This window comes from Zavarzinella formosa DSM 19928 (genome assembly GCF_000255705.1).
In the GTDB taxonomy this organism is placed as follows: Bacteria; Planctomycetota; Planctomycetia; order Gemmatales; family Gemmataceae; genus Zavarzinella; species Zavarzinella formosa.
Genome location: NZ_JH636439.1, coordinates 1,998,969 through 2,048,833 on the forward strand (window position 1 = coordinate 1,998,969; position 49,865 = coordinate 2,048,833).

At 57.6% G+C, this 49,865-nt stretch carries 34 protein-coding genes, 1 tRNA gene and 1 pseudogene; 19 read left to right on the forward strand and 17 right to left on the reverse strand.

All coding sequences use genetic code 11. The annotated features are described in order from the left end of the window. Both BGIM_RS64745 and BGIM_RS0109500 read right to left on the reverse strand, forming a co-directional pair. Positions 1 to 309, reverse strand: a pseudogene (locus BGIM_RS64745) (ISAzo13-like element transposase-related protein); the annotation flags it as partial. Between the two features lie 107 nt (positions 310 to 416). Then, positions 417 to 1,889: an aldehyde dehydrogenase family protein gene (locus BGIM_RS0109500; RefSeq protein WP_020469551.1), complete on the reverse strand. Its 1,473-nt coding sequence runs from the start codon at positions 1,887 to 1,889 to the stop codon at positions 417 to 419. 125 nt (positions 1,890 to 2,014) lie between these two features. Here BGIM_RS0109500 and BGIM_RS0109505 point away from each other — a divergent pair, with 125 nt between their 5' ends. The 7 genes from BGIM_RS0109505 (at position 2,015) to BGIM_RS0109540 (ending at position 12,197) form a co-directional block, all read left to right on the forward strand. Beyond that, positions 2,015 to 3,115: a HEAT repeat domain-containing protein gene (locus BGIM_RS0109505; RefSeq protein ID WP_029629891.1), complete on the forward strand. Its 1,101-nt coding sequence runs from the start codon at positions 2,015 to 2,017 to the stop codon at positions 3,113 to 3,115. Positions 3,116 to 3,201: 86 nt separating this feature from the next. Then, positions 3,202 to 5,586, forward strand: a complete 2,385-nt coding sequence (locus BGIM_RS0109510) for a DUF1592 domain-containing protein (protein WP_020469553.1) — start codon at positions 3,202 to 3,204, stop codon at positions 5,584 to 5,586. Between the two features lie 70 nt (positions 5,587 to 5,656). Beyond that, positions 5,657 to 7,003, forward strand: a complete 1,347-nt coding sequence (locus BGIM_RS0109515) for a DUF1552 domain-containing protein (protein WP_020469554.1) — start codon at positions 5,657 to 5,659, stop codon at positions 7,001 to 7,003. A 60-nt stretch (positions 7,004 to 7,063) separates the two neighbouring features. After that, entirely contained in the window at positions 7,064 to 7,429 is a 366-nt protein-coding gene (locus BGIM_RS0109520) for a hypothetical protein (protein ID WP_020469555.1), read from the forward strand. 477 nt (positions 7,430 to 7,906) lie between these two features. Continuing rightward, a complete protein-coding gene (locus BGIM_RS0109530) occupies positions 7,907 to 9,319 on the forward strand; it encodes a magnesium protoporphyrin chelatase (protein ID WP_020469556.1) in 1,413 nt (470 codons plus the stop codon). Between the two features lie 22 nt (positions 9,320 to 9,341). Further along, complete coding sequence (locus BGIM_RS0109535; RefSeq protein WP_020469557.1) at positions 9,342 to 11,042, forward strand: vWA domain-containing protein; 1,701 nt, start codon at positions 9,342 to 9,344, stop codon at positions 11,040 to 11,042. Positions 11,043 to 11,249: 207 nt separating this feature from the next. After that, positions 11,250 to 12,197, forward strand: coding sequence for a response regulator (locus tag BGIM_RS0109540; protein WP_020469558.1), 948 nt, complete (start codon positions 11,250 to 11,252; stop codon positions 12,195 to 12,197). A 12-nt stretch (positions 12,198 to 12,209) separates the two neighbouring features. Here the strand turns inward: BGIM_RS0109540 and BGIM_RS0109545 are convergent, their stop codons facing one another. The 3 genes from BGIM_RS0109545 to BGIM_RS0109555 form a co-directional block, all read right to left on the reverse strand. Next, on the reverse strand, positions 12,210 to 13,124 hold the full coding sequence (locus tag BGIM_RS0109545) for a peptidylprolyl isomerase (RefSeq protein ID WP_020469559.1): 915 nt from the start codon (positions 13,122 to 13,124) through the stop codon (positions 12,210 to 12,212). Positions 13,125 to 13,256: 132 nt separating this feature from the next. Then, positions 13,257 to 16,844 (reverse strand): class I tRNA ligase family protein, encoded by a 3,588-nt coding sequence (locus BGIM_RS57205; RefSeq protein WP_020469560.1) that lies wholly within the window; start codon positions 16,842 to 16,844, stop codon positions 13,257 to 13,259. Positions 16,845 to 16,983: 139 nt separating this feature from the next. Next, a complete protein-coding gene (locus BGIM_RS0109555) occupies positions 16,984 to 17,931 on the reverse strand; it encodes a hypothetical protein (RefSeq protein WP_020469561.1) in 948 nt (315 codons plus the stop codon). Between the two features lie 319 nt (positions 17,932 to 18,250). Here BGIM_RS0109555 and BGIM_RS0109560 point away from each other — a divergent pair, with 319 nt between their 5' ends. From BGIM_RS0109560 to BGIM_RS49530, 4 genes are all read left to right on the forward strand, one after another. Beyond that, positions 18,251 to 18,895 (forward strand): RNA ligase family protein, encoded by a 645-nt coding sequence (locus BGIM_RS0109560; protein ID WP_020469562.1) that lies wholly within the window; start codon positions 18,251 to 18,253, stop codon positions 18,893 to 18,895. A gap of 223 nt (positions 18,896 to 19,118) precedes the next feature. After that, positions 19,119 to 19,997, forward strand: coding sequence for a succinate dehydrogenase cytochrome b subunit (locus BGIM_RS49525; protein WP_020469563.1), 879 nt, complete (start codon positions 19,119 to 19,121; stop codon positions 19,995 to 19,997). 70 nt (positions 19,998 to 20,067) lie between these two features. Continuing rightward, positions 20,068 to 21,981, forward strand: a complete 1,914-nt coding sequence (locus BGIM_RS0109570; RefSeq protein WP_029629893.1) for a fumarate reductase/succinate dehydrogenase flavoprotein subunit — start codon at positions 20,068 to 20,070, stop codon at positions 21,979 to 21,981. Between the two features lie 46 nt (positions 21,982 to 22,027). After that, on the forward strand, positions 22,028 to 22,813 hold the full coding sequence (locus tag BGIM_RS49530) for a succinate dehydrogenase/fumarate reductase iron-sulfur subunit (RefSeq protein ID WP_020469565.1): 786 nt from the start codon (positions 22,028 to 22,030) through the stop codon (positions 22,811 to 22,813). A gap of 69 nt (positions 22,814 to 22,882) precedes the next feature. Here the strand turns inward: BGIM_RS49530 and BGIM_RS0109580 are convergent, their stop codons facing one another. Then, the gene (locus tag BGIM_RS0109580; protein WP_020469566.1) at positions 22,883 to 23,452 is read right to left on the reverse strand and encodes a hypothetical protein; all 570 of its coding nucleotides are present in this window, start codon (positions 23,450 to 23,452) and stop codon (positions 22,883 to 22,885) included. Between the two features lie 160 nt (positions 23,453 to 23,612). On the opposite strand from BGIM_RS0109580, the gene BGIM_RS0109585 reads away from it, so the two are divergent. After that, complete coding sequence (locus BGIM_RS0109585) at positions 23,613 to 24,023, forward strand: hypothetical protein (protein ID WP_157368720.1); 411 nt, start codon at positions 23,613 to 23,615, stop codon at positions 24,021 to 24,023. Between the two features lie 32 nt (positions 24,024 to 24,055). Here the strand turns inward: BGIM_RS0109585 and trxA are convergent, their stop codons facing one another. Beyond that, positions 24,056 to 24,934: a thioredoxin gene (gene trxA, locus BGIM_RS68225; RefSeq protein ID WP_020469568.1), complete on the reverse strand. Its 879-nt coding sequence runs from the start codon at positions 24,932 to 24,934 to the stop codon at positions 24,056 to 24,058. A gap of 22 nt (positions 24,935 to 24,956) precedes the next feature. Beyond that, positions 24,957 to 25,955 (reverse strand): C-terminal binding protein, encoded by a 999-nt coding sequence (locus BGIM_RS0109595; RefSeq protein ID WP_020469569.1) that lies wholly within the window; start codon positions 25,953 to 25,955, stop codon positions 24,957 to 24,959. Between the two features lie 209 nt (positions 25,956 to 26,164). On the opposite strand from BGIM_RS0109595, the gene BGIM_RS0109600 reads away from it, so the two are divergent. Then, a tRNA-Arg gene (locus BGIM_RS0109600) sits at positions 26,165 to 26,237 on the forward strand. 132 nt (positions 26,238 to 26,369) lie between these two features. Next, positions 26,370 to 26,981 (forward strand): hypothetical protein, encoded by a 612-nt coding sequence (locus BGIM_RS0109605; RefSeq protein ID WP_029629895.1) that lies wholly within the window; start codon positions 26,370 to 26,372, stop codon positions 26,979 to 26,981. 493 nt (positions 26,982 to 27,474) lie between these two features. Here the strand turns inward: BGIM_RS0109605 and BGIM_RS57210 are convergent, their stop codons facing one another. The 5 genes from BGIM_RS57210 to BGIM_RS0109635 all read right to left on the reverse strand — a co-directional run bounded on the left by BGIM_RS57210 (position 27,475) and on the right by BGIM_RS0109635 (position 34,584). Continuing rightward, positions 27,475 to 27,873, reverse strand: coding sequence for a hypothetical protein (locus tag BGIM_RS57210; RefSeq protein ID WP_052639727.1), 399 nt, complete (start codon positions 27,871 to 27,873; stop codon positions 27,475 to 27,477). Positions 27,874 to 27,895: 22 nt separating this feature from the next. Next, complete coding sequence (locus BGIM_RS0109615) at positions 27,896 to 31,027, reverse strand: efflux RND transporter permease subunit (RefSeq protein WP_020469573.1); 3,132 nt, start codon at positions 31,025 to 31,027, stop codon at positions 27,896 to 27,898. 42 nt (positions 31,028 to 31,069) lie between these two features. Further along, positions 31,070 to 32,503 carry an efflux RND transporter periplasmic adaptor subunit gene (locus BGIM_RS49545; RefSeq protein ID WP_157368722.1) on the reverse strand — a complete coding sequence of 478 codons (1,434 nt, stop codon included), beginning with the start codon at positions 32,501 to 32,503 and terminating at the stop codon, positions 31,070 to 31,072. Between the two features lie 1,084 nt (positions 32,504 to 33,587). Continuing rightward, on the reverse strand, positions 33,588 to 34,190 hold the full coding sequence (locus BGIM_RS57215; RefSeq protein WP_020469576.1) for an Imm51 family immunity protein: 603 nt from the start codon (positions 34,188 to 34,190) through the stop codon (positions 33,588 to 33,590). 28 nt (positions 34,191 to 34,218) lie between these two features. Then, on the reverse strand, positions 34,219 to 34,584 hold the full coding sequence (locus tag BGIM_RS0109635; RefSeq protein ID WP_157368724.1) for a hypothetical protein: 366 nt from the start codon (positions 34,582 to 34,584) through the stop codon (positions 34,219 to 34,221). A 451-nt stretch (positions 34,585 to 35,035) separates the two neighbouring features. Here BGIM_RS0109635 and BGIM_RS62685 point away from each other — a divergent pair, with 451 nt between their 5' ends. Next, a complete protein-coding gene (locus tag BGIM_RS62685) occupies positions 35,036 to 35,488 on the forward strand; it encodes a hypothetical protein (protein ID WP_157368726.1) in 453 nt (150 codons plus the stop codon). A 16-nt stretch (positions 35,489 to 35,504) separates the two neighbouring features. Here the strand turns inward: BGIM_RS62685 and BGIM_RS0109645 are convergent, their stop codons facing one another. From BGIM_RS0109645 to BGIM_RS0109660, 4 genes are all read right to left on the reverse strand, one after another. Further along, entirely contained in the window at positions 35,505 to 36,533 is a 1,029-nt protein-coding gene (locus BGIM_RS0109645; RefSeq protein ID WP_020469579.1) for a Kelch repeat-containing protein, read from the reverse strand. 222 nt (positions 36,534 to 36,755) lie between these two features. Further along, a complete protein-coding gene (locus BGIM_RS49555) occupies positions 36,756 to 38,081 on the reverse strand; it encodes a DUF1501 domain-containing protein (RefSeq protein WP_020469580.1) in 1,326 nt (441 codons plus the stop codon). A 52-nt stretch (positions 38,082 to 38,133) separates the two neighbouring features. Further along, positions 38,134 to 40,767 carry a DUF1553 domain-containing protein gene (locus BGIM_RS0109655; RefSeq protein ID WP_020469581.1) on the reverse strand — a complete coding sequence of 878 codons (2,634 nt, stop codon included), beginning with the start codon at positions 40,765 to 40,767 and terminating at the stop codon, positions 38,134 to 38,136. A 152-nt stretch (positions 40,768 to 40,919) separates the two neighbouring features. Continuing rightward, positions 40,920 to 42,395 carry a DUF1501 domain-containing protein gene (locus tag BGIM_RS0109660; RefSeq protein WP_029629896.1) on the reverse strand — a complete coding sequence of 492 codons (1,476 nt, stop codon included), beginning with the start codon at positions 42,393 to 42,395 and terminating at the stop codon, positions 40,920 to 40,922. A 267-nt stretch (positions 42,396 to 42,662) separates the two neighbouring features. On the opposite strand from BGIM_RS0109660, the gene BGIM_RS0109665 reads away from it, so the two are divergent. The 4 genes from BGIM_RS0109665 (at position 42,663) to BGIM_RS0109680 (ending at position 49,669) form a co-directional block, all read left to right on the forward strand. Beyond that, complete coding sequence (locus tag BGIM_RS0109665; protein WP_020469584.1) at positions 42,663 to 45,164, forward strand: hypothetical protein; 2,502 nt, start codon at positions 42,663 to 42,665, stop codon at positions 45,162 to 45,164. Between the two features lie 106 nt (positions 45,165 to 45,270). Next, positions 45,271 to 46,248: an ABC transporter ATP-binding protein gene (locus BGIM_RS0109670; RefSeq protein WP_202947235.1), complete on the forward strand. Its 978-nt coding sequence runs from the start codon at positions 45,271 to 45,273 to the stop codon at positions 46,246 to 46,248. Next, positions 46,245 to 47,900, forward strand: coding sequence for an ABC transporter permease (locus BGIM_RS0109675; RefSeq protein ID WP_020469586.1), 1,656 nt, complete (start codon positions 46,245 to 46,247; stop codon positions 47,898 to 47,900). The genes BGIM_RS0109670 and BGIM_RS0109675 overlap by 4 nt, the downstream gene beginning before the upstream one ends. A gap of 8 nt (positions 47,901 to 47,908) precedes the next feature. Continuing rightward, positions 47,909 to 49,669: a HEAT repeat domain-containing protein gene (locus BGIM_RS0109680; protein WP_020469587.1), complete on the forward strand. Its 1,761-nt coding sequence runs from the start codon at positions 47,909 to 47,911 to the stop codon at positions 49,667 to 49,669. Positions 49,670 to 49,865: the final 196 nt, after the last annotated feature.

A 49,865-nucleotide genomic window follows, 5' to 3' on the forward strand; every position in this document is an offset into this window, starting at 1 on the left:
CTTGGGGTCGGCCTGGGCCTGCGGATCAACCAGCCGGCGAATGTGGTCTTCCAGTTCCGGACAAAGCTCCTCGGTCTTCTTTCGTCCGCGAAGATGACAGGCGTCCAGACAGCGGATGCCGCTTCGGAGCTCGTTGAGCCCGGTGGCGACGGCGTCGCGTCCCCAGCCGAAAACAACCTCGGCCTGGCGGGCTGAGCTGTCGCAATACTTGATCGCGGTTTCCGCTTGAAACTGTCGTCGCCGATGGCCCGTGAGAAGCCGGGCGGCCGATTGAATGGTCTGAATGACATCGTCCGTCAGTGGCGTCATGCCCGTCTCCTTCCGTGAGATGAGCATATTTATTCGATCAGGCAGGAAAATGGTAGGTCATTACCACGCAAATGCCTAATTTCATCCTTCATCCTTCATCCTTGCTTTTATGTGCCGAGTTTGATCGTCACCGTCTTCATTTCCGTGTAGTGATCGAGAGCGGCTTCGCCGTTTTCTCGACCTTGCCCGGACATTTTGAAACCGCCGAACGGCGTGGTCGTGTCCACGACGTGATAGGTGTTCACCCAAATCGTTCCGGCCTTCACCTTCTTCGCGTACAAGTGGGCCTTGTCGAGATTGGTCGTCCACACGCCTGCCGCGAGGCCGTAGGTCGTGTTGTTCGCCCGCTCCACCACTTCGTCAAACGAATTGAACGGCAACACGCTGACGACCGGCCCGAAGATTTCATCCGTGGCGATGCTCATTTCATCCGTCACGTTGTCGAAAATCGTCGGCGACACGAAGTACCCGCGAGGGCCAACTCGCTCCCCGCCGAGGACCAGTTTCGCCCCGTGCTTTTGCCCGGCGTCCACATAGCCGAGGATTTTGTCGAGTTGTTCTTGGGAGACTTGCGGCCCCTGCTCCGTCGCCTCGTCCATCGGGTCGCCGATTTTGCGTTCCTTTGCTCTCGCCGCCAAACGCTCGACGAATTCTTGCCGGATGGAGTTTTCAACGAACAATCGGCTGCCGGCCGTGCAACATTGGCCGCAATGGAAGTAAATTGCGTGGAACGCCCCCTCGACCGCCTGTTGCATGTTGGCATCCGCGAAGATCACGTTCGGCGATTTGCCACCGAGTTCAAAGGTGCAACGCTTCAGCGAATTGGCGGCGTTTTTCTGGATGATTTTGGCCGTGTCCACATGCCCGGTGAACGCGATCTTGTCGATGTCCGGATGGGTGACCATCGCATGGCCGGTCGTTTCCCCCAATCCGGCCAGCAGATTGATGACGCCCGGCGGGAAGCCCACTTCCACCGCCAGCTCGGCCACTCGCATCGCGGACAACGGCGTCTGCTCGGCCGTCTTCATCACGATGGCGTTGCCACAAGCGAGCGCCGGTCCCCATTTCCACGCAAGCATCAACAGCGGGAAATTCCACGGGATGATTTGGCCGACCACTCCCACAGGTTGCCGAAGGGTATAAGAGAGAAAACTCCCCCGCACGGGAACGGTCTTCCCCTCGATTTTGTCCGCCCAACCGGCGTAATATCGGAGGGTGTTGACCACCCCGGCCACATCCCCGCGAGAATCGCGGATGGTCTTGCCGCAGTTCAGCGATTCGAGCAACGCCAGTTCGCCCGCCTCTTGTTCGATTCGGTCAGCCAACCGATACATCAACCGGCCACGCTCGGCCGCATCCATCCGCGACCACGGGCCCGTCTCGACCGCCCGGCGGGCCACGCGCACGGCCGCGTCCACGTCTTTCGCGGTGGCATGGGCGACTTTGGCAATCGTTTCGCCGGTAGCCGGGTTCAACGTTTCAAAGGTGGCTCCGTCCGAACTGTCCACCCATTCGTTGTTGATGAGCAATCGGGTTTGGCGAATGTTCGGCTTCACGGGTTTCGCGGCAGTCGTGACCATCGGGAGAGTAATGGGGAAGCAGCATCATAACCGAACCCCCCGTCACTGCAACCATTGACCGGAAAAGAGTTTGACCCGCCCTTCGCATGCGTCATAATGGGATCACGGACTTAACGAGCCAGATCATGACACACTTCTCTCGATATTTGATTCTGACAATCTCTTTCTTGTTGTTGCACTCGGCGTCACAAGCCGAAGAGGCGAAGATTGGCGACAAGACCAAAAGCGAATGGCTGCCACTGCTGAAAGACAAGAACCCCCGCAAGCGCGAGGCGGCGGTAATCGCTCTCGGCATCATTGGGGCGAAGGATCGCAATGTGCAGGAATCTTTCCGAGAGTTGATGCTCAACGATACAGTGGAACGAGTTCGATTGAAGGCCGTCTTAATCGTTCAAGACTTTGACAAAGAGAACATCCGCGTGTTGACGCCGACGCTGGCCGATCTCCTGAAAGGGGACAAGTCCCCGATCGTGCGGGCGGCGGCGGCCGTGGCGTTGGGGAAAGTCGGCGAATCGGCAAAGACGGTCATCAAGGTGATTATCGAGGCGTTCAAAGACCCCGACATCGGCGTGCGAACAGCGGCGGCTGATGCGGTGGGCCGAATCGGCTTCGAGGCCAAGGAGGCGGTTCCAAGTCTGGCCGAATTGCTGAAAGATTCCGATAGCGGCGTGCGACTGGCCGCGGTCTTTTCCTTGGGACGTCTCGGAACGGACGGAGCCATGGCGACGACCCAACTCGCCAATCTGTTGGCCACGGACAAAGACCCCAACGTCCGCAAGGAATCGGCCCGCTCCCTTGGATTGTTGGGGTTGGATGCGAAAGCGGCCGTGCCAGTGTTGGCGAAAGCCTTCAAAGAAGACACCGCCACGGAAGTTCGGCAGCAATCGGCCATCGCCCTTGGGAGAATGTCCGGCGAACTCAAGCAAGTGGCCATGATTCTCATCGATGTTCTCCGAGTTGATCCTGACAAAACCATCCGAGTGCTGGCGGTTCAGACATTGGCCATTGGGTTGGGGAACGATCTGAAAAACTACTTGAAAGAACTCGTTGAACAGTTAAGCAAAGATCCCGAAGGCGAAGTCCGGCTGGCGATTGTGCAAGAAGTCGGCAACCTGGGCCCGGACGCGAAGGAAGCCCTGCCCGCCCTCGCCAAAGCGACGACCGATGTGCAAATCACCATCCGCGAGGCCGCGAAAGTGGCCGTCAAAAAAGTGAAGGGATCATGAGAGAATCCGTCCTTCGCGTTGCTCGGTCTTGATCCCCGGCTTAAGATATTTTTAACCTGCCTTGATCCACTTCCCCGGAGCAACCCATGCGGTGGCACCACGCCATCATTCTGATTCCCGCGTTTCTGGCGGGAATCATGTGCGTTTGGCTGATTCGCCATTTCGCTCAACACCGAGCAGTTGCCGCCCCGCCGGAAGTTCCCGCTGTCCAGCCGAAGACGCCCGCCCCTCAGAAACCTGACCCGTTTGACACTCAGGTTCGCCCGCTGCTGGTCAAATATTGCGTCACCTGTCATAGCGACCAAAAGCAATCGGCCGGGTTGAGTCTCGAACCCTACAAGGATTCCCTCTCGGCCCGCAAAGCCCGTGGCGTGTGGGAAAAGGTGCGTGAGGAAGTCGATTCCAAGCAGATGCCGCCGAAGAACAAGCTGATGCCCACGGACGCAGAACGAAAGATCATCACGGCGTGGGCCGAGACGATTTCGGCGAAAGTCGATTGCGGTCTGGTGCGTGATCCGGGCCGACCGACGATCCGACGCCTGAACCGGGTCGAGTATAACAACACCGTCCGCGATCTGCTGGGCGTGGACGTGAAACCGGCCGACGATTTCCCCTCCGATGACGTTGGCTACGGATTCGACAACATCGGCGATGTGCTGTCCATGCCGCCGATTCTTCTTGAGAAGTATCTGACGGCCGCCGAAAAGGTTCTGGATGCGGCCATTGTGATTCCCAAGCCGATTGTCAGCGGCAAAGAGGTCTTCAAACCGCAGAACGTGCGTTCGACTTTGGGAGCTGCCTCCAAACAAAAAAACCGGGTGGCCTTGGTGTCGAACGGTTCGGCCATCGTCAGCTACGATTTCATCCACACCGGGGATTATCTGTTCCGTTGCCGTGCCTACGGCGAACAAGCGGGGACAGAACTGCCGAAACTCTCCATCGACATTGGCAAAAGCAACTCAAAATCATTTGACGTCGATGCTTTGGAAAACAAGGCAAAGACCTACGAATTTCGCACCCGCGTGACGGCCGGCAAGCATGATGTGTCCTTCTCGTTCACCAACGACTTCTTGGACAAGGACAACAAAAAAGATCGTAACCTTTACATCGAACAGATGGAGATCGAAGGGCCGATCAACCCGGTGGCCAAGCCGTTGCCCGATTCACACAAGAAGATCTTTTCCACGTTGCCCAAAACACCGGCCGAACGGGAAACTGTCGCCCGGCAAATTCTCACGGCCTTTACCACCAAAGCTTATCGTCGGCCAGTGAAAGCGGACGAAATCACCCGGTTGATGAAGCTCTTCCAATTCGTCAATTCGCCGGGAGAACCATTTGAACAAGCGGTTCGCCATGCGATGAAGGCCGTGTTGGTCTCACCGCATTTCCTCTTCCGAATTGAGCAAGATTCCCAGCCAAACAACCCCGAGGCAATTCATCCGGTCAGCGATTTCGAGTTCGCCACCCGGTTGTCGTACTTCCTCTGGTCGACGATGCCGGATGACGAACTTTTCGGACTGGCCCGCAGCGGAGAATTACGAAAGCCGGGCGTGACCGAGGCCCAGATCAAGCGAATGCTCAAAGATCCGAAGGCGACCGCCTTGGTGGAGAATTTCGCCGGGCAATGGCTGATGCTTCGCACATTGGCCACGCTCGCCCCCGACCGCAAGACCTATCGCACCTACGACAACGCCCTGCGGGATTCGATGGTGAAGGAAACAGAACTCTATTTCGCCCACATCATGCGAGAGGATCGCAGCGTCTTGGAATTGCTGGACTCCGATTACACGTTCGTCGATGAACGACTGGCGAAGCATTATGGCTTGTCGAACGTCAAAGGTTCTGAGTTTCGGCAAGTGAAACTCACCGACCGCAACCGGGGCGGCGTGCTAACCCAAGCCAGCGTGCTGACGGTGACCTCCAACCCGACGCGGACATCCCCGGTGAAACGCGGAAAGTGGATTCTCGAAAACATTCTCGGCACTCCCCCGCCCCCGCCGCCCCCGGATGTGCCCGAACTGGATGACGCCAAGAAAGGCCCCCTCACCGGCTCTTTGCGGCAACGGATGGAAAAACACCGCGAAAACGCCTCCTGCGCGACCTGCCACGCCAAGATGGACCCGCTGGGATTTGGCTTGGAGAACTTCGACGGCGTCGGAAGTTTCCGCACCTTCGACGGTGACTTCAAAGTAGATCCGAGTGGCGTGTTGCCGGATGGGGCAAAATTCAGCGGCTCGGCCGACCTGAAAAAAGTGCTTCTTGGCAAGAGCGATCAGTTTCGCCGGAATCTCTCGGATCGCATGTTGACCTATGCGATCGGTCGCGGGCTTGAGTATTACGACACTTGCGCGCTGGACGACATCGTGAAAGGCATGAAGGGAAATGGCGACCGTTTCTCCAGCCTCGTCATGGGGGTCGTCAACAGCGATGCCTTCCAAAAACGCCGAGGAAGTTTGCAACCGAACAAATAGTTTGTTACTCTAATTGAAGACAGAACCTGCCGCCTCCCCACCAACCATCTTCGACCCGCCAGGGACACTTATGAGCACGTTGATGAATCGCCGAACCGCACTCAAAGGTCTTGGAACAGCGATTGCACTGCCCTGGCTGGAGGCGATGGCGCCGGTTTCGATGGCGGCAGGAACGGCGGCGGCGGCAAAACCGGTCACTCGGGTTGCCTTCCTTTATGTGCCCAACGGCATGCACATGGAAGATTGGACGCCCAAGGGCGTCGGCACACTGGCTGAATTGCCCTCCTTGCTTCAACCGCTCAAGAACTTCAAAGATTCGATGAACGTCTTCTCCGGGCTGGCACTGGACAAGGCGAAAGCCAACGGCGACGGCCCCGGCGATCATGCCCGCGCCCAAGCGGCCTTTCTCACCGGCCGCCAGCCCCGGAAGACTAACGGAGCCGATATCCGGGCCGGTCAATCGGCCGACCAGCACATTGCCAATCACCTCGGCGAATCCACCAAGTTCGCCTCGCTGGAAATCGGCATCGAACCCGGCCGTCAGGCGGGTAACTGTGATTCCGGATACAGTTGTGCCTACCAATCGAACTTTTCCTGGCGTAATGAAACCGTTCCAAACGCCAAGGAAATCGATCCGCGTCTGGTGTTCGACCGGCTGTTTGGCAACGGTTCCTCCAAGGACAAGGACGAAAACCGCGAGAAGCGCGACCGGCTGAACAAGAGCATCCTCGACTTTGTGAACGAAGAAGCCAAATCGCTGAACAACCAGCTTGGTGCCTCCGATCAACGCAAGATGGACGAATATCTGACGGCCATCCGCGAACTGGAACAACGGATCGACAAGTCCCGCGAAGCCAAGAATGCCAAGCCCACGTTCAAACCGACGATGGCTGCTCCGACGATCATTCCGAAAGACGCCCAAGAACACATTCGGCTGATGTCCGACCTGATGGTTCTGGCTTTCCAAGCCGATCTGACGCGGGTGGTCACATTCCCCTTTGCCAACGACGGCAGCAACCGCTCCTATCCAGTGATCGGCGTGCCGGAAGGGCACCACGAATTGTCGCACCACGGCAAAGACGCGAAGAAACAGGAAAAAATCGCCAAGATTAACCGTTACCACATCGAACAATTGGCCTATTTGATCGGCCGGTTGCAAGCGGTCAAAGAAAACGGAAAGTCACTGCTCGAACAATCAATGGTCGTCTACGGCAGCGGCATCGGCGACGGCGACCGGCACAATCACGACGAACTCCCCGTGGTCATGCTCGGCGGCGGCAACGGCTTGGTGAAGACCGGCCGCCACATGAGGTTCCCGAAAGACACGCCGTTGATGAACCTGTATCTGGCGATGTTCCAACGGTTGGGCTGCCCGGCAAAGACCTTCGGAGACAGCACGGGCGTGCTGTCGATCTGAACTGATCTAACTCCAGTACATCCGCGAATTTTCGTTCGGCAGTACAGCCTTGAAGGTTCGATGGCAAAAAAGACTCCCTCGCCCGACGACCATTTTGAAGTCCTGCCCGCCGGGGAAATGCGTCGCAAGCACGGGCTTTATGGCGAAAACCGTCCGGTAATTAAACTCGACCCCGAGAGAGTTCCCGAACCACTCCGCGTCCTAATTCCGCTGGCAGAGAAATTCGGCATCTCAGACGACCTCATTCGAGAAGATGTCTTTGCAAATACGCCGAACAAAGAATTGACGATACTCAAGCGGGCGTTGGAAAAATTCGATGGCCAATTGGATGAATGGCTCGCCGGGCCAGAAGCCAGCGAAGCAACCAAACCTTCAGCCGAGTACATTGCCTTCAGTGCGATGCGCATGAGCTTGGATTTTTTATGAATGCTGAGCGAACGAAACACAACATCTGACCGTGACAGCACAAGCGTATTGTTGACCTGAGCTGGTTGTTTCCACCTTGTCATCAAGTCTGATGGCAAGGCGTTCGGGTTTTCAGATTTCTCAGGATGATTGAGAGAGATGCCTTTCCTACTTGCACTGATCGCGTTTGTTCTTGTCGTTGGCTTTTTCATCGTTCAAACCCGGAGTGGAAAAAACACGCGGCGACAATACCAAATGCGTTCTCAGAAAAGACGAAACTTATCACGTCCAGCTAAAGAGCCGATCAATCCTGACTTCCAATTCGATAAAATCACAACTGACATTCCGAAAGAAACTCCTGACAACGAAGGACAGACGACCTCGAACGTCAGTTAAGCCAGAGTGTGGGACGGTGCCTTCCTCTTCATCTCCACTGGCACTTCCTTGCCCTCCCGTCTAACAATGGAGTGTCCCCGCATCCGTCTTTGAGGAACACCATTGAGCAACCAACGTCCCCGGACGCTGAAGGAACTCCGCGAGTCCGGCTGGCGGAGCCGATCCGTCAAGGAAGAGATACGCTCCAATTTTTTGCGAATGTTGCAATCGGGAGAGGAAGTTTTCCCCGGCATCGTCGGTTATGAAAACACGGTTCTTCCAGAAATCAACATCGCTCTGCTGGCTGGCCACGACATCCTGTTTCTCGGCGAAAAGGGTCAGGCCAAATCCCGGTTGATGCGGTCGTTGGTTCAGTTTCTTGATGCCGAAATCCCCTACTTGGACATTCCCGGTTGTGCGGTTCACGAAGACCCGTACCATCCGATCACTCGGGCCGGGAAGGATTTGATCGCCGCCAAAACAGAAGATCAAATCCCGGTTGCTTGGTGGCCCCGCAGCGAGCGCTACGCGGAACGCCTGGCCCCCGGCACGAAGTTCGCGGACATCATCGGCGAAATCGACCCGGCAAAGCTCGCCCTCGGGACCAGCCTCTCGGCAGAGGACTCGTTACACTTCGGGCTAATTCCCCGGATGCACCGGGCCATCTTCGCCATGAACGAGATCCCCGAACTTGATGAATTGATTCAAGTCGGGTTGTTCAACATTCTGGAAGAACGCGATGTCCAGATTCGGGGATATCCGATCAAGTTTGACCTCGACGTGTTGATCCTGTTCTCCGCCAACCCCTCGACGTTCAACCGCTCCGGCAAAGTGATTCCGCAGTTGAAGGACCGCATTGGCTCGATGATCCAGACCCACTACCCGCTCGAACGGGAACTGGGGGTTCAGATCATGGAACAAGAGGCCAACCTCGAACTCGGCGGCGAATTCCCGGTGCAAGTGCCGTATTTCATGAAAGAGATCATCGAGCAAATTAGCGTTTGCGCCCGCAAATCCAAGTATGTCGATCACCAATCCGGTGTCAGCGCCCGGTTCAGCATCGCCAATTACCGCACGATGATCTCCAGCGCCCGGCATCGTGGAGTGCGACTCGGGGAGAAACCGGCAGTCCCCCGCATCAGTGATCTGGGCCACCTGCACACCTCCTCCGTCGGCAAACTGGAACTGGACATGATGGGTTCCTCCCAAATGTCTGAGAAACAGGTGTTGGAAGCGATCATTGCCGAGGCCATCGGGAAGGTCTTCCAAGAGTATGTCGCCGTCCACGGGTTGGACGAGATTTCGGAGGTCTTTTCCAAGGGTGTTAAAATTGAAGTGGGGGACATGCTGCCATCCTCTCAATACGCGACTCGTCTGAAGCGGGTGCCAAAGGCTTGGGAAAAGGCGTTCGAGGTCAATGCCGGGGAAAGCGACGCGATGCGGGCCTCCTGTGTCGAGTTTGTCTTGGCGGGTCTGCACGCAACTGATCGCATCTCCCGCTCCGCGAAGCATGGCCGGGTCACCTATGAAACCTAACAACTAAGGACGGTCGGCCACGATGAACACCAAGGATCAACTGGGCGGCGTGGTTCACACATACCTCGGTTACGACGCGATTAACTTTCCGTCCCCGACGGCCGAGCCGCCCGATCTGGCCTCGGCGGCGATGGAACACCTGCTGTATTACGGGAATACCCGCAAGCTTACGGAAGAGGAACTGGCCAACGCCGTGAAGATCGATCCCTCGCAGATTCGCGGCCTCGGGCCGAGTCTGGAGGCCATCGCGGAGATGTTGCGAGAACGCAAACGGAAGATTTTGGCGACCTACGAAACCGACACGGTTCAAAAAGATGCCGGGCGAATTTTCCACGAATCAGCAGGCGGTTACAAGCCGCCCAAAAAACTGGCCGACCGGTTTGACCGGGCGGTGAAGGAAGAACAACTCCGCGACTTGGAAAATTTGTATTACGCCGTCGGGAATGATCGTGATCCGTTCGCCCGATCACTCGTCCCGTTGATTCAAAAACTTGGGGACAAGTATCAAGTTGATGCTCTGGCCTCCAAATACGACTTCACTGGCCGACAATCGATGACAGTGCCGAAGGCACTGGAAATCAAAGAAGAACTGGAGACTATCGACAAACTGTTGGAGCAGATCGAAGAGGCGAAGAAAACAGCCCAAGTCGGCCTGATCGATATGGAGGAGCTTTCCGAATTCATCGACTCCGGCAACATGGATGAATTGCGGGCATTGCAACAACAGATTAACGAGTATCTTCGCGATCAAGCCGAGAAACAGGGAATCACGCCGGATCGTCGCGGGTTCCAACTGAGTCCCAAGGCGTATCGGCTGTTCCAGTCAAAACTTCTGCAAACCATCTTTGCCGATCTGGCGGCCTCCAAAACCGGCCGACACTCCCAAGCGGTGACCGGAGAGGGAGCGGTTGAGTCGCAGCGGACTAAGGATTATGAGTTTGGAGATTCCGTCACCCAGATGGACATCCCCTCCTCCATGATTAACGCGATGTTGAGAAGCGGGGCAAAATTGCCCGTGCGGATGACACCGGACGACATCGTGATCCACCGCACGCAGGTGAACCCCAAGGCGGCGACAACCGTGCTGCTGGACATGTCCGGTTCAATGCGTTACGGCGAGCAATATGTGAATGTCAAGCGAATGGCCCTCGCGCTGGATGGCTTGATCCGCACGGAGTTTCCCGGCGATTTCCTTCAATTCATTGAGATGTTCACGTTCGCCAAACCCCGGACGGTGGCCGAGTTGCCGAGTCTGATGCCCAAGCCGGTGACGCTTTATGATCCGGTCGTACGGCTAAAAGCCGACATGAGCGACCCGGATATGAGCGAACTGCAAATCCCGCCGCACTTCACGAACATCCAGCACGCCATGCAGTTGGGGCGGCGGTTTCTCTCCCGGCAGGACACGCCCAACCGGCAGATGATTATCATCACGGACGGCCTGCCGACGGCTCATTTCGAGGGGAACCACCTGTTTCTCCTCTATCCGCCTGATCCACGCACGGAACAGGCCACCCTGCGGGAAGCCACGTTGTGCGCCCGTGAGCAGATCACGATTAACATCTTCCTGCTGCAAAGCTGGAACCAAACCGAGGAAGATGTTCGATTCGCCTACAAGCTCGCCCAAACCACCAAGGGGCGGGTCATCTTCACCGCCGGGAAAGAACTTGATCGGTTTGTGGTCTGGGATTATGTGAAAAATAAGAAGTCGATCATCGGGTGAACTGGCTTGAATGGGATTTGATTCACGTCTGTCAGGAGAATTATTCCGGGGTTAAAATGCCATCGAAAGACATGAGAAATTACCGGTGGTTTCCAATGACTTCAAGCCACACATCCGCTCAACGTGAACTAAATTCATTTGGGACTCGCACTAAAATTGAAGATCAATGCTCCGGCATCAACCGGAGAAAAATTCGTGGAGCTATTGATGACCGCCATCGATGAATTGTCTTGCAACGATACGGAGGACAGTGATCAGATGGAATTGCCGAGCGTTTTGGTTGTTGATGACTCGCCGGTGTTCCGGTTGATTGTGTCGAATCTTATCCGCACGTCTTGCGGCTACACGACTTTCACCGTTGGAAACGGCCGGGAAGCCGTCGAGTTTCTCAAGGAGCAAACTCCGTCGATGGTGCTGACCGACCTGCACATGCCGGAAATGGACGGCTTGGAACTCGTTGAATATGTGCGGGAAAACCATCAAAGCATCCCGATCGTGCTGATGACCGCCGAGGGTTCCGAGGACACGGCTTTGCGGGCCTTGCAGAGCGGTGCCGCCAGTTATGTTCCGAAGAAACGGCTCAAGAGCGATCTGGGCGAAATCCTCCAGCAGGTTCTTCATGCCTCCCGGACGGATCGCCGGAAGCAACAGCTTCTCCAAAGCCTGAGCCATCGCGATTCCATGTTTGTGTTGGAGAACGACACCAACCTCGTTCCGCTGTTAATCGCCATGTTTCAGGAAGAACTGACCGCCACGGAATTGTGCGGATCAGCCAACCGAACCCGCATCGGCGTGGCGCTCGAAGAGGCGATGCTCAACGGAATCTATCACGGGAACTTGGAAGTCAGCAGCGAATTGAAGCAGCAGGGGAATGCGTTTCACGATCTGGCCGAACGCCGCCGCATACTGGCGCCCTACTCTTCCCGGCGGTTGCATGTCCGGTGTCAGCTCACCCCGGAAAAGGTGATTTACACCATTCGGGATGAGGGGCCGGGATTCGACGTGGCCAACCTGCCCGACCCGACCGACCCGGCGAACCTGGAACGTCCCAGCGGTCGCGGAATGCTGCTGATTCGGATGTTCATGGACGATGTTCGCTACAACGCCACCGGAAATGAAATCACTCTCGAAAAGAAACGAGATGTGGCGAAGTGAGCCGTTTCCCCATCAAGGCAGGGTGATTTCGACCTTGGCCTTTTTGCGGAGTTGAGCCAAAAGAAGTTGCCGGATCTCCGTCTCGTAGCAATCCCGCACTTCGCGGGAAATCTCTTCATACTTGACGGCTTTTCCCGGTTTGCGTTCGGTCACCGTAATCAAGTGGTAACCGAAGTCACTTTCGATCACCTCGCTGACTTGGCCAATCTCCAAGGCAAAAGCGGCTTTGGCGTAAGCCTCGTCCACCTGCCATTTGCGATTGACGAAGCCGATGTCTCCCCCCTTGGGGGCGCTGGGGCATTGGGAATGTTGCCTGGCGGCGTCCGCAAAGGTGAGTTTCTTGGCCAGAATCTCGGCCCGCAATTCCTGTAATTTCGTTTTCGCTTTCTGGCGTTCTTCGGGGGTGGCCTGCTCCCCGGCCCGGATCACCACATGACTGGTTCGCACGGTGGTTTGCTCGAAGAAGTCTCGGTTTTCCGCGTGGTAGGCTTTCAGTTTCTCTTCGGTGATTTGCGTGTCAATGAATTTGGCGAGTTGTAGCATCATGCGGAAATTTTCGCGGATGCGTTCCTCGGTCAGCCCGGCTTCCCGCAGGTATCCGGGCATCGTCTTTCCCTGTTCCTTCAGGGTGGCTTCCAAGGCGGCGAATTGCTTGCTGACCTCGGCCGGTTCGACCGGGATCGCCTGCTGAATCAGAAACTGGCGAATGAGTTTCTCATCCACCAGCACGGCCACGGTTTCTAATTTTTGCCGACGTTTTTGAGCGTTCGTCAACGGCGTAAGCGAGGGGGGAGATTGGGCCAGCACCGCGTCCAGTTCTCGAAGCGTGATTGCATCACCGTTGACCGAAGCCACGGTGATCTCGGCGGACTGACCGTGAACCGCCAGCCCCAAGAGAATGCAAATGGTGGCGATCATCCGATTCATTCGTGCTTCTCCGACAAAAACAAGAACCTTTTCCCCCTTTGGCCCAATACCCGTAACCGGCAAATCGATCAACCTCAAAATTTTTCGCTGTCAACCGCAGTGTTTCCGGCGGTTGACAGCGGTCATCTTCGATCACACTTTGGCCAATGAAATCACCAGCGCCTGACCATCGATTTGCACTTCGGTCTTGGCGGGATGCGCCTCGGCGGCCCAAGACTTCGTCAGCGTTTCCCCGGCGATATAGTCCCGGTGGGTGGTGATCGCCGCGTTTAACTTTTCGGAGGCTGTGCCGAGGTACAGGCTGATGCGGTCTTCCATGTTCAGGCCGCTGTTTTTGCGGTGTTCTTGAATCTGCCGGATGACATCGCGGGCCATTCCTTCGCCGGCCAAGTCGTCCGTGATTCGTCCGTCAATCGCCACTTGCGTTCCACGATCCGCGACGCCGGCCCAACCTGTTTCGGCTTGATACTCGACAATGATGTCAGCCCCTTCCAAAGCCACTCCGGCGATGGTCACCGGTCCCACTTTCGACGCAGCCGCCAGTTCGAGAGCGTTGCGGGTCGCCAGTTCGGCCTCAGCCTCTTTGAGTTTCGCCCCGAGCTTGGCGGCGGCCGTCTTCTTGTTGAGCTTCGCCGTGGCGGCCAACAACGATTTACCTTCGTGCCATGTCACCTTTTTGACGTTAAGTTCTTCACGGATTTGTTCCGCGAAGCGACTCACCGCCCGTTTAACCGATTCGTGTTCGCTTTGGATGCGAAGCTCAGCCAGCGGTTGCCGGACCTTGATCTTTGCCACATTGCGGGCCGCCCCGCCGAGGGAAACGAGCGTGAGCAACGCTTCCATGTCATCGGACAGTTGCTCATCCACACGGACCGGATCAGCCACCGGATAGGCGCACAGATGCACGCTCTCCGGGTCCATCTCATTGCGCAAGTTTTGGTACATCACTTCCGTGAGGAACGGGATGATTGGTGCGCACAATTTGCACAGCGTGGTCATCACGGTGTAAAGCGTCTGGTGGGCGGCGAACTTGTCCCGCTTCCCGGCTTCGTCCAGCGCGGCCACGTTGTCTTGGAAACGCGACCGGTTCCGGCGAATGTACCAGTTACTAAGACGGTCATCGACGAATTTCTCGGTCTCCAGACAGAACGCCATTGTCCCATAGGCCGTGAAAGACGTGTTGGCGGTATCGATGAGCTTTTGAAGATCGGACAAGATCCAACGGTCGATATCCGTCAGGTATTTCTCATGTTCCGCGCCCGGCACGAAGCCATCAAGCCGGGCGTAATCGACCAAGAACGAGTAACAGTTCCATACTTTGAGGATGAACTTGGCGCGTACTTCGTCCGTAGGCTCCGGGCCAAAATTGAGGTTTGACGAGGGGTTTTGCCGGCAATAGAGCCAGCGCATCACATCCGCGCCAATCGGCTTATATTTCGTGAGCAATCGCTTGTAAGGCTGCCCTTTGATCTCAACCGCTTCTTCACGGAAGGATTGATATCCCTTGGGAACCTCCTTGTCGGCCAAGGCACTCTTGGTGTCTTTCTTCGGATCGAAATCCTTGAAAAGTTCGTACCCATCGTCAGCGGCTTTGATGAACTCAATGCTGTTGCCGTCGCTCTTGTGCATCGCACGGCCAAATTGATCCATCACTGTGGCAAAACCCAGCAGGGTTTTGAACGGTGGTTGGCCGTCGCTCATCATTGTGCTGAGCGCAAGCAGGGCGTAGAACCAGTTACGGAACTGGCCCGGAAAACTCTCGGTGATGAAGTCAGCCGGATACCACTTTTCCCAATAGGCCCGGTCGGTGTCGTACTTCATCGTGCTAAACGCGACGATCCCGGCATCCAGCCACGGGTTGCCGACATCTGGCACGCGGTACATCTTGTTGCCAGTCTTCGGATTCCGCAGCACGATCTTGTCAATCCACGGCCGGTGCGGCGTGTGCCCCTCGAATTCCTCCCACCCTTCGATGGCCCGTGCCTTCAATTCCTCCCGGCTGCCGATTACCTCGAATTGCGTCGGGTCTTTCTCATCCACCCACACCGGCAGCGCAAGTCCCCAGAATCGCTTCTTGGAGATCATCCAATCGCCCATGTTCTTCAGCCAGTCACGTTCCCTGGCCCGGCCATTGATGCTTTCGGGCAAGAACGTCACCTGATCGACGACCTTCATGATGTCACCGCGAAAACCCTGATCGGACAAACGCGGCCCCATGTTGATGAACCACTCATCGACTAACCGATACAGCAACTCCGTTTTGCAACGCCAGCAATGCGGGTAACGGTGAACATAGCGTTCAACCGTGAACAACCGGTCTTTCTTTTTGAGTTCCTCGAAGACGACATCGGCCGTCGAAGGATCGACAGCATTCTTGCCGGTCAACGGGCCAAAACCCTCGGGGAAGATCCCGGCATCATCAATGGGAGCGATGGGGGGCAACCCGTTTTCTTTGCCCCATAAATAATCGATTTGGCCGCAACCGGGGGCCGTGTGAACGATCCCGGTGCCGTCCGTTTCGGTGACATCCTTGCCACCGGAAACTACTCGGTGCGACTCGGCCGCCGTCTTCGGGGGACACCATCCCTGTTGCTGGGTGACTTTCGCCACTTCCTCCGGGTAACCGTAGGTATGTTGCTGGGCGGGCAGATCATCGAAGGGGCCGACGTAGGCCCAACCGATCATCTCGGCTCCCTTCACCTCGCCGACAATCTCATAGGCTTCTTTTCCGGCCTTGGATTTGAACATCTGCTGAATGCTGACCAAGTGCGGCACACCGTCAAGCCATTCCCGCTTGGACTTTTTCGCAGTGGCCTCACCCTCTTCGTCGGCGCTGGACTCCATCCGGTTTTGCTCGAAGACTCCCTTCGCCAGATAGTAAATCTCGCCTTTGAGTTTCACCTTGAGGTAAGTGAGTTCGGGATTGACCGCCGCCCCGACATTGCTGGTCAACGTCCAAGGCGTCGTTGTCCAAACCAACAAGTTTTCACCCGGTCTGTCCTTCAATGGCAGTTTGACGAAGGCGGCTCGGTGTTCAACGAGTTTGTACCCTTCCTTCATCTCCTGTTCGGAAATGCCAACGCCGCACCGTCCGCACCACGGCATCACATCGTAGCCACGGTAAACCATCTTTTTGCCGTGGCACTTCTTGAGGAAACTCCAGATGGTGAAGTTGTTCGTCTCGGACATCGTGAAGTAGGACTTGCGTTCATCCGGACTTTTGGCCCACTCATCGTCCGTGCGATCCCAATCCATCCAATAGCCAAGCCGGATCGACTGGTTCGTTTGTACTCTGGCAAACTGGTTGACACGATCCTTGCATGTCTGCACAAAGTAGTCGATGCTCGCATCCCGGTCGCCGGGGACCAAATTTTCGATGTCCCGCTTGGTGTCAAGTTTCTTGCCAAGTTCCTTGAGCGCCTTCTCGACTTCCACTTCCACCCAGAGACCCTGACAATCGAAGCCCTGTTGGTAACGGAGTTCCCGACCGGTCATGGCGTAATAGCGGTTGAACGCATCCTTATAGGTGCGGTTCCAAGCGTGATGCACGCCCATCGGGTTGTTGGCGGTAATGGGGCCGTCAAGGAACGACCACGGCTTCTTGCCCCGGTTCTGTTCCTTCAGTTTTTCAAAGGCTTGGATGCGATCCCAGAACGCGAGGATTTGGCGTTCCATTGCGGGAAAATCGTTCTGCTTGTCGGTCTTCTCAAACTGCGGCATGTCCCCACCCTTTCGATCAACGATGGGGACATTTTATGGAAGCGTCAGAACGGGCGGTAGGGACGGAAGATCATCCCGGAAATGCCACGAGCCGGGACGGAAACCGTCCCGGCTCGCTTTGGTTTTTCAACTCACCGTATTAGCGGCTCACAACCATCACCACGCGGTCATCCGTGTTTTTCACATGGACCGTGCTGTGGTAAACTTTTTGGCCATCGGCTCCCGGAGTGAAGAGGGTGTAATCACCTTCGGGAAGTTCCACGGCAAAGCGTCCGTTGAAGTCGGTTTTGGCGATCACTTCTTTGCCGGCTTCCGTGGAGAACGTCAGCGTGGCGTTCGGTCGCGGAGTAATGCGGTCATCGCGGACGACACTGCCTTGCAACCGGCCGCCGTTCGGGTTCGTGTAGCTGGCCACGCGATCCGGACGGAACTTTTGCGAAGTCGTCGGCGGCTTCGGGTTAGGATTCGATTCAGTGATGCCCGCCCGAGGAATCCGGGGGGGTTCGCCGCTTTGGGCCGCCGGGTTTTCAGTCACACCGGCCGCCGGGGAGCCCCCGCCGCCGGGAACGCCGCAATTACCGCCGGGGCATGACGGACCGGAACAACCACTGTCACAACACGGGGACGAGTTGGTGATGACCGGTTCCATGTAATAGGACCGGCGATATTCGGTCACCGGAACCATCCGGCAGCGTTGAACATAACTTTGAACGGCGTTGCACTTGGTTTTCAGCGAATAGGACGTTGTCGGGGTCGCCACATTTTGGGTGCAACCGGTGCAGGGATCGTAATAGCTCGTGTACTTCATCTTGGTACAGGGTTCCCAATAATACGATGTCCGATAGGACGTGACCGGATCGTAATACGTCTCCGTCTTGTACGATGTCACGGGCTGATAGTAGCACCGCTGGACGTAGGAAACCTGCGGAGCGCAGGCGGGAGCCTCCGGGGCGAAGAAACTGCTTCGGGACGAATTTCCGCAACAAGTCGTCTGAAAGACGTTGTTCCAGGCGGCCGAGGCTTCACTTGCCCCGCAGGCCACGAAGCCGAGGGCAAGCGCGGCCGCCAATCGTGTGGTGCGTGTCATGATGTCACTCCAAATGGTGTAGTTCGCGTGTTGTGTCGGGGGGAAGACGGCACAATACGCATCCGAAGCGTAAACCGGGAAATCGGCAAAATGAAGAGAACCATCGCCTGATTTGCGTTTCCGTTGGAAAGCGCGCCCGCACAGTCGTCAAAGTCAACGCAGATTACCAAATGCAAATTAAAATCAAACAAATATTTGAATAAATTGGAGTTGAGAAAACAGATTTTACGCTCTGAAATCCAGCCCAACATATCAGAACCCGCCTGCCAAACTCCCGCTCCATTGATGATGACTTTCCCTATCCGGCGAGATCTGACGGATGCTCTACTACCCAAAGATTCCAGGTTCGCGAAATGCCCCGGATGGCCAGTGTATCGCTTTCGTCAAATACGATGGAACCAATCTCCATTTCGATTGGGACCGGGACTTCGGCTGGCACGCCTTCGGCACCCGCCGGGACGAATTCAACCTCACAACCGACGGCATTCGGCTCTTTTCCGAACGACATGCCCATCTTCAGGAAAGTGTGGCCATCTTTCAGGAAGATTGGGCCGAATCACTTGAGAGCATCTTCCGCGAACATGCCGCTTACCGGGAGATCCAATCATTTCGGGTGTTCGGAGAGTTCTTCGGGGAAAACTCCTTCGCGGGATTGCATCAAAAAGACGACCCGAAGGAAATCCGGATCTTCGACGTGTTGGCCGAGACATCGGGTTTGATCGGCCCCAAGGAGTTCATCAACAACTTCGGCCATTTGCCCGTCGCCGAGGTTGTCTACGAAGGAAAATTGACCGGCAAATTCGCCGAAGACGTTCGGAATGGCAAATACGAAGTGGCCGAGGGAGTGATCTGTAAAGGAGGAAACGGCGGCGAGGACTTGTGGATGGCAAAAATCAAAACTCATGCATATTTGGAGAAACTACGCCAAGCCTTTGCCGAACGTTGGGAAGAATTTTGGGAGTAACCACGCGAAATCCACGCCTCTTTGTCGAGCCAACCAACCCGTCCAATGCCATTAAAATCTCCCGCCGTATCATCCACATCTGAAGGGAAATAAGGCTCATGACGTCTTGAACCGTGAAGGTTGACAGAATCGTCATGTCGATTCGTTGGCCTTCCGCGAGCAGTCGTCTAGGATATCTGTAGGCCCGCCTCGATCACTCGAAACCCCGGAACCTCCCCGTCTTATGTCTAGTACGGCCCCCACCAAACGCTCCCAACCGACGAACACCCTCCCGTCCGGCAAAGGAGTGTACGATTGGGTAAAACCGTTCCTGACCACCACCGTCGGCATGAAGGTCACCACGGCCATCACCGGAACAGCCCTGACGCTGTTCGTGATCGCCCACCTGATCGGCAACCTGAAAATCTACGACGGCCGGGACTCTCTGAACGCCTATGCCCATTTCCTCAAAAGCCTCGGGCCATGGTTGTGGGTGGCTCGAATTGGTCTGCTGGTGGCGTTCACGCTTCACTTGGTGTTCGCACTGTATTTGAAGAAACGATCATCGGACGCCCGCCCGGTGAAGTATGCCTATAAGCAAACCGTTCAGGCTTCTTGGGCCTCCCGGACGATGCCTTGGACCGGCTTGGTGATCCTCGCTTTTGTGCTATTCCACCTTGCCCACTTCACTCTTGGAATGGTGGGGACAACCGACGCCCGTCAGGAAATGGCGAGAAAAATCGTTCAAGTCGGCTACATGGACCTGATTGATGACAAGGGACGGCCGGACGTTTATTCGATGGTTGTCGCCGGTTTCAGCAACAACATTGTTTGCGTTTGCTACGTGATCGCTCAACTGCTGCTCATGGTTCACCTGTCCCACGGAATCGCCAGCGTTTTTCAAACATTGGGCCTCAACACTCCCCGAATTCAACCGGCGTTGAAGAGACTGGCTTGGGGCATTGCCATTCTGATCGCCATCGGCAATATCGGGATCGTCGCCTCCGTTCGTTTGAGCTGGCTGGGTGATTCCTATGTGCCCATCACCAGGGTGGGCGACGCCCCGCCGGCCCCGGTTTCGCAACCCGTCGGCGAACAAGCAACGCCCCCCAAAAAGAACTGACCATTACCGGCTCACCGAGTATTTTTGAACATTCCCAACCGCCCGTATGCGGAAGAGACTGACCGCCATGATTTCTCTCGACTCCAAGGTCCCCTCCGGTCCGATGGAATACAGATGGACCAAATACAAGTTTGAATCCAAACTCGTGAACCCGGCGAACAAGCGGAAATACTCCGTGATCGTCGTCGGCACGGGCTTAGCCGGGGCCGCCGCATCGGCCACGCTGGCCGAGCTTGGCTATCAGGTTCATTCGTTTTGCTTCCAAGATTCACCCCGACGGGCGCACAGCATCGCCGCCCAAGGGGGGATCAATGCCGCGAAGAACTATCAAAACGACGGCGACAGCATCAAACGCCTCTTTTACGACACGATCAAAGGGGGCGACTTCCGCGCCCGTGAATCAAACGTCCACCGGTTGGCCGAGTGCAGCGTGTCGATCATCGACCAATGCGTGGCCCAAGGCGTTCCATTCGCCCGTGAATACGGAGGATTGCTGGCCAACCGCTCCTTCGGCGGCGCCCAAGTCTCGCGGACGTTCTACTGTCGTGGCCAAACGGGCCAGCAACTGCTGATCGGGGCTTACCAAGCCCTGAGCCGACAGATCGGCTACGGCAAGGTAAAGATGCACCCCCGGACAGAGTTCCTTGACCTCGTGGTGGTCGATGGCCGGGCTCGCGGCATCGTTGTCCGTGATCTCGTGACCGGGAACATTGAATCCTTCTCGGCTGATGCCGTGCTGCTCTGCACCGGGGGTTATTGCAACACCTATTTCCTTTCCACCAACGCGGCTGGTTGCAACGTCAGTGCCACTTATCGTGCTTACAAACGAGGGGCGGCGTTCGCCAATCCTTGCTACACGCAAATTCACCCGACCTGCATTCCCGTGAGCGGCGATCATCAATCGAAACTCACGTTGATGAGCGAATCCCTGCGGAACGACGGCCGGGTGTGGGTTCCCAAGTCGGCCGGCGACGTGGGCAAGCCCGCCTCGCAAATCCCCGAAGATGCCCGCGATTATTACCTCGAACGGATGTACCCGAGTTACGGCAACCTCGCTCCGCGCGACATCGCCAGCCGGGCCGCCAAATATGCTTGCGACGACGGCCGGGGGGTCGGCCACGGCGGTCGCGGGGTGTATCTCGACTTTGCCGTCGCCATCAAGCGAGACGGCCGGGACAAAGTGGCCGAGAAGTATGGCAACCTGTTCGAGATGTACGAACGAATCACCGGGGAAAGCGGCTACGATCAGCCGATGCGGATCTACCCCGCCCTGCACTACACAATGGGCGGGTTGTGGGTCGATTATGGTCTGATGTCGAACATTCAGGGATTGTTCGTCCTCGGCGAAGCCAACTTTAGCGATCACGGCGCCAACCGCCTCGGAGCCTCGGCCCTGATGCAGGGCTTGGCCGATGGATACTTTGTGATTCCGTACACCTTGGCCAATTTCTTCGCCTCGGCCAAGAAGGAAGTCTTGCCGACGGATCACCCGGAGTTCAAGAAAGTCGAATCAGAAGTGAGCGAGAACATCAAAAAAATGCTCTCCATCAACGGCAAGAAAACGGCCGTCGAAATCCACCGGGAACTCGGCAAGATCATGTGGGACAACGTCGGCATGGCCCGCACGAAGAGTTCGCTGGAATCGGCCATTTCCCAGATTCGCAACCTGCGGGAAGAATTCTGGGGCAACGTCACCGTGCCGGGTTCCGGGGCCGACCTTAACCAAGCCCTCGAACGGGCCGGTCGGGTCGCCGACTTCTTGGAGTTCGGCGAACTGCTGGCCCGAGACGCCCTCACGCGGGAAGAATCTTGCGGCGGCCACTTCCGCGAAGAGTATCAAGTGGACGGCGAAGCGGATCGCAACGACGAGAAATTCAGCCACGTGGCCGGTTGGGAATTCACCGGAGCCTTCAGCGAACCCATTCGCAACGTGGAACCGCTGTCATGGGAAGTCGTCCAGCCATCTGTTCGCAGTTACAAGTGAGGCGTCTCTCGGAGCGATTTCGACCCTAACAACCAACGACCCGAACATGAAACTGACTTTGCACGTTTGGCGGCAAAAAGACCAAAAGACGCCCGGCCGGATGGAGACCTATCCCGCCGATCACGTCAGCGAGGACATGTCCTTCCTTGAGATGCTGGACACCGTCAACGAAGGGTTGATCCACTCCGGGAAAGAACCGATTGCCTTCGACCATGATTGCCGAGAGGGCATTTGCGGGTCGTGCGCGATGATGATTAACGGCATGGCACATGGCCCCGAAAAGGGAACGACCGCCTGCCAGTTGCACATGCGGAAATTCCATGACGGCGAACAAATCTACATCGAACCATGGCGGGCGAAAGCCTTCCCCGTGTTGAAAGATTTGGTGACCGACCGCAGCGCGTTTGACCGTGTCATCCAAGCCGGGGGCTTTGTCTCCGTGAACACCGGGGGAACGCCCGATGGCAACGCCCTGCCAATTCCCAAAGAAAATGCCGACACGGCGATGGATGCCGCCTCGTGCATCGGTTGCGGGGCCTGCGTGGCGGCCTGCCCGAACGCCTCGGCAATGCTGTTTGTTTCGGCGAAAGTGACTCATCTCGCCTCGATGCCGCAAGGACAGGCCGAACGCCGGGACCGCGTTCTGAAGATGGTCGATCAGCACGACAAGGAAGGCTTCGGCCATTGCACCAACATTTACGAGTGCGAAGCCGCTTGTCCGAAGGGGATCGGAGTGAAGTTCATCGCCCAATTGAACCGGGACTTTTTGACGAGTTCGATGAAAGTGGTCAACAAACGAGAAGCCACCGGGGCCGATGCGGCCGCCGGTTGATCTGTCTTGCGGAAGTATCGAGGTTTGCTTGCGAAAAGAGGGAGGCCGCAAAAGACCTCCCTCACATTTTCATCTTTTCGGCCCCACAACGGGAATCTTCTCTGTCTTCGGTGTCACGACGGGAACCTTTTCCGCTTTCGGTTCTTCGATTTTCTCCACCTGTCGTTTATAAACCACCACTTGACGATTCGGAGCCGCCCGCAAATCGTCGGGACGATTTCGGCCGGGAACGGGATAGGCGATAGTCAGCACATCGCCGTCTACTTTGAACATGGTCTTTTGTTTTCGGATCAATTTATCCGGGGTGAAATTGGCCCGTTCCAGATCCCAGTCAATGCGATCCGTGATATTAAAATCCATCACGCCGGGATCGCCAAGAAACAAAGCGATCGTGCCGCTTTGCACGTTCTTGCCGCCGTCTAACCGGGCAAATTCTGTTCCTGAAACAATCAACGACCGGCCTTTGACCGGATAGGCTTCCAACCCGTCGCCGGTGATCTGAAACTCAGGAATCCACACGCCTTGCAATCGCTTCATGGTCAGGTCGAATTCGACTCGCGCGATCATTTCCGGTGTTTGGGCCATGCCCGCTGAGACCGTCAATAACAACGCCAAGTAACTGATTCCTGCCAGTCGCATGGAACGCCCTCCTCTAAAGGTGTCAGCTTAGCTCACCGCTGAAACACACTCCAGTCAAAGTGCTGGGGGAACGAGGCAAACCGGGGTGGATTTTTCCAGACCGTGCGGTTATGGCGCATTTTTGAACCGGGCCATCGGCCGGAAAGGCGAGGGGAAGATCATGCGAAATCGAATATTCGTCGCGGCCGGAGTGATCGGCATCATTGGTGTCGCCTGGTATTTCGGCCAACCCAAGAAACTGGGAGTCCCGGTCCCGAAACCCGCTGTCGAAGTGGCCGAAGCCAGTCCGTCCAAGCCCACTGCCCCTGCCGAAACACCCAAACCATTGCCGGAAGGATTGGATCTCTCCCGAGCATTCAACCCGGCAAGTGACGAAGAAATCTCCCCGTTGGTGTTGGCAAGTTTTGAGAACCCGGAACCCAAACCCGCGCCGGTGCCGGTCGCTCGCTACCGTTCCCTGCTAATCGGGTTGGACACGCTGAACCCCATTGGCCTCCGTCTGGGCTGGCTCAGCGTTCCGTTGCCGGAGAATGATGTGTTGGACATTATGCCGCGTGAAGTCGGGAAATGAGCGGCGGGAATTGATTCGCTAATGAGGTCGAATCAGTACAGCAAGCCCCGGAGTTTGTCCCGGTATTCGTCGGCCAGATCGCTTCGCACGCCGATGATCTCGAAAATTTTCACCATCAGTTCCCGCACCGCCCCGCGACCGAGTTCACGGTCAAGTTCGGCGGCCACCAGCAGTTCATCCATCGCCGGTTGATAATCGCCTCGCGTGGCCAACAGGTTGCCGAGTTCCAGCCGCAAGGCCGGGTTTTCCGGGGCGGCGGCGATTTTCTTTCGCAGATCAGTCTCATCCCCGGCCGTGGCGGCGTTCGCTCGCATTTCAATCATGCGGCGAATCTTCACTACATCGGCGCCATGTTCGCCGGTGTCCCCGAGCGGCGCCAGCATTTCCAACGCCTCGGCATCCTTCCCGGCGGCCGCTTGCATCCGGGCCAGACCCACCCTCGCCCGGCCGTTGTTTTCGTCTTCTCCCAGCATCGTCTGGTAAAAAGCCTCGGCCTTCGCCGGTTCGGTTTCTTCCAAGGCCAGCGCGTCCGCATAGGGATCGGCCTTCGGTTCCCCGCCGGTCACACCAAGGCTGCCAAGGAACTCTTCCAATTCCTCCGGCCCGAGCAATCCTTGAAAGCCATTGACCGGCCGTCCCCCTTGAAAGGCAAGAACGGTGGGGATGCTTTCAATGCGAAAATAGGAGGCGAGTTGTTGATTCTCGTCGATGTTGACTTTGACGAGGACAAACCCGCCCTGCTTCTCCTTGGCGGCCGCACAAAGCAACGGGGCCAGTTGCTTGCACGGCCCGCACCATTCGGCCCAGAAATCCACCAGGACCACTGTGTCCTGCGAACGAACAAGCACTTCTTCCTCGAAGTTGCTCTCGTCCACATCAATGATCCAGTTCTTCGCGGCCGCGTCCAGCATGGGAATCCCTTGAGTCGGTGGGTCAGTTCACGATGTTTCGCATGGGCTTGCCAAGGAGGGCGTTCCGCACGGTGGCCGAACCCTTCACCCGCATGTCGAGCAATCCTTCGACGGAATAAAACGCGGAATGCGGATTAACGATCAAGTAATGATGGCACGGATGTTTCGGATCTCGCCACGCCTTGATGAGCGGATTGTCTTCCGTCGGCGGTTCGACGGCCAAAACATCAATGCCCGCCCCGGCCAGATGCCCGCTGGCGATGGCGTCCGGGATGGCCGAAGTGTCCACCACCGCTCCACGGGAAGTGTTCACGAGGTAAGAACCCCGCTTCAATTTCGCGATGGCGGCGGCATCGATGATATGTCGGGTGGTCGGCGTCAATGGCGTGTGACAACTCAAGACATCGCTGGCGGCCAGCAATTCGTCAAGCGATTCCACCCGCGTCACGCCGAGGGCCTTGTCCAAGCCGTCGTTCACGAGGGGATCGTAAAACACCACTCTCATGCCCAAGGCTTTTGCCCGCAAGGCGGCCGCCGTGCCGATCCGGCCGAGGCCGAGGACGCCAAACACCCGTCCGCGCAGACGATACAGCGGGGCCACGGGGAGATACGTCCACGGCGAACCGGGTTTGTCCCGCAGCAACGAATTCAATTGGTGAATGCCCCGCGTGAGCGTGAGCATCAACCCGATGGCGCTGTCCGCAACTTCCTCGGTGCCGTAATCAGGCACGTTGGCAACCGCGATGCCCTTTTTGCGGGCCAGCACGCGATCCACGTTGTCATAGCCGACGCCGCAACGCACGATCAATTTGCATTTTTGCAAACGCTCGATGGTGGCGGCCGTCAGGGCCAGATTGTGGTAAAGCATCACGGCATCGGCATCTTCGATCTTCCCGATCAGATCCGCTTCCGAAAAAGCATCCAGTGCTGTGATGGTGGCAATATCCCCGATGGCCGTTTGCTCGGGGGAGAGATCACCGGTGATAAAGTCGGTGATGACGACCTTGAATGACTGGCTCATGCGTATGATGTACGACCGACTTCACCCATTGGTAACCCGGAATGACCAATGACTGATGAACGATGCCCAAAGTATCCATTCGCATGCATAAACACCTTGGCAACCATTGGACAATTAGGTCGTTTTCGATCCGGATTCGAGAGTTAGCCGGGTGACTGTTCCCGTTGAGCGAACCCTCCCCTAGACTGTGAGTGTCCATGTTCAAAACCGCCCTCGTAGCTCAGGGGATAGAGCACTGGTTTCCTAAACCGGGGGTCGTGCGTTCAATTCGCACCGAGGGCATCCCTGACAGGTTTTTATAAGTTATTATTTTGAATGACTTTACATCGTTACCGATCCTGTGTCTGGATCGCGCGGCCCGAAATCTGAGACCCGGTAATTTACCGGATCTTACCGGATTTTTGGGAGTACCGCATGTCCAGACAGATTCCAAAGTTACGGCTGCATCGCCCCTCAAAACAGGGCGTGGTCACACTCTCGGGGCGAGACGTGTATCCGGGTCATTGGCCGACCGGGAAGAAGACCACCCCCAACGAAGTTCAAATCGCCTACGAGCGAGCCATCGCCGAATGGCTTTCCAGCGGATATTCCCCACCTGGCAACACCAAACCCGCCACGCTAATTCAATCCAGCGTGATCCCGTCCATCGCGGTCAAGGAACTGGCCGCGATGTTTTGGGTGTTTGCCGAGAAGAAATTCATGGGGCCGGACGGCAAGCCGACGGCCGAAACAAACTCCCATCGCGTTACTCTTCGAGTTCTTCGCCGCCTGTATGGTTCTCTTCCCGTAGCCGAATTCGGGCCGCTAAAGCTCCAGGCGGTCAGGGAGGCGTTCATTGCCCAAGGGATGGCGAGAGTAAATGTGAACCATCACGTCAGCCGGGTGAAGCGAATTTTCAGGTGGGGGATCGAACACGAGATCGTTCCCTCGTCTGTCCTGCTCGGTCTCAACGCCGTCGTCGGCCTGTGGCGGGGGCGAATGCCGGAAAGGCCGGACGGTCAAGCCTGTCTCGGACGCAATGGTTGACGCCACCCTGCCCCATCTTCCCGTGCCGATCAAAGACATGGTCCAGCTTCTGAGATTCGCCGGGCACGCGTCGGCGAAATCTGCGGGATGCGACTGGCTGACATCGACCAGTCCGGCGAAATCTGGATCTTCCGGCCGGTCCATCACAATCAGGTGTGGCAGACCACTAGTGGTCTGCCACACCTGATTCGACATCCAGAAGCTCATTGATTCGTATACTTGGCGCCAATTTGATCCGGCCAGATCAGGTGTGGCAGACCACTAGGGCGTCTCGATGTCTCCCCGCCAGTGGATGATCCCCGCCAAGCCACGGGGTGTGAGAACACGTCTCGCCACCCGAAACAATCCGATCCGCAGTCGTCCGCCACGAAATCATGCACGCTCCCCGAGATGTTGTCCAACCCGGTCTCGGCGGCCTGCCGAACCGTGTCAACCACCATGATCAAGAGTTCGGCCCGCTGGACAATTTCCGACCGTCTCCGTGTTCATCGGACTATTTTTTCTTGTCCGCCCCAGTCGCCTCCTCGTCGACGGCTGGCGGCTCTTTGCCGAACTTTGCCACATATTTCGCGGCATACTTGTCCTTCAGGGACGGGTCACAGATGAAGCAGATCGACTTCGCCCGGTTGTGCTTGTCGCACCAGTCGCCCCTGGCCTTTGCCGCCTTTGCCACCTTCGACGAACACAGGCTGCACTCATCCTCGGGGACGCCGTGTTCGTTGCACCACCAACCGTCGTGGTCCTCCTCTTTCGAGTCGGCTTTCTGATCCACCTTAGCGACCGCTTTTTCCTTCTTCTCGCCGTCCATGGTTTGCGAGAGCGGCTTGTCGCAACCGACAACCACTATCAACCCCGCGAGCAGGGCATAGCCCATCAATGTCTTCGTCATCATCAGTCTCCTCAAAACAGGCCCGTCACCGGGCAAGGATCGTCTCCGGGGCCATTTCATGCGGCTGGTCCCCATCCACCGAATTTGACGTTCGCCGTCCCGGCCACCGGAAGACAACGAACAACACGCGCAGCACTAGGAGCGACATGACCATGGCTGAGATCACGCCACCGATCACCACCGTGGCGAGGGGGCGTTGCACCTCGGCCCCCATCCCGGTCGAAAAGGCCATCGGGACAAAGCCGAGGCACGCCACGAGCGTCGTCATGAGCACCGGCCGCAGGCGGGTGATCGCCGCCTCTTCCACGGCCCGTTCCAAGTTGCGCCCCCGTTTTTGGAGTTGCCGGACGTAACTGACCAGGATCATGTCGTCAAGCACGGCCACGCCCGACAAGGCGATGAACCCGATGCCGGCCGAGATGGAAAACGGCATGTCCCGCACCCACAACGCGAAAATACCGCCGACCCACGCGAACGGCACTCCGGTGAACACCCGGAGAGTGTCCAGCACATTGCCGTAGGTGGCGTACAGAAGCAGAAAAATCAAAACCAAGGCAGCGGGGACGACAATCATCAGCCGGGTGCGGGCGTGTTCCAGTTGCTCGAACTGCCCGCCGTAGGTGACGTGGTAACGGCCGGGGGGCATCGTGACATTGGCTTTGATTTCCCGCTCGGCCTCGGCCACGAACGTCCCGAGGTCGCGGCCCCGGACGTTGCAGGTGATCACAATCCGGCGCTGGCCCCACTCGCGGGTGATCGTGGACGGGCCTTCCACGATCCTGATGTCCGCGACCCGGGACAGGGGAACCCGCTCGCCGGTCGCGGCGGGAAGTTGGATCGCTCCGACCGCCTCCGGGCTTGACCGCCATTCGTCGGGAAGCCGGACCACCAGCGGAAAGCGGAACTGTCCGTCGGCCACCGCGCCCATCGGCTTCGATCCGATGCTCTCGATGAGGTCCAGGACAGCCCGGGCGGGAATGCCGTAACGGGCAATCTGATCCTGCCTCACCTTCACTTGCAGCACGGGCTGGCCGGTCACCTGCTCGACGGCCAGGTCGGCCACCCCAGGAATGTTCCGCATGACCTTCTCGATTTCCCCGGCCTTGGCCTTCAACACCTCCAGATCGTCGCCGAACAACTTGACGGCAAGGTCCGACCGGGTGCCAGCCAGCATCTCGTTGATGCGCATTTCGATGGGTTGTGAGAACGCAAACTTCAAACCTTGAATCGACCGCAATTCTTTCTCGACCAGGATGGTCAGGTCGGCCTGGCTCACGGCCTTCGTCCATTCTTTCCGGGGTTTGAGGCTGATGAAGATATCAGTCAGCTCCACACCCATCGGGTCGGTCGCCACCTCGGCGGTCCCGGCCCGGCTCCAGACATGCGCGATCTCGTCGGGGAAAGCGGCCAGCAGTGCTTTTTCCACACGGGTGTTGGTCTCAACGGATTCTTCCAGGCTCGTCCCCGCCAGTCGCACGGTTCCGAGCGTGATCGCCCCCTCCGACAAACGCGGGACGAACTCCGACCCGAGTTGCGGCGCGACCATCCCAAAGGCGACGGCCAGCACGGTCGCCCCGAACAGCATAACCGCCGCCTTGTGCCGCATCGTCCGCGTCAGGACCGGGACGTACGCCGCCTTGATCAGTCGCAGAAGGAACGGCTCTTGTTCCGTGATCCGTTTGGGAAGCAGGAGGCTGGCCAGAGCCGGCATCAGTGTCATGGACAGGATCATGGAACCGGCCAGGGCGAAGATCACAGTGAGGGCCATCGGCCGGAACAATTTCCCCTCAATCCCTTCAAGCGTGAGGACCGGCAGGTAGACGATCAGGATGATCAGTTCGCCGAACAGTGTCGGGCGGCGAACCTCGACGGCCGCGTCGCGGATTACCTCCCGTCGGCTTTTGCCCTCCAAGTTGTGCGCGAGGTGCCGGACGCAGTTTTCGATCATCACGACGCTGCTGTCCACCACCATGCCGAAGTCGAGGGCCCCGAGCGACAGCAGGCTGGCGGCGATCCCAAACCGCAGCATGCCCGAGAAGGCGAGCAACATCGACAGCGGGATGGTCAGGGCGACGATGAAGGCGGCCCGCAGGTTGCCGAGAAACAAAAACAGCACCGTGACGACGAGCAATCCCCCCTCGAACAAGTTGGCGCGAACCGTGTCAATGACGTAGTTGACGAGTTCCGTCCGGTCATACACCGGAACGGCCTTCACCCCCGGCGGAAGAGCGGCCCTGACCTCCTCCAGTTTGTTTTTCAACCCCCAAGTCACTTCGTGGGAGTTCTCGCCCATCGTCATGAAGCCGAGCCCGAGGACGGCTTCGCCTTTGCCATCCGCCGTCACCGCTCCGCGGCGAACCTCGCTTCCGATGCGCACATCGGCCACATCTCCGAGAAGGACGGGGACGCCGTCCTTCACTGATATTTGGATGTGCCTGATCTGCCCGATGGTGGTCGTCCGCCCGACCCCGTGAACGAGCAACGTGTCGCTGCCCCGGTCAATCACCCCCCCGCCGACGTTCTGGTTGTTTTCGCGGATGGCGGCGGTCACGGTGTCGAACGTCAGCCGATATTTGCCCAGTTTGGCCGGGTCAATGCGCACTTGGTACTGCCGCTCGAACCCGCCCCAGGAATTCACCTCGGCCACTCCCTTGACCTGTCGCATTTGGGGCCGGACAACCCAGTCATGGACCGTCCTCAATTGCGTCACATCGTCCCCCTTGCCGGTGATGACGTAATGAAACACCTCCCCCAGCCCCGTGGACACCGGCCCCATCTTGGGACGGTCCAGGCCCTGGGGGAGTTGAACGCCCGCCAGTCGTTCCATGATGAGTTGCCGGGCGAAGTAGATGTCCGTGCCATCCTCGAAGATCACCACGACTTGGGACAGCCCGAACTTTGAGATCGACCGCAGTTGCATGATCTTGGGCAGCCCGCCCAATGCCTGCTCAACCGGGTAGGTGATTTGTTGCTCGACCTCCTCCGGCCCAAGTGCCGGGGCAACCGTGTTGATCTGCACCTGAACCGGCGTGGTGTCGGGAAAGGCGTCAATGTCGAGGTAACGCAACGACACGGCCCCGGCGGCCGCAAAGGCCACGGCTCCGAGGATGACCAGCCAGCGGTGCTTCAACGAAACATCAATGATCGCGTTCAGCACGAAAACTCCCTTTCAGTCATGTCATTTCTCCCGAGGAGAACCTCATTTCACATGGCAGCACGCGCAACCCTCGCCCAAGTCAGCCCGAAGCAGTTCGGTCAACAAGAGGCCGCCGCCTCTGGTTACGATGACTTCGCCAGGCAGCACGCCGGCAATGACCTCCGTGTTCCTGTCGCCCCTGGCCCCGATGCGAATCTTGCGGACGTGAAACACCTTGAACGCATCCGCTTTCAGGTAGTCCTTGTCGCGGACAAACACCACATTACAGCACCCGTCCCAATGCACCGCCTCGTTAGGCACGGACACAGCCTTCGCTTCCTCACGAAGGATCACCCGGCCCGCCCCGAAGGTATTGGCCAGTTGACGGCCCTCGGGGTCCGGCAGGTCGGCACGGACCTTCACTGTGCGAGTCTTCGCGTCAGCCTGGCTGCTCCTCCACGCCACCGTGCCAGTTAGTTCTTCCCGCCCACCATCCGGCAGGAACCGGACCGGCTGGCCGACTTTGACACGCGGGGCATCCTCGGTCTTCAAGTCGAGGGTCAGCCAGAGCGACTTGGTGTCCGCCACCTCGAACAGAATGCGGGCCGCGTCCACGACTTCGCCGGCCACCACGTTCCGGGACACGACCTCGCCGCCCATCGGGGTGACCACCGGCAGCAAGTTCGTGGTCAATGTCTTCGGATCGATCATCACGGCCAGGTCGGCGGGGAGGCCGAGCAGGCGGAGCTTGTCCTTGAGCTGCCCGGCCGTCATCGTCATCGCCTCGGCCTCGGCCAGGGGCAGGCCCAGGTTGGTGAGGGCCTGGCACCCGGCGGCCAGCCGGATCTCCGCTTCGCGAACAGCCGCCTCGACTTCCCTGACGCGGGCACTGGCCACGGCGCCGCCGGACTCCATGATGTCGGCCAATGTCTGTTTCTTCAATTGAAGCACCGCGAACGACTGGAGAACCTCGGCCTTCAATTTTCCAACCTCGCCGGCGTCGATCAGGGCCAGCACGTCACCTGCTTTTACTTTCTGCCCCAGTTGCTTGAACACTTTCCAAACCGTCCCAGGCGACCGGGAAGAAAGACGGGCGACTCGCGTCTGGTCGTAACAGACTTCACCCGGAGCGGAGACAAACTCCACGGCCGGGGCCGTCCATGCCGGCTCGACGGCAATGCCGGCCTTGTCCGCATCCTTCGCGGTGGCGTACTGAATACGTCGGAGGTGAGTCCGGCAATTCACGGTGTTCGCGGGGCGATCGGCGAAGTCCAACGCCCGCCTGGCGCGGTCCAGGTCGGCGGAGGTGACTGTCGGCGTCTTCGGCAATTGGGCCTGTTCCGGGTTGCAAAGCGTGCATTCGGGAACGCCGTGGATCTTGCACCATCCCCGCGGCTCGGGCGCGGGCATCAGCGTCGGATCGCATTCAACACACACGGACTCGGGCACATTGTGGGCCGCGCACCAATCCTCCCGGGATTTTTTGACACCAGTCATTTCTGAAAACTTCGGCAACTTCCAACCCGTGTGGTGTCCCCACCATCCGATGGCGCCCGCGCAAGTCAGCACGAGGAGTGTGGGGATCGATCCTATGATGAAGGGGAATACGCCTCGAGGATTGGATGCCGGAGTTTGTGTTTCAAGTTCCCTGACCGGTTCTTTCAAAACGGCAACGCCGTCTCCCAAATCGCTCATGGAAAAATCTCTGGTTGATTGTTCGGAATATTGACGATGGATTGATGACAGCCACCGCTGATGAGCAGGTAATCACCAAGTGACGTTCAATGCAAACGGATGACTGGACGGGTGTTGGCTCACGACAACGGAGCAGCAACCTCAAGCCAAAGAAAAATGGACGGGAATCAAATGACGAATGAGCAGTGTGTCAAGAAAAGTGGCGGAGTGATCGGATGACAGATCGGGTTGAAAGTCAAGGAACCTGTGAGGCAATTCCACGCAACGAAATCAAAAACCATTGTTTCGGAAGGCAGGCAAGGATCGAACGATTGGGGCGGTTCGATCCATTTCAGTGCATCCGCCCCCGCCGACGCGGGACAGCCAGGCATGTGGGAATCGTCTTTTGGAGTCGGACATTGATGCGGGGTCGGTTCTCCTGATGGAGTTTCGGTCACCGATGAGTGGCACAGGGAGCAACAGCCGATCTTCTGTACTATCGCCGGACGGTGATTCGTTACCCCAACACATTGCACGCTAGAAACGGTGGAGCGATCAAATCCCCCGGCTTTGCAGACGCAAAGACCGGTTGGTTGTAAGAGCGGCCCGCAAGCCACCAACATCAGGATTCGACCCGCAATCAACAACACAAACCCTCGATCAACATCGTTTATCAATCGAAAGCTTATCGTGCCAAACTGGTGTGGTCAATCTGAATAAGGCATTCCCAAAGATCTGAGCAGGACCATATCCCAGTTTGAACTTGTGGATTCGAGCGTGTTTGGGCAATGGAGGGCGTCTTCCAAATTGCCGCAACACTGATTCAAGGTGATCAATCCAAAGTTCTTGTTGAAGTACGATGAGTGAAGGGAGGGGAACGTTTGCCCCTCTCCATTCAAAAAGCGGTTCATCCGCCGATCAAGTCCGGGTCAGCCTTTGCGAGCGCCTTCCGAAGCAAGATTGGGTCTTCGACAGCGGCACGGATCAAGTCAGCCACTTGTTTGATTGCCGCTTGATCTTTGCTCAATGCCGTGAACATGCTGCCTTCCGGATCGTAGTCCAACTTTTGTCGAATCTTTTTGGCCTTCATCCGCACGAGGGCATCGACCACTCCATGCCAGTCGTACCCACCTCCCTCATATCCGAGTTCCTCAAAAATGTCGGCTGTCGGGCCAAAATCGCTGAATCCGAGGACATGGGTTCCATCGTCATTCTTCCAAACCGTGCAAGGAGCATATTCGTTCGCCACCGGAGCAATCGCAACCGTCGCGATTGGCTCCGGTATCGCTGTTTGTGGCATGTAACATTGTCGCCCCAAAGCCGTATCCACCGCCCAGCATCCCCGCGCATGCGGCCCCGGTTCGCGAAGATGCCGCACCACTTCCGGGTTGGCACCGACTCTCTCCAGAGCATCGGCAAGCGACATGAGATTTTCGAGTTTCAGATCGAAGCCGGGCAAAAGGCGCTCGTCATAGGCTGTCCGGGCGAGCGCAATGATGGCGGGGGTCATGAGCGCCGGTTCCAACTCCGCCAGCCGATTAAGGGTTGCCGAAAATACATCGAACAAGCCGGGTCTGGCGTGCCGATGTCACCGCTCGATGGGCTTCCCTGACAGGCGCTTTTTTTGACAACTCCTTGGCCAATGCCCCACTCGCCTTGTCATAAGCGGAACTCAATGCTGATCTGCTGATGCTGCAACTGCAAGCCGCCCAGCCTGCGTCGTTGAATGGATCTTTCCGCTGCGAGCGGGCTACGGCGAACGCTTTTTGATGGATGGAATCCAATTCCGCAAAAGTCGCCTGCTGGTCGGCATACCGCTCTGAAATCTCGACCGCCTCACGGCTGATGGCGTCCGTCAACAAGTGCCAGATTTCACGAGCACAGGCACAATCGAACAATCGCATCCGCCGTTCGTCCGTCTTGCCCGCGACTCTTGCCCGAAGATAATCGAACATGGGATATGGTTGGGCGCAAGTGAGCCATTCGGCCTCGGTAAAATTCAACCCTTTGTCGATCATCATTGTGCCGGTTTGATTGGAGAGGAGTGGCAGATGTGAAAAAGGTAATTCAATGCTGATTGTGAGTCTAGGTCAGCAGTCCACGCTTGGCGGCACAAAGAGAGTTTCCAAGATCATCCGTTCATTCGTCTTTGGCCTTCGTCATCGTGGCCATTCCGCTCATTCGTCTTTGGCCTTCGTCATCGTGACCATTCCGCTGCCTGAAGGCTCGCTCAAATCCGGGCATTATCCGGGTTCAATGTTGCACCTGACCATAGGGAAGATTAATTTAGCGATAAAACATGGAACTAATGCCCGACTTGATGAGTCGGACCCAATATCCAAAAAGGAGAAACTGATGCGAGTCATCGCCGTTTGTGTGTGTTTGCTGGCGTGTGGGCCGATCTTTGCCCAAGCCCCGAAGAAGGGGCGACCGGTGGAGTTTATCGAGAAGGACATCGCTGACGCCAAGAAAAGGCTGGCCGCGTTGGAAGCCGAACTGGCGGCGGCGAAGCCCAAGATAAAAGGCGCTATCAAACCGCTCGCACTCGATATGCCGGAAGTCGGCATGTCCGGCTTCCTTCAAGAGACTTTCGAGATCCGCGAAATTCTCACCCCCGATTTGATGCTCGTCTCACCGGAAAGCAAACAATCGAGGCGATTCGTCCTCAAGCGGCCGACAAAAAACGAAGCCGACGGGAAGCAATTCACGGTGATGGGCGTTTATGAGTTCACTGGCACCGAAAAAGTCGGAATGCGCACCTATTACGTTCTGGAGTTTGTCACTCCTCCGAAAGTGGTGAAGGACTGACTCTCTGCCGATCCGATCACTTGCTGTTCGGAAGAGGGGCAATTCTCGTGGCGGCCGTGAGCGGCCTCGGATTGTTGAGGCCGCCCCCGATGACCACGATGCGGTCAGAAATGATCGAAGCGGCTGGCGCAAGCACTTTCTCAGGCATGACGCCGACAATACTCCACGTATTCGCCTTCGGGTCATACTCGAGTAAATCGTCCACCACGTTTCTCGGCGGCTTGGAACTATTGCACCGTCCGCCAATGATCAGAATTCGGCCTTTGTGAATAATCGTGCTTGATTCAAAATGACTACGGCCATCCGGAAGGCTGGCAATTTCGGTCCACTTCTTCGTGGCCGGGTCAAACCGGTGGCAGGATGGCACGTCAATCTGGGTGATGTCGTGGCCATGGTCGCCTCCCAACGCATAAATCTTGCCGTCCAGCGTCACCGCGCTGACGTGGCCCCGTGGGTCGGGCAAATCCGCTTCACGCTGCCATTCTTTTCCACCATCAAGCGACAAACTCCAGTGATCGCCCGAGTTTGTGTCCCGATCAGCCTTGTAACCGCCGAAGTAATGCAGTTTGCGATCAAGCGCCGCCAAGCCGCCCCCCGCTCGTCGATCCGGAAGAGGCGGCCCGGCGGTCCATGAATCGGCGACGATATCGTATTTCCACACCTCGGCGGTGACCGGGCCGGGATGTTTCCCCTTGAAGCCCCCTGCAAACCAAATGGTCTTCCCGTCGATGGCCGGATTGAGATGCGTGAGTCGCGTCGGCATGTCCTTTTTTCGCGTCCAAACGTCTTTCGCCAGATCGTAAACGTCAACTTGATTTGAAGCGTCCAGACTGTCAGTGAAGCCGCCAAACAAATACATCTTGCCGTCAACCACCACCATCGGTGACTCAACTCGCGCAAAAGGAGACGGCGAAGCCTTTTTCCAGCCAAGGGCCGGCCACATACCGATTTTGCCATCCGATTTTGAAGCCGGCTCCTCGGCCCAAACCAATGAGGGGATGTTCAACGTGATGATGACGAGAAAAGCACGACCTGTGTTGAACATAATTCCGGACTCCACTGGACAGGCAAGCTGGTCCTGTCAAAGAGATTGTAAACACCTTTGAAATGATGGTCCGGATTTGGCCTCGGCAATCCGCCGGAAAGTAAAATCGCGTGGAGCACTCTTCGCAGATGGTTCTTCTTTTTTCGGATATGCGTCGTCCGGCTGACAGAATCAATGCTCAAAACATGTCCCGCTATCAAGGAAGGCGATGCTCGACGCCGGTTAGGAAATCGCTTCTTTGATCATCGGGGCGTCTTCAGCGATCAGTTTCACCGGACGACTGGCCGGAGTGTGCAACACGGTGTCCGTGTCAACACCGAGCAAGTGATACAGAGTTCGACCGAAGCTTTCGACTTTGTAGAACTTGTCGGTGACTCGCTCGCCGAGTTTGTCGGTGGCTCCGACGACACAACCACGATTGAAGCCCCCGCCAGCCGCGATGACGAATTGGGCGTAATCCCAGTGGTCGCGGCCCGCCCCGGCTGCCTTCGGGTTGTCGATTTTCGGCTTCCTTCCCATTTCGCCCAGCGCGAGAACGATCGTCGAATCAAGAAGACCGCGATCATCCAGATCGTCGAGCAATGCCGCGAGACAGGCGTCGAACATGGGAATTTGTTGTTTGCCGGCGGTGAAATTGTCGCCGTGCCAGTCCCAGTAGCCCAAGTTGAAGTGAACAACCGGAACCCCGGCTTCCACTAATCTCCGGGCCACGAGAAAGTGCAACGGGTCGCCAATGGGATATCGCGCCTTGGCCGGTTTGTTCCGGGTGAAACGATCAACAGACTTGGGGGGTTCTTTTGAGATGTCCAGAGCCTGTCGGAGTTTCGGCGACCGGAGCAGGTTGAACGCCGTTTGTTGATCCTGATCCAACCCCGCGATCAGTTCATCTTGTGAATCATCATGTCGGAGTTTTGTGTCGAGTTTCTTCAGCAGACCCGCGTTTTTGTCGAACGCCGGAAGATCAAGTTGCGGCGTTAGCATTCGTGTCACCGCGTCTTTGTCCTTGAGCGGTTGCATTACGAACGGGGAATGGGCCGAGCCGAGGAAACTGCGGGACAGTGCGTTATGCGTGTGAACATCAATCTCGTCCAGCACGGCGAACGTCGGCAGATCAGACGGTCCGGGGCGAAGTTTGTTCACGACGCTGCCATACATCGGATACTCGTCGGAACCCGTGATGAGACGGGGGTTGCCCGTCAGCCAATAAAGCGGCGCCTGGCTATGGTCGCCGGGTTTGTTCAGTGTGGAAACGGATCGAATGACGGTATACTTGTCGGCCCGTTTGGCCATTTCTGGAAGCAATTCGCCGACTTGCAAGCCGGTCACTTTTGTTTGGATGGGCTTGAAGAGGCCGCGATACTCCTCCGGAGCATCCGGCTTCATGTCGAACATGTCGAGATGCGGAGGCCCGCCGCCGAGCCAGCAGACAATCAGATGTTTCGCCTTCGCCTTGTTCTTCGCCGGGGAGGCCTGGGCGCGAATGAGGTCAAGGGCGCCGACGCCACAGAGGCCAAGGCCTCCGATTCGCAAAAAATCACGACGGTCCATCCGACCCCTCCAATCAATGACAAAGTTGCCGTCGCGGGCAAGGCCGCCGACATTAGTGTTGCACCAGAAATTCACGGGTGTTGATCAGGCTCCATAAGACACCTTGCAAGCCTTTTTCTCGGGTGTCGGCCTCGGTCACGAATTTCAGGCAAGCGTCGCGCTCGATTTCCGTCGGCAATCGGCTCACCGTCGCCAGAAATAGTTCGTCAATCTTTGATCGATCATCACCCGTCGCCTTGAGCATCGTCGCCACTCTCCCCGAAGGCTCCTTGATCTTTTCCCAAACACTCGGGTGATTGGCCAGCGTCAGCACATGGAAGATCGAGCCGCCGCTGTCGCGTTCGCAGTCGCACTGCACCGCCGAGTTTCGCTGAGGCCGGCCATAGGTTTCCATCACATGAGCCACAAACGGATTTTTCGGGATGAACGGCGCCTGCACGGCTGTCATCTTCTCCGGCCAGAAATGAAACTGCATTCCCATGTTTTCACTCGTGCCGGTGGCGAAGTTGAGGGCATCCAGCATGACCTCCGCCGGGAGACGGCGCAACGGGAAGAATGCGTAGTGCGCACGGTCCGCTTCGGCGCCCTTGAAAGGCGAACTGGCTTGTTGATACGTTCTGCTGTTCAAAATCACACGGTGCAGCCAGCGAAGATCGTATTTGTTCCTCACGAAACCATCGCCAAGCTCTTGAAGCAGTTCCGGATGGGTGGGCGGGTTATACGCGGAGAGATTGTCCGGCGGGTCGATGATCCCGCGACCAAAGTAATGCGCCCAAACGCGGTTCACCATCGCACGGGCGAAGTATGGGTTGTTCGGCTTGCGCATCCACTCAATCACTAATTCGCGAGAGTCGCGGTCCGCCGAGAATGTCACCGGGTCTGTCTCGCCCAAGAGGCGAAATTTTTTCGATTCTTGGGTCCCGAGCGTGCTGATCACTTTTGCCGGAACGCCGTTTGATAGCAACCGACACTCGGCCTGCATGATCCGACGAGCCGCCTCGGGCATCATTTTGGCTTTTTTCTCAATCGCCGCCGTTTCCTGTCGATATTTCTCGGCATTCGCCAATAGTTCTTTGGCGGCTTTCAGTTCCTGTTGCTTCCTCGCAAGCTCGGCGGGATTGCCTTTTTCCTTTTCCAGTTTCGAGATCTCCGCCATCAGTTTGTCTGCGTCAGTCTTTGCCTTTTTGGCGTCTGCTTCCAGCTTTTTGCCATCACCCTCTTTGCGTTTTTTGACCTCGGCTTCAAGTGCCTTGCCTTCGTCGTTGAATTTCTTGAAGAAGACGGCGGCATCCGTGAATTTCTTCTCGTTGTCTCCCTGAAAGCCGACCGGGCGAACACGCATGAACAAATTGGCGAAATCGAGCAAATCTTCCTGCTGCCAGTTGTCGTGCGGATGGCGATGGCATTGCGCGCATTCGAGCCGCAAACCGAGAAACGCATGGGCGATTTGCATTGTTCCCTTGACGCCGTCCGATCCGCGACGCTGCCAATAAAGGTCGAGCGTCTTACGTTTCGCGTAGATGTCCAGATCCGGTCGGCCGGGCGCGTACCCGTCGAACAGAGCTTTCACTTCGCCGGCGTATTCCTCCATGCTCCGCCCTTCCCGGCTGGTGGCGAGCAAAATTCGTTCCACGAACACGTCATAGGGCATGTTCTCGGCAAGCCTGGCCCGAATCCACGCCTGCATGCGCGGGGCATCATGTTCTTGGGACATGGCGTCGGCATAGACTCCAAAATCCGCGGCCTTCAAGAGATCACAGAACCTCAACGTCCAAAGATCGACGTGTCCGGGACGGGCGAGAAGTTGATCGATCTTTTTGGCCCGTTTGTCAACCGCCGGGTCTTTCAGGAACGCGCGCACTTCATCGGATGTTGGCAGTTCACCCGTCACGTCGAGATGACAACGACGCAGAAACGTCGCATCATCACAGAGAGCGGCGGCGGGCAAATTCAGTCGCCGAAGTTTGGCCAGAACATGATTGTCGATAAAATTGCTCGGCTTCACCTCAGAGAAATCGCCCGCAACGGGCCTTGGAACGAGCACGCGCGCCGACACGGGTTGGGCGCGATACCGAACCATCAAACAGGCGTCGCCAACGCCCTTGCCGGTCACCAACCCTGTCGCATCAACCACGGCCACGCTCCGGTCGTGGGATTCAAACGAACAGTAAGCCGTCACATCCTCGGCGCTGCCATCGGCAAAGATTGCCTCTGCTTTCAAGCGATATGTCTCGCCTGGTTTGGCAACGTGTTCGTCGGGGAAAACTCGCAATTCTTTGATTCGAGCGGGCGATGCCTCATCCGCCCTCGCCCCGTTGGCAATCCATTGGCGCAGAACCTCGTATTCGGGGCCGCCGACACGGAGCCGGATATCGCCTCCGTGCGATATTTGTCCTGTTCCCTTTTGAAGCAGCAGACTGGCTTCCGGGGCGAGTAAGTTCAGTCTTCGGCCGGCGGATTCGCGAATCAACCGCTCGTGATCACCGGCGGGATCGGCGGCAAACATCGACAAACGAAACCCGTTTTGTCCCTTCACGGCGCCGTGACACGTTCCGCCATTGCAACCAAGTTTGCTGAACAAAGCCGCGACATGACGCTGATAAGAGGGCGAGGACCCATCGGCTGCGAAACCGAAAACCGGCATGGCGAACAGGGCGAAAACGGCGGCAATAGCGATTCGTGTCATGGTTGAGCCTTCGGGAGATTCCAAGAGGACAAGGAACGTTCGCGAAGTGGATAACAAGGGGGGTTGACAGGGAGGGTTCAAGCTTGATTGGGTTAATTTAACAGAATGAAAGAGGCCTGAAAAGCAATTTCTCTTACGGGAGAAGTGATGAACTAAGCCAATAACTCCGCTCGCACCTGTCCGTCGCCGGCGATCGGCAACGGCCGGCCTTGTGTGTCCGGCACGGTGGAATGCGGGTCGTAACCAAGCTGATGAAACGTGGTGGCCAGCACATCTTTCGGAGAAACAGGACAATCCTTGACATCGCCGCCGATCTTGTCGGAGGCCCCGACCACTTTTCCGCGGGCGAATCCTCCCCCGGCGAAAACCGCCGAATACACGCGGGACCAATGGTGTCGGCCGGCTCCTTTGGGCTTCGAGTCGATTTGCGGGGCGCGTCCATGTTCGCTGACGCACAAAACGAGCGTTTCGTCGAGCAAACCCCGCGATTTCAGATCGTCGATCAAGCCGGAATAGGCCAAATCAAATCCGGGTAGCAGGTATTCTTTCAGTCGGGGAAAATGGTTGTTGTGAGTGTCCCAGGCACAATTGCCGAACTGACCATAACCATCCCAAAAGACGGTGATGAATTTTGAACCGGCTTCAACGAGCCGGCGGGCCGCCAGACAACCTTGCCCGAATAACGTCATCCCGTAGGTTTCGCGGACGGCCAACGATTCACGGGTCACATCCAAGGCCGAGCGGATGCGGTCCGAAGTTAGCAGGGCATGGGCTTGCGCCCGTTGCCGGTCAAATGGCGACCGAGACATCGATTGATCATTCTGTCGGCGCGCCTTGTCGAATTGCCCGAGCAGGGAGAGGCGATGATCGAGACGTTCTGGAGAAAGATCGGCGGAAGGGACGGCCGCATCGGAAAGTTGGAAGCGACCGTCGGTCGTGCAACCTCCGAACGGATCGACAAAATCCTTCGTCTGCCCGTCCGTGTATCTGGGAACAGTCCGCACTCCCTTGCCGGTGTAGTCGGTCCAGACAGGGTCATGGTTTTGTCCAAGAAATGCCGCAAAGGGTCCGGCGTTCACCAACAAGTCTGTCTTCGAGTTGAGCATCCACGGCAGGGCGATATTTCGTGGCACACTGGATGACGGAGACGAGCCGGACTTATCCTCCAAGTAATCAACAACCGAGCCAATGAACGGCCAGTGACGCGAATCCCTTGCCTTCGCTTCCAACGACGGATCATAGGTTGGAAGTCCGCTGATGGCATAAGCCACCCCATGCACCGGATAGGGATGCGTCATGGATCGCACCACGGTCAACTCGTTGGCGATCTTCGCAATCTTGGGGAGACCTTCGCAAAAGCGAACACCGGAAACGGATGTGGGGATGGACGACAACTCCCCTTGCACCTCGCGCGGGGCCTCTGGTTTGGGGTCGAATGTTTCGTGTTGCGGAGGCGAGCCATAAAGAAACAAGAGAATGCAAGCCTTGGCCTTGGCCGTCGGAGCAGTCGGGCTTCCGGAAAGAGTACCAACATTCAGCCCCAAGGCGCCAAGGCCGCCGATGTGCAAAAAATCGCGGCGGGTCAGTCCGTGACACAGTCGGCGTGACGTTCCGCTCAATTGAATCATGACCATCCCCCAATCTCTGTGACAAGATCGTACTCGATGGCATTCCTCCGGGGAAGCCACTTCATGGGGAGTGATGGAGAACATCGAGCGGAGACGGAAACCGGATTGAGCCCCCACGTTGCCATCGGGATGCCACAAATTTTGAGAGAAAAGAATATCGTGGACTTCGTTCGCCGGGGGGGTAGAGTTGAAATCTAAGAACAAATCCTTTGTGCCAATTTGGAATCATCCAAGTCAATTGGTCAACCGGAGCGGGGAGATTGAGGAATGGGTCCGGTGATGGCCAGACGAAACCCGGCTCATGTCGTCATTTGGGTGATTCGGGCGGGATTTTCATCGTGGCTGCCCGCTCTGACGGCCGTGATTCTCGTCGGTTTGTTTCCCTCGGCTGATGTTGCCCGTGCTCAGGAACCAAAGGACCAACCCCTCATCCTTCAAGGATTGACGCCGACCGGGGGGCGGGCATCCGTCACGGAAAGTTGTGGAACCCTCCAGTTCACGGTGGTGAATCCGAATGTCACTGGGCGGGATGCGCGGGTTGTGGTTTTCTATCCGGAAAAGCCGGATGTCCAGTATGCCCGCGACGTTTGGATACCGGGCCGGGCCAGTGTCTCAACCTGGCTGACGGTCGGCCCGGCGCCTGGTCAGAAATCGGAGAATTCCCGAGAATTTCAAGCGGTTTTGCACGACCGGACCGGGGGAGTGGATCGCATTGTGCTTCCGCCCGGCGAAGAACGAATACGGTCTCGCGGGGTGCTTTACCGTCGCCGGGAACAAGCGACTGCATTGATGGCTGATGTCGAGGCATTCGAACCGGGCGTTCCTGCCGAGTTGCTTGCACTCGCCCGGCTTCCGCGGGCCGGTTCGCTGTCAGAGCACATTAACATCGTGCACGATGGCCCGCTCCCGTTGTCGGCCGAGGCGCTTGATGGCGTCGATGTGTTTATTCTCGCCGGGAACCGTCTGGCGGCCGACCCGCCCGGCCGGGCCGCTCTGCGGCGATGGGTGGAACAGGGTGGCCGGCTATGGGTGATGTTGGACAAGGTTGATTCAGAAGTGGCGGCCCCAATCCTTGGAGATGACTTTGAGATCGGGGTCGTTGATCGGGTTGGACTGACCACCATCCCGTTGCATGGGCCGCCGGATGGTCCGAAGCCAGATCCGCCCCAAGAAGTCGAACAACCAGTTGCCTTTGTCCGGGTCGTGCCATCAGCATCCGACCGCGTGTTTGCCACCGTGGATGGCTGGCCGGCGGCATTTACCCGTCGTGTGGGCCGGGGCAAGGTGTTGTTCACCACCCTCGGTTCTCGGGGATGGTCGCGCCCGCGCCCCGCGCAAGACAAGAAGTCGCCTTTTTCGGCAATTCCCGAATTTCCCATTCCCCTTGGCCCGGTGACGTTTTTGTCTTTGGAACTTCATCCACCGGCCGAAGCCGATCCGCATCCGCCGGAAATCTTCCAGGCGATGCTGGTGGAGGATATTGGCTATGCGGTCATCGGACGCGGGACGGTTGCGCTGATCCTCGGCGGCTTTGTAATCGCACTCATTGGCTTGACAATCAGTTTGCGTCGGCGCCGACGGTCGGAACTTCTCGGCGGGCTGGCGCCGTTCGCCGCCGGCATCGCGGCAGTCATTTTCGTCGGTTTGTCGGACATTTCGCGTCAGGCGGTGCCGCCAACGGTTGGTCTCGCGGCACTGGTGGATCCGGTGCCCGGCAGCGAAGAGTCTGTCGTGTCCGGGTTGTATGCCGTGTATCACCCGAGTTCCGGACCCATGGCAGTGGGCACCAATCAAGGGGCCATGCTTGGCCTTGATGCCGAGGGGCTTGGCGGGCAAACACGCATGCGGGTGGAAAGCGACACCGATTCCTGGCGGTGGGAAGGTTTGCAGTTGCCGGCCGGAACCCGGACCGGATCGTTTCGGACCACCATCAAAACCGGCCGAATTGCCGCTGCCGCCCGATTTGGGCCAAACGGGGTTGAGGGGAAACTGACTCACGGGCCATTCAGGGACGTGACCGATGCGATCATCCTGCCCCGGATCAGAGAACCGTTGGCCGTCCGGTTCGGAACGGAGGGCCAATTTGCCTCGGGAACTTCCGATGCCCTTCCGGCGAGTCAATATCTGGCCGGGTCGGTGCTGACCGACCGCCAACAACGAAGGCAAGCTGTCTATCGGCGTCTCCTCGACGGGCCGGCCCCGCGTCATCCTGACGGGCGAGATTTTCTTTGGACATGGGCAGACACATCGGAGGTTCCGATCATTCGCGAAGAGGGTGCCAGGATTGTTGGAAGCGTCTTGCTTGTCGTCCCTCTTGAGTATGAACGAACGCCTCCGGAAACCAAGGTGGTCATCCCCCGAGGAATGGTCCCTTACACCCGGCAGACGGAGGATGGAAAACAATTGCCGGTGACGATGAGCGCCCAATTCCCGGCAGACATGCGGTTGCGATTCCAAATTCCGGCCTCTGTTCTCCCGTTCCAAGTGGAACGAGTCACGTTTTTTGCCCAAGCCCGCATTCCCTCACGCCGGTTTTCGGTGACCGGGGGAAAGGGCGCCAAACCGATTCCCTTACTTGAGGCAGATTCTGCAAACGAACCAATCCGGATTGACATCACGGATGCCTCGGTTCTTCGACTGGACGAGCAGGGATGCCTTTATCTGAATTTAGAGATCAGCGCCACCTCGTCCGGAGTTGCCGACAATACGCCTTGGAAGATCGAATCGTTGGCGATTGAAGTGACCGGAAAAACGGGGGCGACTCCGTGACCAAACTGTCTGCGGGTGGGTTGGCGGCTTGTCGAAACTGAGCGAATATTCCAAAACCGGCCATAAATCCGGGGGTGACGACGTGGGAACGGGTACGGATGAGCTGGTGGTTGATATCCGAGAGTTGTCGAAAAAATATGGCAAGTTCACGGCCCTCGACCGCCTGAGCCTCTCGGTTGGGAAAGGTCAGATCCTCGGGTTCATCGGGCCGAACGGCGCTGGCAAGACGACCACCATCAAAATCTTGGTCGGATTGGCGAGACCGACGAGCGGAACAGCCACCGTGGGAGGGATTGATTGTGTCGCCGCGCCGCGCCAACTCAAGCGGTTGATCGGCTATATGCCGGATACCTTCGGTTCTTACGACGGCATGCGTGTCGGCGAATATCTCGATTTCTTCGGGGCCGCATTCCGCATTCCCCGTCGGACGAGGGCCAAACGGATTGACGAGGTTCTTGAACTGGCCCGGTGTCCCAAATTCAAGGATCTGTTCGTCGAGAGCCTGAGCCACGGAATGCGCCAGAAAGTGGCCCTCGCTCGGACGATGCTCCATGATCCGCTTGTTCTTATCTTGGATGAACCCGCCAACGGTCTCGATCCGCCAGCGCGGATCGAGATGCGGCAATTGCTGCTTGACTTGGCCGCGCGTGGCAAAACCTTGATTGTCACCAGTCACATCCTCCCGGAACTGGCGAGGATCTGTGATCGCGTCGCCATCATCACTCGCGGACGGTTGCGGGCGATTGGCACCCTCGACGAGATTGCCCGACAACTTAATCCCCAACGGACGATGGAGGTTCTGCTCACCGAAGAAGGGGCCGTCGATCGGGCGGCCGAAGTGATTCGACGGCACGTGGAAGCGGGCGGAGAAGTGACTCCGTCGCCAACCGAGTCGGCGGTGCGGTTTCGGACGGCGAAGAGCGACGATGCAATCGCCGGACTTCTCGGGGAATTGGTTTCGGCCGGGCTTGGGGTGATCCAGTTCCGCGAAGTGCAGACTGACTTGGAAGAAGCATTCATGACGGCCGCACGGGTGGGAGATGCCGAGGCGGCGGCGGATGCCGCGAAAGCGGGTTTGACATGAACCCGATCATCCGTCGTGAACTGCTCGACCTGCTCCGCACCCGCACGGCAACTGCGGCGATGATCGCGCTGGCCGTCGTTTGCTCGCTCCTTGTGCTGGTGCGTTGGCCAACCGGCGGAGTGAGCGATCTCAACGGAGCCAGATCGCTTCAGGTGCTGAGAGTGTTTGGTTATGGTTTGCTGGCCGGGGTTTTGTTTCTCGTGCCCGCGTTCCCGGCCACATCCATCGTTTGGGAGAAGGTCAACGGAACACTTGCCCTTCTGTTGAATTCGCCAATGTCTCCATGGTCGATTTACATTGGCAAACTTGGCGGAGTGTTGGGGTTTGCCGTTGTGTTGCTCGCGGTGACAACTCCCGCCGCCGCCGCGTGTCACGCCCTTGGCGGCATGTCGGCGAAGGGGGGCGTCGTACTGCTTTACGCTGTCCTCGCGGCGGCCACGATTCAACTGACGACTCTCGGCTTGCTTGTCAGCAGCCGGGAAAACTCGTCGGATGCTGCTCTTCGCACCACTTACGCCCTTGTTCTGGCGGTCGTTGTGTTACCTCTCGCTCCTTATTGGTTCCTTCAAGGAGGTTCGGGGCCGGAAGTTGATCTGGCCTCGCTGGTGCGGTGCCTGTCTCCCGTTCCCGCCGTGATGGAAACGCTCGGCAACACCGGAGTTGGAGATCGTGGCCTTGGTACCGAAGGTGACGTGGTTCCCCGATACCTCGGCCTCTCATTGCTCACGAGCATCGGGTGTGCCCTGATGACCGTTTCCGGGCTTGGCCGTAATCCGCTTGACCGGTCACGACCGGCCGGAGTGATGACTCAGGATCGCTCTCTTTCGGGAAGGGCCGCCCGGCGAATATTCTTTTTGGTTGACCCCCAACGCCGCTCCGGGAGCATCAATCTGTTGTTTAACCCGGTGCTGGTGAAAGAACTAAGAACCCGGCGATTTGGCCGGTCCCATTGGGTTTTGCGACTCATCGCGTTATGCGCGATCCTGTCCCTCGGCCTCAGTTACATCGCGGTCTCCGGCGCGCTGGCGTGGGGTTCTCAGTCGGTCGGCGGGGTAATCATTCTTCTCCAGACATTCCTGTTGATCTTGTTTGTCCCGAGCCTCGCCTCGGGGTTGATTAGCGCCGAGAGAGAGGGGGGCACATGGCGGCTCCTGCGGATGACGCCTCTTTCGGCCGGGGCAATTCTTCGCGGAAAGCTGCTCAGCGTGGCATGGCCGGTCCTCTTGCTGATGTGTGGCACTCTGCCCGGATATATGGTGATGGCAATGGTCGAACCGGACCAATTTGTCCGAATGCAACGACCGCTTGTCTGTTTGGGTGTCACGGCGATTTTCGCCGTATTGGCGAGTGCTGTGGCCAGTAGTTTATTTCGTTCGACGGCCGCCGCCACTGCCGCCGCGTATCTGATCGTCGTGGGGGTGTGTCTGGCGCCTTTCCTAATCTGGCTGGGAAAAGACTCGCCGTTCGGCCATCCGACAGTGGAGGCCGCTCTGGCTTGCAGCCCGATCGCTGCCGCCTTGGGTGCCGCCGACTTTCAGGGGTTCGACGGATATGACCTGCTTCCGCTCAATTGGTGGATCACCGGGGGTGTCAGCATTTTTCTGTTGTTTGTGCTGGCATTGCGAACACGCCAACTTTGCCGTCCGGAGTAAGGAACGAAATGAGTAACAACACATTGACGGCGGGACGGCCTGTCAGATGGCAATTCATGTTTGTGTTGGGCTGTCTGGTTCAAGGCGTTCCGGCGGTTCGCTCTGAAGAATTATTTGACTCGGTCATGCTTCACAGCCCGGAACTCGCCGTTCCCCGCACGGTGCGGACGTTCCCCGACAAATTGCCCGGCCTCTGGATCACGGCATTCGATCGGCCGGAAGCAGACATCCGTTGCCAGGCGGCTTTGACCATCGGACGCGCCCATCAACTTGGAATGGACGGGCTGAGGCAAACCATTCCGGCCCTGACACGCGAACTTGATCGCGAGGGCCAGCACGCATCGGTCCGACTGGCCGCCGCGCGGGCACTGGTGGTGTTGGACGCCAAAGAGTCGGCTCCGAATCTGTTCAAACTGACTTTGTCCGGAGATGCCGACCTTTGTGAAATCATCGAACCAGCCTTGGCTCGTTGGGGATATGACCCCGCAAAGGATGAGTGGCTGAAGCGCCTGAGCCATCCGGCTCCGCATCGACGAGAAACAATCCTCGCAATTCAATCGGTCGCCGTTGCGAAGGAAGAAAAAGCAGTCCCCCGCCTTCGTGAACTTGTTCTGTCACTTGAGTCATCATCGGCCGTTCGCCTGGAGGCCGCCCGCGCGCTGAGCATCCTCCGAAAATCAGGGGCCGAATCGGATGCCGACCGGTTGGGCGCGGACAAGTCCCGTCGAGGCATGATCGGCCGGGTCGCGGGGGCTTGGTTGCTCCGTCAACATTCCGGAGATGAGACGGTTCGTCGGTTACAATCATTTGCTCGCGACACGGAACCATCGGTGGTGACGGTCGCACTCGCCCGGCTCATCGAAATCGATCCCGTTTTGGTCGAGCCATTGCTGGATTCAGTCCTCGCCAGTTCGGACGCCAACGTCCGGGGACAAGGGATCGAGGTGCTGTTCCGACGACCCTCCGACAAACATTTTCGGCTCCTTGGCGACCGGCTTTCCGACGCGCACCCGGATGTCCGTTCCAAAGCCCGCCGTTTTCTCCGGGAACTAGCGGCGGCCCATCACGACAAGGTTATACGCGAAGGCGAGCAGGCGCTGGCCGGAACCGACTGGAGAGGCCGGGAGCAATCGGTGATCTTGCTCGCCGATTTGAAGCATCGGCCCGCCGCCGACCGCCTTGTCAATCTGCTGAATGACGACCGCCCGGAGGTCGCCATCGCCGCGGCTTGGGCGTTGCGAATGTTGGCGGTTCCGGCCACATTGCCGAAGGCCCTCGACCATTTTGAACGATACACAATCAAGAACGTCCCGCCAGATTGGCGGGACCGACAACTCAGCCAGCTTGCTCAATGGTTCGGACAAGCCCGATTTACCCCGGCCGACAAGACCTTGCGAGCCATGATCCCGCCCAAAGCTCTGGCCGGAATCCAAACTCGTTCTGCCGCCTGTTGGGCATTGGGATGGTTGCATGAGGGGAAGCCAAGCCCCGACCTCGCCGGTCTTCTCGAAGGCCGGTTGGCGGCCGTCAATCCGTTTGATGTGGAAGTCGAACTCGTTCGCCGGATGTGTGCATTGTCACTTGGTCGAATGAAAGCCAACGATCATTTGCCGACGTTGCGAAAGTTTTATTTGGAAGGAAAGCCGTCGCCGAGCATGGTGAACAACGCCTGCGGATGGGCCATCGAACAGTTGACCGGGGAAAAGGTGCCGCCGCCTGAAGTGATTGAAACTTCTCAACGGATGTGGTTTCTTTCTCCGTTGGATTGACATCCCTAATCGTTCAGATGATCACCATCAGTGTTGTTTGAGATGCTCAACAAATCACATTGCTCCCGTATGATCGCAGGGGCAATCGGTCTTTCTGCTGGTCTCGAAGAGACCGTGCGGACGTCCGGCATGTTCCGGGGAAAATAGCGCTAAGCATGTGGCCGGTGTTGGTTGTTACTTTCTGCCGCTAACCAAG

Bases quoted from the DNA above. Each gene is read 5' to 3' on its own strand.
- BGIM_RS0109500 (WP_020469551.1), bottom strand. From the start codon at position 1,889: ATGGTCACGACTGCCGCGAAACCCGTGAAGCCGAACATTCGCCAAACC.
- BGIM_RS0109505 (WP_029629891.1), top strand. From the start codon at position 2,015: ATGACACACTTCTCTCGATATTTGATTCTGACAATCTCTTTCTTGTTG.
- BGIM_RS0109510 (WP_020469553.1), top strand. From the start codon at position 3,202: ATGCGGTGGCACCACGCCATCATTCTGATTCCCGCGTTTCTGGCGGGA.
- BGIM_RS0109515 (WP_020469554.1), top strand. From the start codon at position 5,657: ATGAGCACGTTGATGAATCGCCGAACCGCACTCAAAGGTCTTGGAACA.
- BGIM_RS0109520 (WP_020469555.1), top strand. From the start codon at position 7,064: ATGGCAAAAAAGACTCCCTCGCCCGACGACCATTTTGAAGTCCTGCCC.
- BGIM_RS0109535 (WP_020469557.1), top strand. From the start codon at position 9,342: ATGAACACCAAGGATCAACTGGGCGGCGTGGTTCACACATACCTCGGT.
- BGIM_RS0109540 (WP_020469558.1), top strand. From the start codon at position 11,250: ATGACCGCCATCGATGAATTGTCTTGCAACGATACGGAGGACAGTGAT.
- BGIM_RS0109545 (WP_020469559.1), bottom strand. From the start codon at position 13,124: ATGAATCGGATGATCGCCACCATTTGCATTCTCTTGGGGCTGGCGGTT.
- BGIM_RS57205 (WP_020469560.1), bottom strand. From the start codon at position 16,844: ATGCCGCAGTTTGAGAAGACCGACAAGCAGAACGATTTTCCCGCAATG.
- BGIM_RS0109555 (WP_020469561.1), bottom strand. From the start codon at position 17,931: ATGACACGCACCACACGATTGGCGGCCGCGCTTGCCCTCGGCTTCGTG.
- BGIM_RS0109560 (WP_020469562.1), top strand. From the start codon at position 18,251: ATGCTCTACTACCCAAAGATTCCAGGTTCGCGAAATGCCCCGGATGGC.
- BGIM_RS49525 (WP_020469563.1), top strand. From the start codon at position 19,119: ATGTCTAGTACGGCCCCCACCAAACGCTCCCAACCGACGAACACCCTC.
- BGIM_RS49530 (WP_020469565.1), top strand. From the start codon at position 22,028: ATGAAACTGACTTTGCACGTTTGGCGGCAAAAAGACCAAAAGACGCCC.
- BGIM_RS0109580 (WP_020469566.1), bottom strand. From the start codon at position 23,452: ATGCGACTGGCAGGAATCAGTTACTTGGCGTTGTTATTGACGGTCTCA.
- BGIM_RS0109585 (WP_157368720.1), top strand. From the start codon at position 23,613: ATGCGAAATCGAATATTCGTCGCGGCCGGAGTGATCGGCATCATTGGT.
- trxA (WP_020469568.1), bottom strand. From the start codon at position 24,934: ATGCTGGACGCGGCCGCGAAGAACTGGATCATTGATGTGGACGAGAGC.
- BGIM_RS0109595 (WP_020469569.1), bottom strand. From the start codon at position 25,955: ATGAGCCAGTCATTCAAGGTCGTCATCACCGACTTTATCACCGGTGAT.
- BGIM_RS0109605 (WP_029629895.1), top strand. From the start codon at position 26,370: ATGTCCAGACAGATTCCAAAGTTACGGCTGCATCGCCCCTCAAAACAG.
- BGIM_RS57210 (WP_052639727.1), bottom strand. From the start codon at position 27,873: ATGATGACGAAGACATTGATGGGCTATGCCCTGCTCGCGGGGTTGATA.
- BGIM_RS49545 (WP_157368722.1), bottom strand. From the start codon at position 32,503: ATGACTGGTGTCAAAAAATCCCGGGAGGATTGGTGCGCGGCCCACAAT.
- BGIM_RS57215 (WP_020469576.1), bottom strand. From the start codon at position 34,190: ATGACCCCCGCCATCATTGCGCTCGCCCGGACAGCCTATGACGAGCGC.
- BGIM_RS0109635 (WP_157368724.1), bottom strand. From the start codon at position 34,584: ATGCGATTGTTCGATTGTGCCTGTGCTCGTGAAATCTGGCACTTGTTG.
- BGIM_RS62685 (WP_157368726.1), top strand. From the start codon at position 35,036: ATGCGAGTCATCGCCGTTTGTGTGTGTTTGCTGGCGTGTGGGCCGATC.
- BGIM_RS0109645 (WP_020469579.1), bottom strand. From the start codon at position 36,533: ATGTTCAACACAGGTCGTGCTTTTCTCGTCATCATCACGTTGAACATC.
- BGIM_RS49555 (WP_020469580.1), bottom strand. From the start codon at position 38,081: ATGGACCGTCGTGATTTTTTGCGAATCGGAGGCCTTGGCCTCTGTGGC.
- BGIM_RS0109655 (WP_020469581.1), bottom strand. From the start codon at position 40,767: ATGACACGAATCGCTATTGCCGCCGTTTTCGCCCTGTTCGCCATGCCG.
- BGIM_RS0109660 (WP_029629896.1), bottom strand. From the start codon at position 42,395: ATGATTCAATTGAGCGGAACGTCACGCCGACTGTGTCACGGACTGACC.
- BGIM_RS0109665 (WP_020469584.1), top strand. From the start codon at position 42,663: ATGGGTCCGGTGATGGCCAGACGAAACCCGGCTCATGTCGTCATTTGG.
- BGIM_RS0109675 (WP_020469586.1), top strand. From the start codon at position 46,245: ATGAACCCGATCATCCGTCGTGAACTGCTCGACCTGCTCCGCACCCGC.
- BGIM_RS0109680 (WP_020469587.1), top strand. From the start codon at position 47,909: ATGAGTAACAACACATTGACGGCGGGACGGCCTGTCAGATGGCAATTC.